The following is a 45,315-nucleotide window of genomic DNA, read 5'->3' on the forward strand; positions in this document are numbered from 1 at the left end:
TGCGACGATCGTTCTGCTGGCCATCGGCGCGTTCATCCTGCTCACGGCACTGGCGGCACCGCTGGCCCGCCGTAGGGCGCGGGCCGCCACACAGGCCGCGGCGCGGGAGGCCGGCGACCCGGCGGAGTGCGCGATTCCGGCCACGCACGCCCCCGTGGGAAAGGCCGGCGTCTGACCGCGCCCATATCGGGCTGGCACAATGGCCCGGCAAGCCGCAGACGTTTGGAGGCAACGGTGACGACCGCTGGACCGCCCGTTCGGGGCCGCTCCACCCGGCAGCGCGCCGCCGTGGCGGCGGCGCTCGACGAGGTCGACGAGTTCCGCAGCGCGCAGGAGCTGCACGACATGCTCAAGCACAAGGGTGACTCCGTCGGGCTGACCACGGTGTACCGCACGCTGCAGTCGCTCGCGGACGCGGGTGAGGTCGACGTCCTGCGGACGTCGGACGGTGAGTCCGTGTACCGGCGCTGCGCGAGTGGCGAGCACCATCACCATCTTGTGTGCCGTGTCTGTGGCAAGGCTGTCGAGGTGGAGGGGCCTGCGGTGGAGAAGTGGGCCGAGGCGATCGCGTCCGAGCACGGGTATGTGAACGTGGCGCATACGGTGGAGATCTTCGGCACCTGTGCGGAGTGCGCTGCGCGCGCCAAGGGGTAGGGGTAGGGGCTTGCGGTTCGTGTTCGTCTGCGGGTCGGTGGGGGCTTGTCGCGCCCCGCGGCGGAGCCGCAAATGTCACAGCCCCGCGCCCCTCAAAAGCTGCCTGCGCCCCTGAAAGACACAGGGCGCTCAGCCCCTCCCGCGCCAAACCTCCGGCGCGTAACCGGTGGTTGCGTGTCGGAGCGCCGGAGCCGCTCAGGCGCTCGGCGTCGCCGTGGCCGCGACCCCCTTGCGCTTACACGATCAGGTGGTCGGTGTTGATCTGTCTATCGGGTGGGTGTCGGTGCGGCTTATCCAAGACGTATGGATGATCTCCGTACGCCTTCGACGCACGACCATCATCGGCATCACTCCCCGTTGTCCCGGCGGCAGTTCACGGCCGTGGCGGGTACGACCACGGCGGCCGCGGCGCTCGGTCTGAGCGCGGCCGACGCCACCGCACTCGCGCCTGCCGGGCCGGTGAGCGCGCCCAGATCCACCGCCGACTGGAAGATGTGTCTCGCGGTCGCGCGTGCGCTGCTGGTCGTCGATGAGGATGGCCGGCCGCTTGTGCCCGGGTACAAGAAGATCCTCGGCTCCGGTCTGCCGGCCGTGCGCGGCAAGGCGGCCAAGAAGGTTCTGGTGGTCGGCGCGGGTCCGGCCGGTCTGGTCGCGGCCTGGTTGCTGAAGCGGGCCGGGCACAAGGTCACGCTGCTGGAGGCCAACGGCAACCGGGTCGGCGGCCGCATCAAGACGTTCCGTACGGGCGGTCATGAGGGGGCGGCGCAGCCGTTCGCCGACGCCCTCCAGTACGCGGAAGCCGGGGCCATGCGGATCCCCGGCAGCCATCCCCTGGTGATGAGCCTGATCGACGGTCTCGACGTCAAGAAGCGCCGCTTCCACCTGGTGGACGTGGACGGTGAGGGCAAGCCGGTCAACAACGCCTGGCTGCACGTGAACGGCGTCCGGGTACGCCGCTCCGACTACGCGAGGAATCCCCGCCGGATCAACCGCTCGTTCGGCGTGCCCCGCAAGCACTGGGACACGCCCTCCTCGACGATCCTGCGCCGGGCCCTGGATCCCGTACGCGACGAGTTCAGCACGGCCGGCTCTGACGGCAAGCGGACCGACAAGCCGATGCCCGAGCGGATCCGGGGCTGGGCACGGGTGATCCAGAAGTACGGCGACTGGTCGATGTACCGGTTCCTGACCGAGGAGGCCGGCTTCGACGAGCGCACCCTGGACCTCGTCGGCACCCTGGAGAACCTGACCTCACGGCTGCCGCTGTCCTTCGTGCACAGCTTCATCAGCCAGTCGCTGATCAGCCCGGACACCGAGTTCTGGGAGCTGGTGGGCGGCACCGCGGTCCTCCCGGACGCGCTGCTGGACAAGGTGCGCGACGTGCTGCGTCTCGACCGGCGGGCGACCCGTATCGAGTACTGGGACCCGGAGCGGCCCGGCTCCGACGACACCGCGCACGTCCGCGCGGGCGGCCCGCACGTGTGGATCGACACGGTGTCCGAGGGGCGCGACGGCAAGGTGGTGCGCGAGCAGTTCACCGGCGACCTCGCGATCGTCACGGTGCCGTTCTCGGGGCTGCGGCAGGTCCAGGTCAGCCCGCTGATGTCGTACGGCAAGCGCCGGGCCGTCGCCGAGCTGCACTACGACAGTGCTACCAAGGTGCTGCTCGAGTTCAGCCGCCGCTGGTGGGAGTTCACCGAGGCGGACTGGAAGCGGGAGCTGAACGCGGTACGCCCCGGCCTGTACGAGGAGTACCGGGCCGGCAAGGCGCCCGACGACGGGAGCCTGCTGGGCGTCCACCCGTCCGTGCCGGCCGGCCACATCACGCCGGGGCAGCGCGTCCACTACGCGGCCAACCGCTGGGCGACCCGTGACCAGCCGGAGGCGGCGCACATCATCGGCGGGGGTTCGGTCTCCGACAACTCCAACCGGTTCATGATCAACCCGTCCCACCCGGTCGACGGCAGCAAGGGCGGTGTCGTCCTCGCCTCCTACAGCTGGGCCGACGACGCCTCGCGCTGGGACTCCCTGGACGAGGACGCCCGTTACCCGCACGCGCTGCGAGGCCTCCAGCAGGTCTACGGGCAGCGTGTCGAGGTCTTCTACACCGGCGCGGGCCGCACGCAGAGCTGGCTGCGCGATCCGTACGCGTACGGGGAGGCGTCCGTGCTGCTGCCGGGCCAGCACACGGAACTCCTGGCGGCGATCCGTTCCTCGGAGGGCCCGTTGCGGTTCGCCGGTGACCACACGTCGGTGAAGCCGTCGTGGATCGAGGGGGCGCTGGAGTCGGGGGTGCGGGCGGCGCTGGAGGTGCACCAGGGATGAGGGGTGAGCGCGGGGTTCGGGGGGCGCGTGTGCGGCCCCCCGAACCCCCCGTCCGCTACGGCTGGTTGCCCTTCATGCCTTCCTCCATGGCCAGTAGGTCCTCGTTCGGGACGGCGCCGCCGAAGCGGCGGTCGCGGGAGGCGTACTCGACGCAGGCGCGCCACAGGTCGCGGCGGTCGAAGTCGGGCCACAGCACGTCCTGGAAGACCATCTCGGCGTAACTCGACTGCCAGATCAGGTAGTTGGAGGTGCGCTGCTCGCCGCTCGGGCGCAGGAACAGGTCCACGTCCGGCATGTCCGGGTAGTACAGGTACTTCTGGATGGTCTTCTCTGTGACCTTCTCCGGGTCGAGCTTCCCGGCGGCGACGTCGGCGGCGAGCGCCTTGGCGGCGTCGGCGAGCTCGGCCCGTCCTCCGTAGTTGACGCAGAAGTACAAGGTCATCGCGTCGTTCTTCTTCGTCTGCTCCTGGGCGACCTGGAGCTCCTGGACGACGGACTTCCACAGCTTGGGCATCCGACCGACCCAGCGGATCCGGATGCCCAGCTCGTCCATCTCGTCCCGGCGGCGCCGGATGACGTCCTTGTTGAAGTTCATGAGGAAGCGGACCTCTTCGGGCGACCGCTTCCAGTTCTCCGTCGAGAAGGCGTACAGCGAGAGGTTCTTGACTCCCAGCTCCAGGCAGCCGTTGAGGACGTCCAGGACGACGCCCTCGCCGACCCGGTGCCCCTCGGTGCGCGGCAGGCCGCGCTCCTTGGCCCACCGTCCGTTCCCGTCCATCACGCACGCGACGTGGTTCGGGATCAGCTCGCCGGGGAGCTTGGGCGCGCGGGCGCCGGACGGGTGCGGCTCCGGCGTCTTGTACTCGCGGCGCTGGCGCCCCAGGATCCCGCGTACCACCATGTGCTTCTCGTCTCCCTCTGATCTCTCGGATCGCTCGGATCGCTCGGATCGCTCGGATCGCTCGGATCCCTTTGCGGCTTACTGATCTTTGCTATTGATCTCTGCTACTGATCTCGTCTACTGATCTCGTCTACTGGTCTCTGCTACTGACCTCTGTGCGGCTTACTTCTCCACGTAACGCAACGAGCGCAGCCCGCGCTCCAGGTGCCAGTGCAGGTAGGCCGACACCAGGCCGCTGCCCTCCCTGACATACCGCGACTCGCACGCGTCCGCGGTCGCCCAGTCTCCCGTCAGCAGCGCGCCGAGCAGTTCGAGGGCCTGCGCCGAGGGTACGACGCTGCCGGGCACCCGGCAGTCGACGCAGACGGAACCTCCCGCGGCGACCGAGAAGAACCGATTCGGTCCGGGCATTCCGCACTTCGCGCAGTCGCTGAAGCTCGGCGCGTAGCCGTTCACGGCGAGGGAGCGCAGCAGGAAGGCGTCGAGGATGAGGTGCGGCTCGTGCTCGCCCTGGGCGAGTGTGCGCAGCCCGCCGACCAGCAGCAGATACTGCTGCACGGCGGGCTCACCCTCGTGATCGGTGAACCGCTCGGCGGTCTCGAGCATGGCCGTCCCGGCGGTGTACCGCGCGTAGTCGGCGACGATCCCGCCACCGTACGGAGCGATGGTCTCGCTCTGCGTGCACAGCGGCAGCCCGCGCCCGACCAGTTCGCTGCCCCGCGCGAAGAACTGCACGTCGACATGCGAGAAGGGTTCGAGCCGCGCCCCGAACTTCGACTTGGTCCGCCGCACGCCCCGCGCCACCGCGCGTACGCGCCCGTGACCGCGAGTGAGCAGGGTGATGATCCGGTCCGCTTCACCCAGCTTCTGGGTGCGCAGCACGATGCCGTCGTCGCGGAACAGACTCATGGGCCCATTCTCGCGTACGGAGTCAGCGTGTGTGGTCGGGGTGGCTGATCGCGTCCCACGGGACCATGTTCCAGGGGCTCGCCCTGTTCGCCGGGTCGAGGAGCGACTTCAGATGGGCGTCGGACACGGCCTGCGGGGCAGGGAAGCCCGCGTCCGGTGTTCCCTGGAGGTTGTCGCGCCAGACCATCCGGCCCAGCAGGTAGTGCTCGGCGTACTCGTTCCAGGAGGCGTACGAGCGCACCACCGCCGGCACGATGTTCTTCAGCGCGGTCCAGGCGTCGGCCTCGCTGAGCATCCCGCACGCGAAGCCCCTGCGGGAGATGTCCACGTACAGACCGGCGTCCCAGGCGAGCGGTTCGACGCCGAGCCGCAGCCGGGCGCGGGCGCGGTAACCGGTCCGCGCGAGACCGTCGAGGCGGCCGACCAGTTCCTCACGCGAGGTGATCTCCCACTGGTCGGCCAGCCACCGCCGGGCCTTGTCGTCGTCGATGCGGGTGAACGGGTACAGGGTCGCCCGCGAGGCGTCCCGGTCACGGTTCACCGGTGCGCTCAGCGACACCATCCACAGCTGGTGCGTGGAGAGCGGAACGGGGTACTTGCGCGCAGCCTTCTGCCTGCGACGTTTCCATATCGCCATGGCGCCGCACCCTATGTCAGGCCGTTCCTCAGGGGCTCAGGGGCACCTCTCCCCTGCGTCCCCTGCGTCCCTTGCGAAGGGCCCCTTCAAGGGACCTCCCCTCGGCTGCGTGCGTTGGCGTACGCCGTCGCCGCGCTGAGTCGTTCCGCCATGGTCGCCGGGCGGACCGCACCCGGCTCGCAGTCCCATTCCCGCCCGCCGCCGAACGGTCTGAGCTGTACGTACGGTCCCTCGTGCCCCATCACCACTCCCACCCGGCCGGTTCTCGTGTCGACGACGTACGTCCCGGTCTTGGGCTTCATCCGATCACCGCCGTGAGTCGGGCCGCCGTCTCGACGGAACACCGCCCCAATTCCACGAGCGGGCAAGGAGCCTCTCGCGCCAAAGTTGCCGGGTCGATCCCGAGTGTCGGCAACGTAATTCCTGCGGTTGCCAGTGCCGCGCGCAATTCCTTCACCGTTTCCTCCGCTTGTTCGACGCATGCCGCCGAGTGCCGTGCGCCGTGGCCGAGCCGGTCAGCCTTCACGGTGTTCCCCTTTCCTTTTGGGTTTCACGCTTTGTATCGTCACGGTGACGCCTGCCGCTTAGACTTTGGAAGACCTCTACGCTCAGCAACGTCGGTGCAGTACAAGGGGGGTTGACTGTGGCCAACGGTTCGCGTCAGGCTGCTTGGGAGTTCTTCGGGACGGAGCTGAAGAGGCGGCGCGAGGAGGCGGGATTCACTCAGGCGGAGTTGGGTTCTCGCGTTTTTGTGTCGGGCGGCTACATTGGGCAATTCGAACAGGCCATTCGGAAACCGCAGTTGGATGTTGCGGGGAGGATCGACGAGACGCTACAAACCGATGGCTTTTTCGAGCGGACGTGGCGAAAGCTCATCGATGACAGGCGGTACGCGGATTACTTCGCGGAAGTGGTCGAGCTGGAGCGGATGGCCACGAAGATCTGTGAGTTCGCACCGACGCTCGTACCGGGGTTGCTGCAGACCGCCACGTACACGCGAGCAGTGACGCTGGCCGGCAATCCGTTCGCCACTGATGCCCACATCGAGGAGAAGGTGGCTGCTCGCGTCGAGCGGGCGCAGATCCTGGCGGACGCTACACGGCCCGTGTATTGGGTGATCCTGCACGAGCACGTGCTACGCATTCCGGTCGGCAGTCGGGCCGAGATGGCTGAGCAGTTGGAGCACATCGCGGAGCTTGTGCATCAGCGGAAGGTGCTGGTGCAGGTCCTGCCTACCTTGGTTGGGGCGTACCCGCTGATGGGCCGGATGGCCAGGCTCTTCGAGTTTGAGGACGCACCGCCAACCGCCTATACAGAGGCCGTGTATTCGGGGAACCTGCTGGACGATCCGGCCCTAGTGAAGCGAGTACAGGGGGCATACGATCTGCTCAGGGCCGCCGCGCTGCCGCCGGAGGCGTCCCTGGCCCTGATCGAGTCGGCGGCTGAGGACTACAGACGATGCGCGAGTACGACCTGAGCACTGCTCAGTGGCGCAAGAGCACCTACAGCGACGACAACGGCGGCGACTGCCTCGAAGTTGCCGACGGAGTCCCCAGCGTCGTACCCGTCCGGGACAGCAAGGTCGTTGACGGGCCCATGCTGCTGATCGGCGCCACGGCCTGGACGAAGTTCATCGCCACTGTCACGAAGTAGCTGGCGCCGCAAGCCCCCAACTGAACGTGGGGACCGCCCGCTTCTTGGCCAGTGTCGTGCTTCCACGCCCCGAGTAAAGGGCGGCCTACGGCCGTCGCCTGCGGCGATTCCGCTGCGCTCCACCCTTGACTCGGACCGCTCCAGCACGGGTGAGAAGCGAGCGGTCCCCACGTTCACTTGAGAGTTGGCCCCGCCACCTACTTCGTGACAGCACGGACAACTTCGCCCCGCCGGGACCCGGCGTGACCCGACAGGACCCGGCGTCACCCGCGTCACCCGGCGGGGCGAGACAGCACCAGGAGTATGTCGGTGGCGTTGCACCGGCCCCCTCCCCCGCGCGGGGCCGGTGCGTGCCCGACTCGGGCTGCCCGGTGCTGGCCCTTTACAGGGTCCGGGGTGGGCGGGCGCGGGGCAACGCTTTCGAAGGTGGTCTAAAAGCGCAGGTCCATCGGGGGGCGGAGCGTGGTGACATGGTCGGTGGGACCACGTGGCCTGGGGAGGAAACTGTGGCGGAGTCGAGGGTGCGGCTGGGGCGAGTCGACCGGCTGAGCGTCGAGGTCGTGTACCGGCCGGGCACGACGCTCGTCTCCCTGCTGGTCGATGCCCTGGGCGGCCGTCCGCAAGGGGTGCTTCCGCACGTTCGGCGGACGATCCGCGCCGGGTTGCCGCGGGACGTCGCCCGGCTGCTGCCCCCGCTGTTCGTGCCCGGGGTGTCACCCATACCGGACTGGCTGTCGACGGACGCGGCCGGATCGGACCAGGAGATCCACGAAGCCCTGGAGCGGATGCGGGACCTGTCCGCCGACACCGTGCTGGAGGGAATCGACTTCACGTTCGGCGGGCGGGTGCCGGGCCGGTGGGAGCCGGCGCTGCGCGACCCCCGCCGTTACGCCGTGGCCTTCGCGGATGCGCTGGACGCCTTACGGACGACGTGCGCGCCGGTTCTGCGGCGGACGCGGGCCCTCTACGAGCGGGAGGCGGAGCGCGTCGGCATCGCCTCGGTGACGGGGCACATCGGGGTCGTCCTGTCCCAGCTCAACGCGCTGTGGAGGCTGGACGGCGACGATCTCGTCTACAGCGGCGGCCGGATCGGCGATCACGCCCTCGGCGACCGGCGGTTCCTCCTGGTCCCCATCCTGTCCGGCAGCAACGCCTCCATCTTCAGCCTCGACACCCGGGACTGCGTCTCGATCGGGTACCCGGCCCGGGGTCTGGCGCTCGCATGGCACGGGCAGAAACCGGCGGCCGAGTCCCGCGACGCGCTGGGCCACGTCGCCGGTCAGGTGCGGGCGAAGATCCTCCGCTACCTGGCCCACCGGCCGACCGTGGGAGAGACGGCGGCCCACCTCAACTGCGCCCCCGCAACGGTCACTTACCACTGCCGTCAACTGGAGGACGCCGGCCTTCTCGCCCGCGAACGCCGGGGCCAGTCCGTCAGGATGAGCCTCACTCCGCGCGGCCAGGCCCTCGTCGACCTCCTGGCCTAGGACGAAGAGGCGCGCCGACGCCCGCCTGTCCGTCCGCCCGCCCGCCCGCCCGCCCGTCCGCCCGTCCGCCCGTCCGCCCGTCCGCTCAGTCGTACGAGGCAGTTCGGCCGGAAGCGAAGGCATGGAAGCTCAGGCACGCGGCAACCTGCACCCCGGCGGCAGTCAGCAGCGCCGCCGGGAGTGACCGCGTGGCTATCGGGCCCGCGGCCGCCGCGCCGAGGGCGAAGCCGGTGATCTTGAGGCTGGCGCCTGTGGTGAAGACCTGGCCGCGCAGGCGTTCCGGTGCCTCCCGGTGCCGGACAGCGAACAGGGCGACGAGTTGAGGGCCTTCGCCGAGGCCCGCCGTAAGGGCGGCGGTGACGACCAGGGCCGGGTGGCCGGTCGCGGCCATCAGTAGCGCGGCGGCCAGGAGCAGCGTGCTGGACCAGATGACCGTGTCCGGGGCGATCGCGCGGGGGCGGCGGGCGAGTACGGCGTTGGCGGCGAGCGCCGAGACGGCGGTGCAGGACAGGAGCATCGTGCCGTCGGCGGCCGATGCGAAGGCCCGTTCGCCGAGGAGCGGGGTGCAGGTGATCAGCATGCCCAGGCCCGTGCAGGATATGACCGAGGTGAGGGTGGCCCGGGCCAGGGGCCGGGTGCGGGTGATGCAACGGAAGCCGGCCGCGAGGTCATCGGCCACGGACGTCGGCGGTCGCACCCGCTTCAGACCGCCCACGGACGTCGGCGGTCGCACCCGCTTCGGACCGTGGCGCGCGGGCAGCGTCCATGCCGCGGGCAGAGCGAAGGCGATCAGCGCGGCCGATGCCACCACGGCGGCCGGTGCTCCGAGGAGCTTCGCCAGGGCTGCGGCGAGCGCCGGGCCGACCAGGCTCGCCACGCTGAACGTCATCGCGTCGAGCGCGTTCGCGCGCGGCATCCCGTCGCGGGGCACGACCCTCGGCAGTTGGGCGGTCCAGCCGCCCGACAGGGCGGGTCCGAGCAGTCCCGTGAACACCGCGATCAGGACGGTGAGTTCGATCGGAAGGCGGCCGAGGCTCAGGAGGATCACCATGAGGCCCGCTGCGTAGAGGGCGAGCGCCCAGGCCAGCAGGCGGCCTGGCTTCGGGGACCTGTCGAGGAGCGCTCCGAGCACCGGGCCGCCCACCGCCGCCGACACCGTGATGCCGGCCAGCAGCGACGACGCCTCCGTGACCGATCCCCCGATCGCGAAGCCCGCCAGCAACAGCGCAGGCCCGGACATCTCGTCACCCGCCCGCGCCGCTGCCGCCCCGGCGAGAAAGGACCGCATCGCGTAACGCTTCTTCATCAGGATGACGTTACGTGCGTAACTCAAAACTATGCAATATGCGTTACATTCGGTCCATGGTCCTCTCCGACGACTGGTCGACGCGGCACTCCGTACTGGCCAACGCCCGGCGCACCGCGGCCCTGATCAACATCCTGACCGGTACCGGCGATCGGCAGCCGCAGCCCGAAGCGGTCGCCGAAGTACTGGGCGAATACGGCGAGTTGGAGCCCATCGAGATCAGCCCCGATGACGTCGCACGCATGCGCGCGGCCGCTCTCCTCCTCCGGGAGGTCTTCGCCGCCGGGCACGTCGACGCCGCCGCGGCCGCCCTCAACCGCCTGCTGCTGAAGCACACCGGCCCGCCGCGGCTCACCTCGCACGGCGGCGGTACTCCGTGGCACCCCCACCTCGACAGCCATGACGACGCGCCCTGGGACGAATGGTTCCTGGCCTCGTCCTGCCTGGCGCTGACCGTCCTGCTCTGGGACCGCCAGTCCCCGCCGGGCGGGGTCTGCGCCTCCTCCAGCTGCCAGAACGTCTATGTCACCCAGGGCCAGGGCCCGGCGCGCCGCTACTGCTCCCGCCGTTGCGCGACACGCGAACGCGTGGCGGCCCACCGTCGCGGACCGGGAAGTACTGCCGGGGCGTGACCCCCACGATCCGCCGGAACGCCGCCACGAACGAGCTGGCGGAGGCGTAGCCCACCCGCCGGGCCACCGCCTCCATCGTCAGACCCTCGGCGAGGAGTGGCATCGCGGCCTGGATGCGCAGGCGTTCGCGCCACTGGCCGAAGGTCAGTCCCGTCTCGGTGACGAAGAGGCGGGCCAAGGTACGGGCGCTCGCGCCGACTTCGGTACCCCAGGCCTCCAACGGGCGCCCGTCGGCGGGGTGTTCGCCGAGTGCTCGGGCCACCGCTCGTGTACGGGGGTCGCGGGGCTCGGTGAGGGACACGCTCGTCACCGGTACGGGATGCAGTACGTCGAGGAGTACGGCCTCCGCGCGCGACCTGGCGTCCGGGGCGAGGTCCCTGCGTACGAGGTGGTCGACGAGGGCCCGGAGCAGCGGGCCCACGGCCACCACCGTGGGCTCGGTCCACTCGATTCCCGGGCACGCGGCCGGGTCGACGTACGGGCTTCGCATGACGGCGTCGCCCTCGGCCTCGGTGGTGTGCTGCACCCCAGCGGGGATCCACAGCGCCAGCGACGGCGGCAGCAGCCAGGCGCCGCGCTCGCTGGTCACCCGCAGCAACCCCTTTGCCGCCCAGGCGAGTTGGTGGAACGTATGCCAGTGCCGGCCGAACCCGCTGCCCCTCGGCATCGCGAAGTGGCCGATGAAGATCGCGGTGGCGGCAGTCGGCTGTCCGTCTGGCGACATGGAACGGCAGCGTAGCCCGTATCAGACACCGCGTCCCCGCTCGTACCGTCGCCTCATGCCGATGAACCGAGCACATCGCAGACTGTGCAGCTCCGACAAGTGGGCCCGGACGACCAGGGATCACATCCTTCCCTGGACCCTGGACGGCGTCCGACTCGGCGACGACGTACTGGAGATCGGTCCGGGTTACGGCGCGAACCTGCGCGTACTGATCGAACAGGTCCCCCGTGTCACGGCCGTCGAGATCGACGGGGCCACCGCGGCGCTGCTGGAACGCAAGTGGGGCGACCGGGCCCGGATCCTCCACGCGGACGGGGCCGCGATGCCGCTGCCGGACGCGAGTTTCTCCTCCGTCGTCTGCTTCGTGATGCTCCATCATGTGCCGACGGCCGCCCAGCAGGACCGGATCTTCGCGGAGGCATACCGCGTACTGCGGCCCGGCGGGGTCTTCGCCGGGTGCGACAGCCAGCCGAGCTTCGGATTCCGGCTGCTCCACTTCCGCGACACGATGAACACGATCGATCCGGCCGGGCTTCCGGACCGGCTGGCGAAGGCCGGCTTCGAGAACGTGTCGCTGGACCTCCATCCGAAGTCCGGGGCGGTCCGCTTCCGCGCCGAGCGGGCCTGAAGCACGGCCCTCCGCCTCGTCAGCAGCGCGCGCGGCCGTAGTGGCGGGCGAGCGCGTGGAAGGCCTGCTTCGGCTCCCAGTGCCAGTCGGAGTTCGGATCGTCGGGGCGGTCCTTGATGGGCTTGACGATGGCGTAGGACGCCAGGTCGAGGTCGTATCGCGGACGGTCGGGCCGGTGCGGGGCGTCGGCGGTGATGAACTCGAAGGCCATCGCCGCATGCAGGTTCATCGACTCGAAGACGTCGAGGAGATCGGTGAGATACGCGGCCTGGGTGCGCTCGCTGCGGACCGGATTGCCTTTGATCTCCGGCGGTTCCTTGGTGTAGTCGACGATGTTCCAGCCCATGCCGCCCGCCTCCGGGGCACCCTTGAAGGTGCAGGTCCCGAACTCGGTGATGGCCAGGGGCTTGCCCCAGCGCAGGAAGGTACGCAACTCCCGTACGTAGTCGGCTCGTTGGCGGAAGTACGAGTAGTAGTCGATGCCGACGATGTCGAACAGCCCCCAGTCGACGTTCTCGAACCTCTCGTCCTGCGCGGCGGCGTAGCTGAGTTTGCCGCGGAAGACGGACCGGCCCACCGCCGCCGCCTTCGCGGTGAACCCGGCCAGCCGCTTCTGCATCTTCACGAGATCGAAGTTCCCCTTCTCCAGGTTCTCGATCCGCTCGAGGACGTCGTCCCCCGGCACGATGCCCGGCACGAACAGCCAGAACTCACACCCGACGGCGAGGGTGACCTGCGCGCCCTGCCGCCGCAGCCGCTCCCCGTGGCGCCCGCTCTCGGCGAGGTGATCGAGGATCTCCTTCTCCGGCACGTCGCCCAGTGTCGGCTGCAACCACACGTGCAGTCCGCGCTCGGCCACCTCACTCGCCGTGGCGTTCAGCCGCTCGACACCGTCCCCGGTGACCTCGACGGAGTCCGCGTGCAACTCGCTCCCGATCACCCGGATGTCCTCACGCATCCTGCGCTCACTCCAGGCCGTCCCCGGGGTCTCGCCGGCCCCGACGGTGTAGACGACGCCGCGGTGGGTGAGCCCGCGACGGGTGCCGGCGGTGGCTCCGGCCGCCCCAGACGCCGACACCGACTTGGACGCGGACGCGGACGCCGACACCGACTCGGACGCGGACGCCGACTCGGACGCGGACGCCGACGCCGACTCGGACGCGGACGCCTGCGCCGGGAAGGCCCCGGCCGCCCCGACCACGGCCGCCGCTCCCCCCATGAACTGCGCCCTGCTGATCCCCTTGGTCTTCCCGGTGTTCTTCCCCGTGCTCTTCCCCGTCTTCTTCTTCATGCCGCAAGTCTGTTGAGCCGCGGCACTCACGGCTGTCGGCCGATGGTCTACGGCCCTCCGACCAAGGTATGAACGTCAGCCGCCCGGAGTCGTAGAGGCGCCACTGGTCCTGAACGTCTCCAGGGCGCCGCTGAAGAGCGCGTCGCTGTCCGTGTTCTGTTGTGAAGTTCTTGTTGGCCGTGTACTGCCGGTAACTTGCTAGGAACCAGCGGCCAGGGGCCCCGATGGAACTCGCCGGGGGCGACGGGCGAAGGAGAGATGAAAGCCCAAGCCTTCGAAGCGTTCCCCAGGACGAGAGGAGCCCCGATGACCGTCGAACCAGGCGTCCGCACGGGGGCGGAGAGCGATGCCTCGGTTATTGCGCGGTCCCGGGATGAGCCCGAGGCATTCGCCGTGCTCTTCGACCGGCACGCGGATGCGGTACACCGTTATCTGGCCCGTAGGCTCGGCGGCGAGTCGGCCGACGACCTCATGGCGGAGACCTTCACCACTGCTTTCCAGCAGCGGCACCGGTACGACCCCGCGCGGGCCACGGGTGACGGCGCCCGGCCCTGGCTGTTCGGCATAGCGACCAACCTGGTCGGCCGGCACCGGCGGGCCGAGGCCCGCCGGTTCAAGGCCCTGGCCCGCATCCCGGCTCCCGCCGACCACGAGGAGCCGCTGGCCGACCGGGCCGCGGCCCGGGTGGGGGCGCAGGCCGTACGCCGCGAGCTGGCGGCGGCACTGGCCGCACTGCCCGCGCGGCACCGGGACGTGCTGCTGCTGGTGGCGTGGGGCGGTCTCGGCTACGAGGAGGTGGCCCAGGCCCTCGGTGTCCCCATCGGCACGGTCAGATCACGGCTGCACCGGGCTCGCAGCAAGCTACGCGAAGCGTTGGGCGGATCCGATCCGACGACACTGCGAGAGGCATCCGGCCATGACTGACGAACTCGAACTCCTGCGGGACTGGGACGCGGACGCGGCCCCGCTCACCGAACCGACCCGAGCGCAGGCCCGCCACCGACTGCTCAACACGATTGCGCGCACGGAGCGGCACCCAGACGCCGCACCCAGCCGCCGCCACGCGCTGCGCCTCGCGACAGCCGCGGTGGTCACCATGGCGGTTACGGGCACGGCGGTACTGATCACCGCGGACGGCGCCGACGAGGGCGGCCGCACCGACCGGGCGGGCACGAACGCCCCGCCGATGCGCAACGCAGGCGCCGTGACGGTGCTGAACGGGGCGGCAGCGCGGGCGAGTGAGCTCGAGAAGCCCGTGGCGCCGCGCGACGACCAGTTCATCTACTCGAAGCGGATCATTGAGGAGACGGAGCGGAAGACCGGCGCGGTCAAGTCCTATGTGGACGTGAACTGGGACTCGGTGGACGGCTCCAAGCGATCTTTGACCATGGAGCTCGGCCGGGTGATCTGGGAGAAGCCCATGGGGAAGAACGAGGGCGTGTGGCCGCCCCGGGAGTGGAGCAAGCTGAAGAAGCTGCCCACCGACCCGGAGAAGCTCATCCCGGGCATCATCGGCGTCGGCACGTCCGACAAGTCGATCGACGACTTCACCGCGTGGGACTGGTACGACGCCTACTTCATGCTCGGCGAGCTCCTGAAGTGGCCGGTACTGCCCGAGGGACTGCGTCCCGCCGCGTACGAGGCGCTGGCCCTGGTGCCCGGGGTCAGGGCGACCCCGGGGATGAAGGACTCCGCAGGGCGCACCGGGGTGGGGATCTCCTACCCCAAGCGCGCGTCCGAGAAGGGCAAGTACCTCATCTTCGACCCGGAGTCCTATGAATTCCTGGGCTTCCGCGCCGAGCGGACCTCGCGTTCCGGGAAGAAGACGTACATCCAGCTGTCGCACGTGGCGGACTGGGCGATCGTCGACCGCTTGAGGCAGCGCCCCTGAGCCCCCTGGTACTCCAGAGGCATCCTGTTGGGCAGTTGGCATGCCATCCGCGGCTTCCCCTGGTCGCCGGCTTGGACTCGGAACGTCCGGCGGTCCACGTGTGGGACTGCGAGGCAGGGCAGCTGCACGAACTCGGTTCTGTGGGCGCCGAGTCGAGTGTCTACGGCGATGCAGCCGGTTGGGAACGGAGGCAGCGGACACCCGCTGTGGCATGGCATCCAGACCAGCCGCTTCTCGTGGTGGCGGTCGAGGGCAAAGTGGTGCAGTGGACTCCTGCCGGGCTCTTTGAACTGGCTGGTCTTCCGTCCACTGCCTGCTACCGCAGTCTGGCATTCAGCCCGGACGGTCGGACGTTGTGGGCATCGCCGTCGTCAGGCGATGACGACAGCGCATGGGAACGCTCCGACGTCCTCGACCCCGCTACGGAAACCGTCAGCTCCGGCCCCCGGTGGGACACCTCGAAACCCAGCATGCGATCGAGCACGACGTGCTGGCCGGCTCACCGGTGTCCGGACTGGGCGCCACAGCGGCAGGCGAGCTTGTCATCGCCGGCGGCGGGGGCGATCTTGTGCTCCTGTCCGTGCGCGCCGACTCGGCAAAGGAGCACAGCACGGACGGCGCCACATCGAGGGCAGCAGTCACAGCGTTCTTGGACGCCACCTCCGAGGTTCCTGACGACGGCGACCTGGAGACACACCTCGTCGTCACCGACGGAGCCCGCACCTGGGAATCAGATGATCTGGCGACAGTGACCACCGCCACCGCAACAGATCCGACCTGGCTGCAACTTCAAGCAGCCATCAACAACGCGCGCGACCAAGACAAGTGACCGCTCGAACGTGAATGGTCACCTTCAGGACGTGTGACAGCCGTCGCCGTCCCGGAGTCGGTCAGCCATCGGATGGACCGCGCGCGCCGACGTCACGCCCACCGGGACGTTTCCGTAAGCGGGTACGTCCACCCGAACGCCGACAACGGGTGGTGGCAGCCTGTTCCGTACCCTGGCGGCATGCGCATGCGCCCCACTCTGAACTGGACCCCCACCGGGGACCTGCCGCCGGGCACCACGGACCTGGAGCCGGTCGCCGGTGCGCTTGGCACCGGCGGTGTACTGGTGCTCAGCGGGGCGGGCATCTCCACGGAGTCGGGCATCCCCGACTACCGGGGCGAGGGCGGAAGCCTGAGCCGGCACACCCCGATGACCTACCAGGACTTCACCGCCGACGCCCAGGCCCGGCGCCGGTACTGGGCGCGCAGCCACCTCGGCTGGCGTACCTTCGGCCGCGCCCGCCCCAACGCCGGACACCGGGCCGTGGCCGCGTTCGGGCGGCACGGCCTGCTCTCGGGTGTGATCACCCAGAACGTCGACGGCCTGCACCAGGCCGCCGGCAGCGAGGGCGTCGTGGAACTCCACGGCAGCCTGGAGCGGGTCGCCTGCCTTTCCTGCGGCGCCTTCAGCCCGCGCCGCGAACTCGCCCGGCGGCTTCAGGAGGCCAACGCGGGCTTCGAGCCGGTGGCCTCCGCACTCAACCCGGACGGCGACGCCGACCTCACCGACGAACAGGTCCAGGACTTCCGCGTGGTGCCCTGCGCGGTGTGCGGCGGCATCCTCAAACCGGACGTGGTGTTCTTCGGCGAAGCCGTTCCGCCGCCGCGCGTCGAGCACTGCCGCCGGCTGGTCCGCGAGGCGAGTTCGCTGCTGGTCCTGGGCTCCTCACTGACGGTGATGTCCGGGCTCCGGTTCGTCCGCCAGGCAGCCCAGACCGGGAAACCAGTGCTGATCGTCAACCGGGACCCGACCCGGGGCGACCAGCACGCCGTCACCCGGGTCGCGCTCCCGCTGGGAACAGCCCTCACCGCCGTGGCCGGCCTGCTGGGCATCCCCATCGACGACGAGGCGACGGCCCGGGCGAAGGAGTGACGGTGCCGGGACGTCGTCACCGGAGTGCAGCGCGGCAGCCCTTCTTGCCGCCCAGGCTGATCACGACCTCGCCGCGACGGAAGATGTCGGCAGGAAGGTGTCAGCGCGCGCTCACATCACGCGCCGGGTCCCTCAGGGTGTGCTCGCATCACGTCGCGAACCTGCGTACGTACGCCTTCTGCCACGGTGTCTCCACGGCGTGGCGGTCGTAGTGCCGGCGTACGAACTTCACGGCCTCGTCGGGCGGCACGCCGTCCAGGACGGCGAGGCAGGCCAGGGCCGTGCCCGTCCGTCCGCGGCCGCCTCCGCAGGCGATCTCGACGCGCTCGTCCGGGGCCGCGGCTCGGTCCCAGGCCTCCGTAAGGATCTTCCGCGCGTATGCCCGGTCCCGGGGCAGCCAGAAGTCCGGCCACCTCAACCACCGTGTCTCCCAAGGGACTTCGGGCGGCTGCTTGCCGAGCAGATAGATGCCGTACGTCGGACGGACCGCCGAAGGATCGAGCGCGCGCCGCAGTCCCCGACCCCGTACCAGCCGCCCGGAGGGCAGTCGCAGTACGCCGACCGACCCCTCGTCCCAAGCCTCGCTCATCCAACCCCCCGTGACTCCTGCGCCGCCCTCGACTCGATACCCCGGAAATGTACTGCCATCGCCTTCTGTGCTCCCTCGACATCCCGTGCTCTCAGGGCGACGACGATGTCACGGTGGCGGCGGACCGTGACGTCGGGCGTCGGATCGTCCGTCCAGCCCCGCACACCGGAGACCCGCCGGAAGACGGTCCAGAAGGCGCCCAACAGCTGGGGCACCAGGGCGTTTCCGAGGGACGCGTACAGCAACTCGTGGAATTCCCGGTCGAGTTCGGGGAACGGACGGCCCGCCCGGCCCGCCTCGTCCATCCGCTCCACCACGGCCTCGAGACGCTCCAGCTCGCCGTCCGAGAGCGCGGACGCCACGCGCCGTATCAGTCCCTCCTCCAGTACCTCCCTGACCTGGAGTATCTCGGCCAACGCGCCCGTGTCATCGCCCTGTTGGGCCAGTGTGCGGAAGGTCAGGCCATCGACGAACGGGGTCAGTGACGCCTGGCCGACGTACGTGCCGTAGCCGTGTCTGATCTCGACGATGTCGAGGGCCTGGAGGGCCTTGAGTGCCTCGCGGACGGAGTTGCGGCTGACGCCGAGGGACTCCATCAGTTCGGCCTCGGTGGGCAGCGGCGAGCCGGCCCGGAGCTTGCGGTCGAGGATCAGCTGCATGACCTCGCGCTGGATCTGGCTGCTGACCCGGCGCTCGCGGGCCGAGTGGCCCCGGGGGAGGGAGTTCCTGGGCTCCTGGAACATGGACTCCCGAGACACGGGCTCTCGAGACACGGGCTCCTGAGACGTGGGCTCCTGAGACATGCGCCGCATCGTACGCGCGCCGGACGTCCCACGTCCCACCTCCCGACAGGATCAGCCGTCAATCAAGGATTGACCGCCCGTCAACTCGTCGCATTTCACGGCGACATTGGTCGCACCTTTGGAAGAAATGGGATTCGTGCGCGTTCCCTTGACCGCCCCCACGACCCCTCTTATGGTCACGCTGCACCTATGACGTAGGACGTCGTATCTCCCACCCCTGCTGGAGGAACCGTGCGCGACGCGACCCACGCACCGGCGCTGCACCGCCGGTCGTTCCTGAAGTACTCCGGCGCGCTGGGCGCGGCCGCCGTGATCAGCTCGACGCTCTCCGCCTGTTCGTCGGGGCCGGAGTCCACGAACGAGACGGGCGGTGGCGGCGAGGGCGCCGACCGGACGCTCACCGCGGTGATCGGCTACGGCAACGACCAGAGCTGGGACCCGCTGATGACGGCCTCGGCGTTCTCGATGGCCGCCAACCACCACATCTACGAGGGGCTGCTGGACACCGACCCGATCAGCCGTGAGCCCTACGCGGCCCTGGCGACCGCGGCTCCGGCGGATCTCCAGGCGACGACCTGGAAGTTCACGCTGCGCGAGGGCGCGAAGTGGCACGACGGGCAGCCCGTCACCGCCGACGACGTCGTCTACACGTACGAGCGGGTGCTGGACACCAAGACGACGACGCTCGCCGCGAACTTCTTCGTGTCCTGGCTGAAGGAAGTGCGGAAGGTCGACGACAAGTCGGTGGAGCTGGTGCTCAAGTTCCCCTTCCCGGACGGGGTTCAGCGGCTCACGCTGGCCAAGATCATGCCCAAGCACGTGTTCTCGAAAGCGGGCGCGCTGGACGAGGCGACGACGGGAAAGGCGGTCGGTTCGGGGCCGTACCGGCAGACCGCGCACCACCCGAAGTCCAACACCACCTTCGAGGCGTTCGCCGACTACAACGGGCCGCGCAAGGCCGCGTTCAAGAAGATGAACTGGCTGACGATCGTGGACGCCGCGCCGCGCGTCGCGAAGATCTCCGGTTCCAGCGCGGGCGCGCAGATCTCCGACAACATTCCGTACGCCAATATCTCCCAGCTGGAGAAGGGCGGACTGAAAGTCGAGGGCGGGGCGGGCATGAACCACCTCTTCCTCCTCTTCAACACCGCTCACAAACCCTTCGACGACGTACGGGTGCGGCAGGCGCTGCATTACGCGATCGACAAGGAGAAGATGATCCAGGCCGCGCTGCGCGGTCACGGCAAGCCGGCGTCGTCGTTCCTCAACGAGGGGAATCCGACGTACCGGAAGGCGAAGACCGTCTACGACTACGACCCGGACAAGGCCAAGGCGCTCCTGAAGGAGGCCGGGGTCAGCGGGCTCACGATCAACCTGATGGCGGTCAACGTGAGCTGGATCGTGGACTGTCTGCCGACCATCAAGGCCTCCTGGGACGCCATCGGCGTCAAGACGACCCTCGAACCCCAGGAAACCGCCGCGCTCTTCACGAAGCTCGACCAGAAACAGGACTTCCAGGTCGTCGCGGCCGCCTCGAATCCGAATCAGTTCGGCCTCGACGCGGACCTGATCATGCATTACAACTACGGGCCCGGAAACACCTGGATGCGGTATGCCCGCTGGGAGACCAACTCCGTGGCGAAGGATCTCTTCAAGCGGATGGATCAGGCGACGCGGGAGCCCGACGCCGAGAAGAAGAAGCAGATGACGCAGGAGTACATCGACGTCGTCGCGGAGAACGCCGTCATCTATCCGGTCGTCCACAACGAGCTGATCACCGCGTGGGATGCGAAGGATCTAACGGGTATTCGGCCGCAGCCGTACCCGGGGATCAACTTGCTCCAGGCGAAGTGGGTTTAGGGGTTGTGTGGAGGGTGCGGGCCCGTCGTGGCTGGTCGCGCCCACGCGGCGGAGCCGCACAATGTCGCAGCCCCGCGCCCCTGAAGGGGCGCTTGCGGATCAGCCGGATTAATCTAGGAGAGAAGTATCCGTGGTCGCGATCGTCAGAATTCTGGGGCGTCGTATCGTCCTGCTCGTGCCGCTGATGCTCGGGATCGTCCTGTTCGTGTTCATCGTGATGCGGTTCTCGGACAGTGATCCGGCGTCCGCGTACTTCCAGGGCGCGAACCCCACCGAGCAGCAGCTGCACGACTTCCGTGAGCGCAACGGGCTGCTCGATCCGTTCCCGGTGCGGTACTTCGACTTCGTCGGGGATCTGATCCGGGGCGACATGGGCGTCAGCGCGCTGACCAGGGCGCCGGTCGTCGACCAGGTCACCACGGCCCTGCCGCTCACCATGCAGCTGACCTTCCTGGGCCTCGGCATCGCGGTCGTCCTCGCCCTGCTGGGCGGGGTCACCGCGGCGATCTACCGGGACCGGCTGCCCGACCAGCTGATCCGGGTCGTCTCGCTGACCGGTGTCGCGGCGCCCGGCTTCTGGCTGGCGCTGCTGATGATCCAGTACCTCGCCGTGGACCTGGGCTGGTTCCCGACCAGCGGATACGTCAACCCGGGTGACTCGTTCACCGGCTGGCTGAAGACCATGACGCTGCCCGCGTTCGCGCTGTCGCTGCCCGTCGCCGCGCAGCTCACCCGGATCGTGCGGACGGCCGTGGTGGAGGAGCTGGACAAGGACTACGTACGCACGGCGATCGGCAGCGGGCTGCCCCCGAGGGTGGTGGTCGGGCGGAACGTGCTGCGCAACGCCCTGATAAATCCGCTGACCGTCCTCGGTCTGCGCGTCGGCTATCTGCTCGGCGGCGCGGTCGTCATCGAGACGATCTTCAATCTGCCGGGGATGGGGAAGCTGATGATCGACGCCGTGAAGAACGGTGATCCGGCCGTCGTGCAGGGCGGCGTGCTCACGATCGCCTTCGGGTTCGTGGTCGTGAACCTCGTCATCGACATCCTCTATCTGCTGGTCAACCCGCGTCTGAGGAGTGCCGAAGCATGATGCTGATGTCTCGAAAGCGGCTGACCGACGTACTGTCCCGGCCGGGCATCCGCCTCCGGGGGTTCAGGCGCCTCCCCGTGATCTCGCGGATCGCCGTCGTCGTCATCGGGATCGTCGTCCTCGTGGCCCTGTTCGCCCCGCTGATCGCCCCGCACGACCCGCTCGACCAGGCACCCCTGATCGACCACGGCAACGGCGAGGGCGCGCCGTCGGGCGAGCACTGGATGGGGCAGGACAGCCTGGGCCGCGACATCCTCAGCCGGCTGATGTACGGGGCGCGCTGGTCCCTCGCGATCGGTCTCGGCGCGACCGGGCTCGCGCTCGTCGTGGGGGCGATCCTCGGCGCGATCGCGGCGACCTCGCGCAAGGCGGTCGACGAGACGCTGATGCGCTGCCTGGACATCATCATGGCGTTCCCCGGCATCGCGCTCGCGGCCGTCTTCGTCGCGGTGTTCGGCGGCAGCATCCCGATCCTCATCGGCGCGATCGCGTTCCTCTACATGCCGCCGATGGCTCGGGTCGTACGGGCCAATGTGATGGACCAGTACGGCGAGGACTATGTGACGGCCGAACGGGTGATCGGCGCCCGTACGCCGCACATCGTGCTGAAACACGTGGCCATCAACTGCGCGGCTCCGGTGCTGGTGTTCTGCACGGTGCAGGTCGCCGAGGCGATCGTCTTCGAGGCGTCGCTGTCCTTCATCGGCGCGGGTGTACGGCCGCCGGACCCGTCCTGGGGCAGCGTCATCGCGGACGGCAAGAACATGGTGCTGACCGGCGGCTGGTGGGCGACCGTCTTCCCCGGTCTGCTGATGCTGGTCACCGTACTGTCGCTGAACATCCTCTCCGAGGGCGTCTCCGACGCGTGGGCGGCGCCCGCCGCGCGGGACGTCGAAGCGCGCGAGGAGGACGACCGCCTGGAGGCTCCCGAGCCGGGCAGCGGGAAGGTCTTGGAGCTGCCGGGACTGACGGAGGCGGCCCAGCGGCTGCGTACCCGGGCGCGCCCTCTGCCCGAGGGACAACCGGTCCTGAGCGTCGAGAACCTGGCCATCGGCTTCGATGCCCGCCACGGGGGTGTGGACATCGTCGACGGCATCAGTTTCGACGTACAGCCCGGTGAAGTCCTGGGCCTCGTCGGCGAGTCGGGCTGCGGGAAGTCGCTGACCGCGCTCGCCGTGATGGGCCTGGAGCCGAAGGGCGCCCGGGTGCGCGGCCATGTCCGGTTCAACCAGCGGCAGTTGGTGGGCGAGCCGATGCGCGTACGGCGCAAACTCCTCGGCCACGAGATGGCGATGATCTATCAGGACGCCCTGTCGTCGCTGAACCCGGCGATGACGATCCGCGCCCAGCTCAAGCAGGTGGTCCGCAGGGGCGGCACGCGCACCGGCGCCGAACTCCTCGAACTGGTCGGCCTGGACCCGGAGCGCACCCTGCGCAGCTACCCGCACGAGCTGTCCGGCGGCCAGCGTCAGCGCGTCCTGATCGCCATGGCGCTGTCCCGCGATCCCAAGCTGATCGTCGCCGACGAGCCGACGACCGCCCTCGACGTCACCGTGCAGGCGCAGATCATAGAGCTGCTGCTGCGGCTGCGCGCCGAGCTGGACTTCGCGCTGGTCCTCGTCTCGCACGACCTGGCGCTCATCGCGGACGTCACCGACCGGGTCGTCGTGATGTACGGCGGCCAGATCGTGGAATCGGGCGTGACGGCGGACCTGGTGGAGTCCCCGTCCCACCACTACACGCGCGGACTGCTCGGCAGCGTCCTGTCGCTGGAGTCGGCGGCCGAACGGATGACGCAGATCAAGGGCGTCGTCCCCTCCCCCGCCGACTTCCCGGCGGGCTGCCGGTTCGCCGACCGGTGCCCGATGGCGACCGAGGTGTGCCGTACGACGGCTCCCCGGCTGGTCGGCCCGCCGCGCCGGCACGAGGTCGCCTGCCACCACCCGGCGATCGCCCTGACCACGACCCCGGCCGGGCCGGCCGAGCCGACGGAAGCGAGGCCGTGACGTGAGCCAACTCGTCGAGGGCCGTGACGTGAGCGGGCCCGTCGGCCCTCTCGTGGAGTTGTCCGACACCCATGTCGTCCACAGGGCGCGCACCGGCGGCCTGTTCGCCCGCGATCGCGTGTACGCCCTCACCGGCGCCGATCTCACCATCGCGCCCGGCGAGACGGTGGGCGTCGTCGGGGAGTCCGGCTGCGGCAAGTCGACGCTCGCCAAGGTGCTGGTGGGGGTGCAGAAGCCGACGTCCGGGACGGTGTCCTTCCGGGGCCGCGATCTGTGGACGATGACACCGGCCGAGCGGCGGCTCGCGGTCGGCGCGGGCACCGGCATGATCTTCCAGGACCCGTCGACGGCGCTGAATCGCAGATTGACGGTTCGTCAAATACTCCGTGATCCGCTCGACGTCCACAAGCGGGGGACGCCCCAGCAACGCGAGGACCGGGTAAGGGAGTTGATGTCCCTCGTCGGCCTGCCCAAGGCGCTGGCCGACGGGCTGCCCGGACAGCTGTCCGGCGGTCAACGTCAGCGGGTGGCCATCGCACGGGCACTCGCCCTCGATCCGGACCTGGTCGTGGCGGACGAACCGACGAGCGCGCTGGACGTCTCGGTCCGCGCCCAGATCCTCAACCTTCTCCTGGACCTGAAGGAGCGACTGGGTCTCGCCCTGGTCTTCGTCTCGCACGACATCCAGACCGTGCGGAGGATGAGCGACCGCGTCATCACCATGTACCTCGGCCGGATCGTCGAGGAGTCACCGGCCGACGAGGTCACCGACCGGTCCCGGCACCCGTACACCCGCGCCCTCTTCTCGGCGACACCCGGGCTGCTGGACCCCATCGACCCGATCCCGCTGGTCGGGCCCGTGCCGTCGGCCACGCGTCCGCCCAGCGGGTGTCCGTTCCGGACCCGCTGCTGGAAGGCGGACTCGGTCTGCGCCGAGATCATGCCGGACTTCGCGGCCGCGTCGAGTCCGGGACACCGGTTCCGGTGCCACCATCCTGTGCAGGACGGCCAGTCGACGCGCGACCTGGTCGCACAGGCCGTCAGCACCGTCCCGGAGGCCACCGCCATGGCCGATACACCGACGCAGAAGCCGACGCAGAGGCCGACGCAGAAACAGTCCTGAAGCAGGGCCTGCACGCAGGCCTCAAGCAGTCCTAGGGAGCCTTGATGCCCATTCCCGCCCCGCTGACCGGTGTCGTTCCGCCCGTCTGCACACCCCTGACACCGGACCGCGAGGTGGACGTCGCCTCGTTGACCAGACTGGTCGACCACCTGGTGGAGGGCGGCGTGGACGGCCTGTTCGTGCTCGGATCGTCCTCCGAGGCGGCGTACTTGACGGACCGTCACCGCCGACTGGTCGTCGAGACGGTCGTCGGCCACCTGGGGGGCCAACTGCCCGTGCTCGCCGGGGCCATCGACATGACGACCCCTCGCGTACTCGACCACGTCCGGTACGTCACGGATGCGGGCGCGGACGCGGTCGTCGTCACCGCCCCCTTCTACACCCGTACGCATCCGGCGGAGATCGCCCGCCACTACCGGCTGATCGCCTCGCGGTCTCCGGTGCCGGTGTTCGCGTACGACCTCCCTGTCGCCGTCCACTCCAAGCTGAGCGCGGAGTTGGTGCTCGAGCTGGCCGCGGAGGGGGTGCTGGCCGGGCTCAAGGACTCCAGCGGGGACGAGGGGGGCTTCCGGGCCGTCGTCACGGGCGCCCGCGCGCACCCCGCCGTCTCCGGGTTCTCCGTCCTCACCGGGTCCGAGCTCGTCGTGGACACCGCGTTGGCCATGGGCGCGGACGGGGCCGTGCCCGGGCTCGCGAACGTGGATCCTCACGGGTACGCGCGGCTGTACCGGCTCTGCCGCGAGGGGGACTGGGAGCGGGCCCGGGCCGAACAGGAGCGGTTGTGTGCGTTGTTCGGGATGGTGCGGGTGGGGGATCCGGGGCGGATGGGTGGGAGTTCGTCCGGGCTCGGGGCGTTCAAGGCGGCGCTGTACTTGCGGGGGGTCATCGAGTGTGCGGTGACCGCGGAGCCTCAGGTGGTGTTGTCGGCGGCGGAGGTTGAGCGGGTGGGGAAGTTTCTGGCGGGGGCGGGGTTGCTGTAAGGGCATTTCCTTTCCCCAACCCCGCCCCTTCCCGAAGCTGGGGGCTGCGCCCCCAGACCCCCGCTTTCGGCCTGAACGGCCTCGTCCTCAAACGCCGGACGGGCTGAAAATGTCAGCCCGGGCCGCGAAAATCCAGCCAGCCCCCGCCCACTACCCCCGCAGCTCCCCGACCGCCACCCGCCGGAACTCAATCGTCTCGTACGTCCCCGCCACGCCCGTCTCATAGAGAATCCCGACCTTGTCCCCGCCCAACTGCACGAGGTCGGAGTACGCGGCCCGCCGCGTGGACAGGGTCTTCGCCTTGGTGAAGGTCACCCCCGCGTCCGCGCTGCGCCAGACCGCCATGGCCTCCCGCGACGTGGGCACGGAGGGCCCCGAGAAGAGCAACGGAGCACCGGCCCCCTTCAGCTGGAGCACACTGCACTGGACGACGGGCACGTCGTTGAGGGTGGGCTGGACCAGATAGGGCCGGTCGAGCGTGACACCCCCGTCACTGGAGTAGCTGTCGAGCCGGTTCCCCACACTGCTCCCATGCTGGTCCCGGGCACTGAAGTACAACCGCCCGTCGGGCAACTCGGCGGCAATGCTCTCGTTGGAGTTGTCGACCCCGTCGTACGAGTCGTCCACGAACCCGATCCGCCACGTGCCCCCACCGTCATCGCTGTAGATGGCGTGAGCCCCGTAGTACTTGGCCTCCTGCCCGGTATCGGCGGAGCCGTCCGGCGGCGCGGCCGAGTGGTTGGCAGGCACGACGAGCCGCCCGGCGTGCGGCCCCCGGGTGAGCGCCACCGCGTGCCCGGGCCCGGTGGCATACCACCGCCACCCCGGCAGCTTCACCGCCCCGGTGATGTCCCGGGGAGCACTGAAACGCCGCCCGTCGTCCCGGCTCGTCTGCACGAAGACCCGCCGGCTCTGCTCGGCCGTGACCTCCCCCCGCATGATCTGCGCCTCGGTCACCGCACCGCTGTTGTAGGACGTGAGGAGAACGACCTTCCCGGTACGCGGATCGACGACGGGCGCGGGGTTGCCCCGTGTGTCCCCCTGGCCGGCGGCGACGACGGTCAGCGGCCCCCACGTACAGCCACCGTCACCGGACCGTCTGAGCACGACGTCGATGTTCCCGGTGTCCCCGGCACCGTTGCGTCTGCCCTCGGCGAAGGCGAGCAGCGCACCGGTGCGAGTCGTGACGGTGGCGGGGATGCGGTACGTGTCGTAGCCGCTCTGCCCGGCCGTGAACGGAACGGAGGAGACACATCCCCTCGCCGGCCGCTCCGCGGCGAACGCGGTACCGGTGGACGCGAGTCCGGCGGTGAGCCCCGCCACGGCGGCCAGGGCGACGAGACGACTCGTGGCGGTCACGGCTTCTCCTGAGGATGCGGGGGGGTGCACGAGGGCAGACATGGGACGTGGGATGACTCAGGTGAACCTAATGCGCACCAAGGGACAGAGCAATAGCCATGCGACGACAGTGAGTTGAGAGCCGTACGCCGTGCCCCCGAGCGAACTCAGACAGCCCCAGGTATCACAAGCCCCGACTCATACGCCACGATCACCAGCTGCGCCCGGTCCCGCGCCCCCAACTTCCCCATGATCCGGCTGACATGAGTCTTGGCCGTCAGCGGACTGAGCCCCAACGCTTCCGCGACCTCCGTGTTGTTGAGCCCGCGCGCGACCAGCGTGAGTACCTGCCGCTCCCGTTCGGACAGTCCCTCCGGCCCGCCCACCGAGGACGTCGCTGCATCGGGCGCGCGCAGAAAGCGGGCGATGAGCCGCGAGGTCGGACCGGGCGAGAGGAGGGACTCCCCCGCGGCCACCGTCCGGATGGCGTCCAGGAGTTCGGCGGGCCTGATGTCCTTCACGAGGAAGCCGGACGCTCCGGCCCGCAGCGCTTCGACGATGTGCTCGTCGGTGTCGTACGTCGTCAGGACGAGTACCTTCACGCCCGCGAGATCCTCGTCGGCGGCGATGAGCCGGGTCGCCTCGATCCCGTCCAGGTCGGGCATCCGGATGTCCATCACGACGAGATCGGCCCGCGCGGACCGGGCCAGCTCCACGGCCTCCCGCCCGGTACCGGCCTCGGCGACGACCTCCATGTCCCCGGCCGACTTGACGAGCATCGCGAAGGAGGCCCGTACGAGGGTCTGGTCGTCGGCGAGCAGTACGCGGATCGTCATCGGGCCTCCTCCCGGGGCAGCGGCAGCGCGGCGGTCACCTCGAAGCCCTCGGTGGGGTCCGGTCCGGCGTCCAGTGTGCCGCCCACGCTACGGGCCCGCTCGCGCATCCCGACGAGTCCGAACCCCGGCGTGCCACCGAACGCCTCCGTCGTGCAGCCCGTCCCGTCGTCCGAGACGCTCACCCGCAGAGCCCCGTCCGCGGTCCACAGGCCCACCCGGACCGTGAGATCGTCGCGGCCCCCGTGACGTACGGCGTTGGTGAGGGCCTCCTGCACGATCCGGTAGGCGGCGGCTCCCACCGAGGGCGGTACGCCGTCCGCGCGAACGGACAGCTCGACCTTCGCCCCGGAGGCCCGGGCCGTCTCCGCGAGATCGGCGAGACCGTCGAGCCCGGGCAAGGGACCACGGCTGTCCCCGGAACCGGAACCCCAGCCGGAGCCAGGACCGGATCCGGTCCCCGCCCCCAGCTCGCCCTCCACGCTCACATCGCTCGCCCGCAGCACCTCCAGCGTCGTACGCAACTCCCCCCGAGCCGTCCGGCACGTCCCCGCGATGTCGTCCAGCGCCTGGGCGACGGCCTTCCGGTCGAGGCGTTCCGGATCGGCGGCGAGGACATGGGCCGCGACGGACGTCTGTACGCCGATCAGCGTGATGCTGTGCGCGAGCAGGTCGTGCAGGTCCCGGGCCATCCGCAGCCGCTCCTCGGCGACGCGGCGCCGGGCCTCCTCCTCGCGGGTGCGTTCGGCGCGTTCGGCGCGTTCCAGGGCGGAGGCGAGGTACTGGCGGTGGACGCGGATGTAGCCGCCGAGGAGCAGTACGGAGATGAGCCAGCCGGTGATGCGGATGATCTCGGCGAGTCCGTCCGGATTGGTGACCGCGTTGACCGTGAGGGTCGTGCCGATGAGGACGGTCCCGACGAGCAGGGTGCGGCGGGCGCTGCCGGTGACGGCGACGGTGTAGAGCGCGAGCAGGGTCGCCGGGACGGGGGCGCTGTGGGTGTAGTCGAGCGCGTGGTACGGGGCGACGCAGGCCACCACGGCCAGCATGGCGGTCATGGGGTAGCGCCGGCGCCAGATCAGCGGGACGTGCGCGCCGAGCAGCAGCGTCCACCCGAGGAGGTCGGGGTCGCGCCCGTCCTTGATGAAGAGGGCCATGACGGTGGTGAGGGCGACCACTGCGGCGGCGAGGTGCGCGTCGTTGCGCAGGGAGGGGACCGCCGGAGGGCGGTTGACGGCGGTCAGGGCCCGCTCGATGAGGGATTGGGGACGCGGCACTGCTCCATCTTCCGTCAGGCGGGCGCCCCTCCGGCAGAGGAGGGACGCCCGAGTGTGTCTACGGAACTGCGACAGGCTCCGGCTGTCGCGGCGGCTCCTGCGCATCAGGATCCGGCTCCGGTTCGCGGGACAGGCGGCCCGGCCACCACACCTTCCGCCGCAGGGCGACGCCGGCGCTGGTCACCAGGTACGTCCGTACGAGGAAGGTGTCGAGCAGCACTCCCACGGAGATCACGAAGCCCAGCTCGACCAGCTGCACCAGGCCCATGTTCATCAGGACCGCGAAGGTCGCGGCGAGGACGAGACCGGCGGAGGCGATGACACCTCCCGTCGTCCGCAGCGCGGTGAGCGCGGCGGTCACCGGTTCGGCGCCCGCCAGGGATTCCTCCCTCATCCGGTGCATCAGGAAGATGCCGTAGTCCACGCCGAGGGCGACGAGGAACACGAACGACAGCAGTCCGAGCCCCGGATCGACCCCCTCGAAGCCGAAGACCGGGCCGAAGACCAGTCCGCCGATGCCGAGCGCCGCGCCCCACACCGCGATCACGGCGACCACCAGCAGCAGCGGCGCGACCAGGCTGCGCAGCAGCGCGACCAGGATCAGCAGCACGGAGGCGAGGACCAGAGGCACGACGATCTTCATGTCGCTGGAGTTGGTGTCCTTCAGGTCGATCTGCTCGGCGCTCGGACCGCCCAGATAGGAGCCCTTGAGCTCGGAGCGCAGGGACTCGATCGTGGCGGTCTCGCCCGCCGACTGGGGCGCGTCCTTCGCGACGACGGAGATCTCCGTCCAGCCGTCTCCGCTGCGTCCCCGCTCGGCGCTGGCGACGCCGTCATGGCCTCGGACCTTCGCCAGCGTGGCGTCGGCCTGCCCGCTGGGGGTGATCACGTTGATCGGCTGGGTGCTCCGCTCCGGGTAGGCGGCGGCGAGCGTCTGCATCGCGACGACCGCGTCGGGCTTGTCGACGAAGGAGTCCTCCTGCTTGACCGTCCCCGGCAGGTTCAGCATGCCCAGCGCGAGGGCGCCGAGCAGGACCACACCGCCCCCGAGCACGGCCAGCGGCCGCCGCCCGGCGGAACTGCCCATCGCGGCGAACAGCGACCGGCGCTCCTTCGGCCGGCTCCCGAACGCGGGCACCAGCGGCCAGAACACCCGGCGGCCGAACAGCACCAGAAGCGCGGGCAGCAGCGTCAGCATCGCGACGAGCGCGCACAACACGCCGACCGTGCCCATCGGACCCATGCCGCGGCTGCTGTTGAGGTCGGCGGCGAGCAGGCACAGCAGTCCGGCGGCGACCGTGCCGGACGAGGCCAGGACGGCCGGGCCGCAGCCGCGCAGGGCGGCCCGCATCGCGTCGTAGGGCCGCTCGATGCGTCGCAGTTCCTCCCGGTAGCGGGCGATCAGCAGCAGGGCGTAGTCGGTGCCCGCGCCGAACACGAGGATCGTCATGATGCCCGTGCTCTGGCCGGAGATGGTCGTGCCGAACGCGGAGTGGAGGCCGTACGCGACACTCATCGAGAGGTAGTTGGCGACGCCCGCGACGGCGAGCGGCACGAGCCACAGCAGCGGGCTGCGGTAGATGAGGATCAGCAGGATGGCGACCACGCCGACGGTGGTGTAGAGCAGCGGGCCGTCGAGTGAGTTGTAGACCTCACCGGCGTCGGTGGCCAGCGCTCCCGGGCCGCCCACGTCGACGCTCAGCCCGCCGTCCCCCTGGGCGACATCGCGTACGTCGTTGACGAACTCGTCCCGCAGTTCCTCGTCGATGCCGGGTTCGTTGGTGGCGACCGGGTACATCAGGGTGGTCCCGCCCTCGGACGGCACCCCCCGGGGTGTCCCGGTCAGCTGGTTCGCGCCGGCGATCTCGTCGACCTGCTGCTGCGCCGTCGTACGGTCGGCCGCGGTGAGCCCGCCGTCCCGGTGGTAGACGAGCACGATCTCGGTCGTCTCGCCGCCCGGCAACTGCTCCTGGATCTTGGCCACTTGGGTCGAGTCCGCACTCGCCGGCAGATAGTCCACGGCTCGGTCGTGCTGCACGTCGGACAGCTTCGACGCGAACGGGCTCACGAAGGCGAGCAGGCCCACCCAGAGCCCGAGCAGCACCCATGGCACGGCTCGTCGCCGCGTACGCGTGGTTGTCTTTCCGGGCCCCATGTCGGGGTCCCCCTCCCTTGAACGGGTGTCTGGACATGACCAGACTCCCGGCGCGGGGCGCGCGATTCGTCGGGCGGGAGGGCGAGGTCGCGGGTACTGCCGGGGGCGACTACGGGGCTGGATTACTCCCTGGGGAGTACGAGGGCCGTACGGCGCGGCAGGCTCACGACGGCGTGCGGGCCGCTGTCAGCAGCCGCGTCACGTCGTCCGCGCAGATGGTCAGGGCCGCGCCGACCGTCGCGAGGGTCTCGCGTTCGGCGGGGGTGTAGGGGCCGTCGGCCAGGGCGATACGGGCGCCCTGGAGGAGGATGGCCTCGCGGCCGGTGGGGGCGAGGTGCGGGGCCAGTGGGTCCAGGGCCTCGTGGAGCTCTATGGCCAGGCCGGGGCCGCAGGGCTCGCCGAGGATGCGGCCGGTGTCGGCGGCGAGGGCCTCGACGAGGGCGGCGAGCTGTTCCTCGGTGCAGTCGTCGAAGCCGGCCGAGCGGACGGCGCTCGCGGCGGTCTCCAGGGACGTACGGGCGCAGGTGCCGCCGGCGGCGAGGACGGCGAGGGCGACGGTGTGGACGGCGTCGCGGAGCATCGCCGAGAAGCGGGTCGTGGTCGGGTGGTCGAGGACGTCCGCGCTGAAGTGGTGGCGGCAGGCGGCGCACTCGACGACGGGCCCCGTCTCGCCGCGCGGGAGGACCGGGACGCCGAGGCAGGTGAAGCGGCGGCGGCCGGTGAGGCGCTGGTAGTTGCGGTCGCCTCCGCAGCCGGGGCAGAAGAACTCTCCGTCACCGACGGTGGTCCACGCCGTACGGGTTCCGAGGATGCGCGAAACACTCATGGCGCCGACGCGGACAAACCGGCCGTTTCGTCCCCATCCTGGCAGCACGTCGCACCTCCGTAACCCCACGGCAACATCGCCGCGTTGGCGTGATGTTAGCCACATTGTTGAGGCGGAGTCAGTACCCAGGTAGAGACCGCCGCGGGACATGGCCGGATAAGTGCCGCGGTCCCGCCCGCCTGTGTGGCGGACGGGACCGGAGAAACAGCAGGTGAACGGTCTTATCGGGTGGCGCGGTTGACGGCGGAGACGACGGCCTTCAGGGACGCGCGTGTCGTATTCGCGTCGATGCCGATGCCCCACAGAACCTTGTCGCCGATCGCGACCTCGATGTACGAGGCGGCCTGCGCGGAGGCGCCCTCGCTCATCGTGTGCTCCTGGTAGTCCAGCAGCCGGGCGTCGACGCCGATGCCCTGCAGTGCGTGGAAGAACGAGGAGATCGGGCCGTTGCCGGTGCCGACCAGGGTGGTCTCGACGCCGTCCACCTCGGCCTCGACGGTCAGCGTGTCCACGCCGTCCTTGTCCGTCGTGGACTGGCCGTTGCGGACCTGGATACGGCCCCAGGGGTTCTGGGGGTTGGGCAGGTACTCGTCCTGGAAGATCGCCCAGATGTCCTTCGGCGTGACCTCGCCGCCGTCGGCGTCCGTCTTCACCTGGATGATCTTCGAGAACTCGATCTGCATCCGGCGCGGCAGGTCCAGCTTGTGGTCGTTCTTCAGGACGTACGCGATACCGCCCTTGCCGGACTGCGAGTTGACGCGGATGACGGCCTCGTACGAGCGGCCGACGTCCTTCGGGTCGATCGGCAGGTAAGGGACGGCCCACTCGATGTCGTCGACCGTGACGCCCTTCGCGGCCGCGTCGGCCTCCATGGCGTCGAAGCCCTTCTTGATGGCGTCCTGGTGGGAGCCGGAGAAGGAGGTGTAGACGAGGTCGCCGACGTACGGGTGGCGGGCGTGGACCGCCATCTGGTTGCAGTACTCGGCGGTGCGCCGGACCTCGTCGATGTCCGAGAAGTCGATCTGCGGGTCGACACCCTGCGAGAACAGGTTCATGCCCAGCGTGACCAGGTCGACGTTGCCGGTGCGCTCGCCCTGCCCGAACAGACAGCCCTCGATGCGGTCGGCGCCGGCCATCAGTGCCAGCTCGGCCGCGGCGACGGCCGTACCGCGGTCGTTGTGCGGGTGGACGGACAGGCAGACGTACTGTCGGCGGGACAGGTTGCGCGACATCCACTCGAAGCGGTCCGCGTGCGTGGACGGCGTCGAACGCTCCACGGTGGCGGGCAGGTTGAGGATGATCTCGCGGCCCGGACCAGGCTGCCAGACGTCCATGACGGCCTCGCAGACCTCCAGGGCGAAGTCCAGCTCGGTGTCGGTGAAGATCTCGGGGCTGTACTGGTAACCGAAGGTCGTCCGCTCGTCGAGCAGCTTCTCGGCGTACTCCACGACCAGCCGCGTGCCGTCCACGGCGATCTGCTTGATGTCGTCCTTGGAGCCGCGGAAGACGACCCGGCGGAAGACCGGGGCCGTGGCGTTGTACAGGTGGACGTTCGCGCGCTTGGCGCCCTTCAGAGACTCCACGGTCCGCTCGATCAGGTCCTCGCGGGCCTGGGTCAGTACGGAGATCGTGACGTCGTCGGGGATCGCGCCCTCTTCCTCGATGATCGAGCGCACGAAGTCGAAGTCGGTCTGACCGGAGGCCGGGAAGCCGACCTCGATCTCCTTGTAGCCCATCTTCACCAGCAGGTCGAACATCTCGCGCTTGCGCGCGGGCGACATGGGGTCGATCAGGGCCTGGTTCCCGTCACGCAGGTCGGTGGAGAGCCAGCGGGGGGCGACGGTGATCCGGTTGTCCGGCCACGTCCGGTCGGCGATGTCGACCTGCTCGTACGGGCGGTACTTGTGGATCGGCATGGAGGTGGGCTGCTGGCGGTTCGCCATGATGCGAGGGCTCCTCGTGGTGTCCGGAAGGACGGCCGACGGCGCAACGCCAGACTCCGCGGGGAGGGGGTCGGCCTCGACTACAGGCCCTCACCGCGGCAGCTAAGGAGGAGCATCCCAAAACGCATGATGCCCCGCATGCTAGCCCAGTCACGCTCAGTGCGGGGTGCCGTATCAGTATGCGGGACTGCGGCGAAATCCGTAACAAAAGGTGCACAAGGTCACACGGGGCCGCATTGGCGCGCCCCTTCAGGGGCGCGGGACTGTGACATTTTGCGGCTCCGCCGCGTGGGCGCGAGCAACCACGGACGGCCTGCGGCGATTAGCACAGCGACCACCCCTACGGCGCCCACATCCCCGCATTTCACCAATCATGGTTGCCCCTAGTGACAGCCAAGTCACACAGTGCAATGGTGCCGGGCATGACGACCAACGGGGGCTTCGAGCCCGTCTTCTGCACCATCGTTCCGCCTCACGTCCTCGACACCCTGGCCCAGTCCGAGGACCCCGCCCTCGCCGGCAAGGCGCGCCGCACGCTGGAGCACGACGCCTTCGAGCGCACCCACCGCCGCCTGACCACAGTCCTGGGCGCCCCCACCCTCGCCCCGCCGAAGGCCGCCGCCGGGGACCAGCCGAACCGCACGATCCACGACGCCAAGCACAAGCAGGACCTGCCCGGCAAGAAGGTGCGCGGCGAGGGAGACAAGCCCGGCAAGGACGCCACGGTCAACCGCGCGTACGCCGGTCTCGGCGCGACCTTCGACCTGTTCCTGAAGGCGTACGAGCGGAACTCGATCAACGGCGAGGGGCTGCCGCTGAACGCGACCGTGCACTTCGGCGAGGACTACAACAACGCCTTCTGGAACGGCGAGCAGATGGTCTTCGGCGACGGTGACGGCGAGATCTTCCTCGACTTCACCATCCCGGTCGACGTCATCGGCCACGAGCTCGCGCACGGCGTCACGCAGTACACGGCGAACCTCACGTACTTCGGGCAGCCGGGCGCGCTGAACGAGCACTTCTCGGACGTCTTCGGCTCGCTCATCAAGCAGTACACGCTCGGCCAGACCGCCGCCGAGGCCGACTGGCTGATCGGCGCGGGCCTGCTCGCGCCGCGCGTCACCGGCAAGGCGCTGCGCTCGATGAAGGAGCCGGGCAGCGCGTACGACGACGACGTGCTCGGCAAGGACCCGCAGCCCGCCACGATGGACGACTATGTGCAGACGGGCCGGGACAACGGCGGCGTCCACATCAACTCCGGCATCCCCAACCACGCCTTCTACCTGGTCGCGACCGCGCTCGGCGGGCACGCGTGGGAGCGGGCCGGGCGGATCTGGTACGACGTGCTGACCGGCGGCGAGCTGGGCTCGAAGGCGAACTTCACGGACTTCGCGACGCTGACCGTGGCGAAGGCGCGCGCCTCGTACGGCGAGGGCGAGGAGCTGCAGGCCGTCACGAAGGGCTGGGAACAGGTCGGCGTACGGACCCTGTGAAGTGGCCCCGGCCTCCCTTTCGTACTAGACAGGAACCATGCGTATTCAGGTGAGGCGCACGGGCGGATTCGCGGGCATCGACCGGCACGCCGAGGTGGAGACCTCGGGCCGCGCCGACGCCCAGGAGTGGCACACCCTGGCCGAACGCGCGATCGCGTCCGGCCGGGGCACGCCCCCCATCGGGGTTCCGGACGGCTTCAGCTACCAGATCACCGTGAACGACAAAACGGTGTACTGCGCGGACCCCCGCTTGACGGAGGAGCAACGCAAACTGATCTCAAGGGTCCTGAAGGAGGGCGCGTAGCGCCCTCTAGGGGCGCGGGGAACTGCGCGACCAGCCACAGACGGCCGGCAGTCGCGCGATCACAGCACAACCCCTCCCCCTGGGCGCCCGGTCGGAAGCCGTAACTCCTAGTTCACACCAGCCCGTTGACTTCGGTTACCCCCGGTACGGATGATCGCGCGCATGGCGACGAACCCGATACCCCAGTTCCCGGACGGCTTCCTCTGGGGAGTCTCGACCTCGGCCCACCAGATCGAGGGCGCCGCGGACGAGCGCGACCCATCGGTCTGGGACGCCTTCACGGCCGAACCGGGCCGGGTGAAGGACGGCTCGACGGCCGCCGTGGCCTGCGACCACTACCACCGCTACCCCGAGGACGTCGCACTCCTGCGCGACCTCGGCGTGGACGCGTACCGCTTCTCGATCTCCTGGCCGCGGGTGAACTCCCCCGGCGGCCTCGACTTCTACGACCGCCTGGTCGACGAACTGTGCGCGGCGGGCATACGGCCCGTGCCGACCCTCTTCCACTGGGATCTCCCGGTGTCCCTCGACTGGCTGAACCGGGACACGGCCGAGCGGTTCGCCGAGTACGTCGCCCTCGTGGCCGCCCGCCTCGGTGACCGCGTCAGCAAGTGGATCACCCTCAACGAGCCTGCGGAACACACCCTGTTGGGCCACGCGCTGGGCGCGCACGCGCCCGGCAAGCAGCTCCTCTTCGACGCGCTGCCGGTGGCCCACCACCAGCTGTTGGCCCACGGCCTGGCCGTACGGGCCCTGCGCGCGGCCGGAGTCACGGACATCGGGATCGCCAACTCGCACGGCCCGACCTGGCCGGCGTCCCAGGAGCCCGCGGACCTGGAGGCGGCCGGCTTCTACGACGTACTCCTCAACCGGCTGTTCTCGGACCCGGTGCTGCTGGGCCAATACCCGGAAGGCATCGGCGAGTTGATGCCCGGGGACGCCGAGGACGTCGCCTCCGACCTGAAGGTCATCGCGGAGCCGGTCGACTGGTACGGGATCAACTACTACGCGCCGACGAAGGTGGGCGCGCCCCAGGGCTCGGAGATCGAGTTCGGCGGACTGACGATGCCCGCCGAACTCCCCTTCTCCGTAAGGGAGATCGAGGGCCACCCGGTCACGGACTTCGGCTGGCCGGTGGTCCCGGAGGGGCTGACGGAGCTGCTGGTGGACTTCCGCGCGCGGTACGGCGACCGGCTCCCGCCCGTGGTCATCACGGAGAACGGCTGCTCGTACGAGGGACTCGACGACCAGGAGCGGATCGCGTACCTGGACGGTCATCTGCGGGCGCTGCACCGGGCGTTGGAGCAGGGCGTGGATGTCCGCGGGTACTTCGTGTGGTCGCTGCTCGACAACTTCGAGTGGGCGGAAGGGTACGCGCGCCGCTTCGGCCTCGTGCACGTGAACTTCGAGGACGGCGCGGGGCTGGAGCGGACCCCGAAGGCGTCGTACGGCTGGCTGAGGGACGTGTTGCGGGCGCAGAGGTGACGGCACCGCCGCAGGACGGGCCTTCGTCGGCCGATGCGCTCGCCGAGCCCGTCGAGCGGGTGGGCCGGAGCTGGACGACGTCTCTCTCGCTCGCCAACTGGGCGATCTGGGTGGGCTGGTACGGCCCGTTGCAGATCCTGCTCGCCTCCCAGGCGGAGAACTTCGCGCCCGGCACGGGCATGTCGAAGGAGACGCTGCTGGCGTGGGTGACGGGCGTGGGCGCGGTGGTGTCGCTGCTGGCGAACCCGTTCTTCGGCGCGCTGTCCGACCGTACGACGGCCCGCTGGGGCCGCCGTACGCCGTGGATCGTGGCGGGTGCGGCGGGCGGCGCGCTGTCGCTGCTGCTCCTCGGGGCCGCGGGTGGTCCATGGACCATGGCGCTGGGCTGGTGTCTGGCGCAACTGACCCTCAACGCGGCCTGGGCGGCGGTCACCGCGGCGGTGCCGGACCGGGTGCCGCGGCTCCAACGGGGTTCCGTGGGCGGCTGGTTGGGAGCCGCGCAGATCCTCGGCGTGGTCGGCGGAACGGGCCTGGCGACGCTGGCCGGAGGCGTCACGGCGGGGTATGCGGCATGCGCGGCGTTCACGCTGCTGGGCGTGCTGCCGTACGTACTCCGCCACCGGGACATACGACTGCCCCCGGAGGCCCGCCCGCCCTGGTCCTGGCGCGCCTTCCTGGGCTGCTTCTGGCTGAGCCCGCGCCGCCATCCGGACTTCGGCTGGGCCTGGCTGACGCGCTTCCTGGTCAACCTGAGCAACAGCCTCGGAGTCCTCTACCTCCTCTACTACCTGAGGGACCGACTGCACCACCCCGACCCCGAGCGGGGCGTCCTGATCCTGACGGCGGTGAACGCGGTGATGCTCCTCGCGACGGTCGTGGTCGCGGGGGTGTGGTCGGACCGGGTGGGACGCCGCAAACCGTTCGTGACCTGGTCCGGCATCGTCATGGCGATCGCGGCGGGAGTGATCGCGGTCTGGCCGACCTGGCCCGGCACCATCGTCGCGGCGGCGCTCCTCGGTCTCGGCTTCGGCGTCTTCGCCTCGGTCGACTTCGCCCTGATGACCGACGTCCTCCCGAAGGCCCTCGACCGCGGCAAGGACCTGGGCGTCATCAACGCGGCCAACGCCATCCCCCAGGTCGCCGCCCCCGCCCTGGCCGCCCCGATCGTCACGTACCTGGGCGGCTACCGGGTGCTGTACGGGGTGGCGGCGGTGATCGGCCTGGCGGGGGCGGTGCTGGTGGGCCGGATCAAGGGAGTGGACTGACTCCGTACCCCGTCAGTCCGTCCGCCCGTCCGCCCCGCCACTTCGTACTCCGTCCTCGGTCAGAGGACGCCCGCGTCCCGGGCCGTCCACACGCTCGGATACAGCGGCCGGAACCCCAGCTCCCGCCGGATCCGCTCCGTGGAGACGATGCCGAGCCAGGGATCCGCGTCCTCGCGCCCCTGCAGCTCCTCGGGAACGTCGAGCCCGTTCAGCCAGTGCAGCTCGACCGTCATCACGGGTGCGTCGTCGGCGATGTTGTAGATCCGCCCGTCGGCCCCCGAGGCGTACAGCAGCCGGAGCAGCCCCTGCGCCACATCCGCGTGGTGCACCATCTGCAACCGCTGCGTCGCGGCCCAGTTCCCCGCCCACCGCATCGCCTGGGCGAGGTGCGCGTCACCGTCGCCGTAGACGAAGGCGAGGCGCCCGACGCGTACGTCCAGATCCTCCAGGGCCAGCAGCCCCCGCTCGGCCTCGGCCTTCGACTCGGGGTACGCGCCCCACAAGAGCCCGCCGGGCACGGTCGGGTCGGTCTCCGTGTGCGGACGCCCCCGTCCGGTGCCGTACACGAGGTTCGTGCTGACCTGCACGAACCGCCGTACGCCGGAGACGACGGCCGCGTGCCCCAGCTCGAGCGCCGCGTCCCGGTTGACGGCCCAGGCCTCCTCGTCCGGTACGCCTCGGAACGCCGCCGCGACGTTCACCACCGAGTCGGCCCCGGCGAGCGCCTTGCCCAGCGTCTCGGCGTCCCGCAGATCGCCGACCACCACCTGCGCGCCCAGGTCGGCGAGGCGGTCGGCCCGCGCCTCGTCCCGGACCAGGACCCGCACCTGATCCCCGGGCCGGGCGGACTCCCCCGCCGCCCGCGCCAGCAGCCGGGGCACGAACCGCCGCCCGACCTCGCCCGTCGCACCCGTCACCAGTGTCAGCATCGTCCGCTCCTCGCTCGTCACCCTCGTAACCGCTCTCGTACGGCCAGCGTGGGACGGGGCGGCGCCCGGCGGGAGAGACCTCCCGATCAGGGGATCAGCAGTCCCTGGATAACTGTGGAGCGAGGCCGCACGCTGGAGGCATGGACCGACCTGGAGGCATGGACCGACCCGGCCTCGCCGATTTCCTGCGCCGCAGCCGCGCCCGCCTGGAGCCCTCCGACGTGGGCCTGACGGCCGGCCCCCGACGCCGTACGCCGGGCCTGCGCCGCGAGGAGGTGGCGGCGCTCGCGGGCATGTCGGTCGACTACTACACGCGCCTCGAGCAGTCGCGCGGCCCGCGCCCGTCCCGTCAGATGCTGGCCGCGCTGGCCCGGGCGCTGCGGCTCACCGACGACGAGCGCGACCACCTCTTCCATCTGACCGGCGAGGAGCCGCCCCGCTCCGGCGGTACCTCCGGCCACGTACGCCCGGGTCTGCTGCTCGTCCTCGACCGGCTGCACGACGTGCCCGCGCAGGTGATGAGCGACCACGGCGACGTGCTCGCCCAGAACACGATGGCCGTGGCGCTGGTGGGCGAGGCGCACGGCGACAACGTCGTACGCCGCTTCTTCACGGACCCCGGCGCCCGCGAGCTGTTCCCTGCCGAGGACCACGCGGGCCTCGCCCGCTCCCACGTGGCCCATCTGCGCTCGGTGACGGCGGCGCGCCCCGACGACTCCGCCGTGACGAAACTGGTGGCCGAACTCCGGGCGTCCAGTGAGGAGTTCGAGCGGTTGTGGGAGACGCACGAGGTCGCGGTGCGGCGGGCGTCGACGAAACGCTTCCTGCATCCGCTCGTCGGGCTGCTGGAGCTCGACTGCGAGATCATGCTGGTCTCGGGCGAGAAACAGATGCTGCTCGTGCACAGCGCGCGCCCCGGCACGGAGGCGTACGAACGGCTTCAGCTCCTACGCGTGGTGGGGCTCCAGGATCTGTCGCCCCGCTGAGGGAGGGGGTTCTCGCCCCCGCCGCCCTTACCCATTCCCGTCCCCTGGGGCTCCGCCCCAGACCCCGTCGGGGGCCGGCCCCCGAACCCCCGCTCCTCAAACGCCGGAGGGGCTGATCTTCAGCGGGGGCGCAGCCCTCGCCGTCAGAATCCCAGCTTGCGCAGCTGTCGGGGATCGCGCTGCCAGTCCTTCGCGACCTTCACATGAAGGTCCAGGAACACCGGCGTGCCCAACAGCGCCTCGATCTGCTTGCGCGACTTGATGCCGACCTCTTTCAGCCGCTTGCCCTTGGGCCCGATGATGATGCCCTTCTGGCTGGGCCGCTCGATGTAGACGAAGGCATGGATGTCGAGGAGAGGCTTGTCGGCCGGCCGGTCCTCGCGAGGAAGCATCTCCTCGACGACGACGGCGATGGAGTGGGGCAACTCGTCCCGCACCCCCTCCAGCGCGGCCTCCCGGATCAGCTCGGCCACCATGACCTGCTCGGGCTCGTCCGTGAGGTCGCCCTCGGGGTAGAGCGCGGGCCCCTCCGGCAGCAGCGGGACGATCAGGTCGGCCAGCAGATCCACCTGCTTGTCGCCGACCGCGGACACCGGCACGATCTCGGCCCACTCGAACCCGAGCTCCTTGCCGAGCTGATCGATGGCGATGAGCTGCTCGGCAAGCGTCTTGCTGTCCACGAGGTCGGTCTTCGTGACGATCGCGATCTTCGGCGTCTTCTTGATGGACGCCAGTTCCTTCGCGATGAAGCGGTCACCGGGCCCGAGCTTCTCGTTCGCGGGCAGGCAGAACCCGATCACGTCGACCTCGGCCCACGTCGTCCGAACGATGTCGTTCAGCCGCTCGCCCAGCAGGGTGCGCGGCTTGTGCAGCCCCGGGGTGTCCACCAGGATCAGCTGGGCGTCCGGCCGATGCACGATGCCCCGTACCGTGTGCCTGGTCGTCTGCGGCTGGTTGGCGGTGATCGCCACCTTCTGGCCGACCAGAGCGTTCGTAAGGGTGGACTTGCCCGCGTTGGGGCGGCCCACGAAGCAGGCGAAGCCCGCGCGATGGGGTGCCCCCGAGGATTCCGGCGGCTCGGATGACTGGGTACGAACGCTCATGACGCCCATTGTCCCTGATCATCGGAGCCCCGCCGCACGCGAATCCCACGGGACCTTACGGTGCACGCCGGGACGGCTTACGATCACGAGGACCCGGGCCACGGCGCCCCGGTCTCCTCGTCCCTCGTCCGCACCGCTCAGAAGGTCAAGACCAGGCATGAAACTCATCACCGCGATCGTCAAGCCGCACCGACTCGACGAGGTCAAGACCGCCCTCCAGGAAATCGGCGTGCACGGGCTGACCGTCACGGAGGCCAGCGGGTACGGGCGCCAGCGCGGCCACACGGAGGTGTACCGCGGCGCCGAGTACCGGGTCGACCTGGTCCCGAAGGTCCGTATCGAGGTCGTCGTCGAGGACGCGGCCGCCGACACCGTCATCGAGGCGATCGTGAAGGCCGCGCAGACGGGGAAGATCGGCGACGGGAAGGTGTGGGTCGTGCCGGTGGAGACGGTGGTGCGGGTACGGACGGGTGAGCGCGGACCCGACGCACTCTGATCACCACCACCGCTCCCGCGATCCCCGCCCCCAGCACCACCGCGACCAGCCACGGCAGCGCGAAGAACGACGTGCTCGCCGACTCGCGGGTGTCCTGCGCGCTGGCCGTCAACGTCACGTCTCCCCAGTCGAGTCGGGGCGCCCCGCGCCACGGTTCGCTGAGCCGTACGCGCTGGCCGGGCAGCAGCTCCGAGGGGATCTTCGCCAGGTCGCGGGAGAGCAGCGTACGGCCGAAGAGGCCCTCCGCCTTCAGCTCCACCTTGGGGTTGAGGGTGACATTGCCGGTGTTGTGGAGGGTGTACGAGACGGTGGCCGTGCTGTCGCCCGTGCCGGGGACCAGGGGCTGGTGGTGGGTGACGCGGACCTGCTCGACGGCGATGGCGGGCACGGTCGGCCCGCCGACCCGCAGGTAGATCCGGGCGCCGACGGCCCGCTGCACGCCGAGTTCGACGGCCCCCTCCCCCTCGTCGATCCGCTCGTCGAGCGCGACCAGCGCGCCCGGATGGTCGCCGGGTTCGGCCTGCTCGGGCACTCGGATCGTGAACGGCACGGTGACCGAGCCGTGCGCGGGAACGGTCACCCGGGACTTCGCGGGCTTCGCCCACGCCCCCACGCCCCGCTGCTTCTCCTGCCGCGTGCGCACCGCGAACCCGCCGTCCCGCTCGGTGTTGTACGCGTCGGCCGCGTACAGCCGGAAGGCGAGCGGCCGTCCGGTCTTGTTCGTGACGGTGACCTTGTCCTCGAGGGTCGTGCCCGGGTCGGCGGAGAGATGGAAGTACGGCCGTGAGGCGAGGTCGCTCGAGACCGGATAGACGGACCAGCTGCCGTTGTCGGCGCCGTACGCGGGCGTGGCGACGCAGGTGAGCAGGGCGAGCGGGAGACACGAGAGGAACACGAGGAACAGGTGGCGGGCGGACGGCTTGCGCATGGGTGCGGACCCCCGGAGGCGAGTCGGACGTGGTGGGCGGGCGGGTGCGCGCCCGACCCACCGATGAGACGGCCCTGCTGACGGATGCTCAGGTGTCGGTCAGGTGATGCTCAGGTGAGCGTGAGCGTCAGCACGCCGGAGTACGCACCGGGCGGGGTGAACGCCGGGACGTTCAGCGAGAGCCGGGCGTCGACGGTGAACTCACCACCGGTGAGCGTGCCGTTGGGGGCGGACGCCAGGGTCGCTCCCGCACTGCCGACCGAGCCGGGCGAACCGGCCTGGCAGGTGCTCGGGCTGCCGGCCTTGGTGGTGCAGACCGGGGTCCAGCCCAGCTTGGCGGCGTCGATCTTCGCCCCGCCGGGACCGGTGAAGTCGGTGACCTTGCCGGTCAGGGACCAGCCCGCGGGTCCGCCGCGGAAGTCCTTGACGGTCACCGTCTGCAGGGAGCCGCGCGAGAAGCCGCCCTTGCCGTAGTCGACCGCCGCGAGTTCGACGGTGTCGCCGGCCTGGGTCATGGACAACGTCCCGGCCTTGACCGAGGAGTTGAGCTTCTGGCTGTCGGCGGGAAGCGGTGTGTCGTCGATGACGACGTAGGCGGCGGGACCGGCGCCCTTCTCCGCGCTCCATGCGCTCCCCTCGTACGCGACGACACCGGTCGTCGCTTTGTCGCTGACGGCCAGGCTGCCGCTGAAGGAGCCTTGCGCGTCCGCGGTGGCGGTGGCCTTGTCGGCGGTCTCGGTGGCTCCGGCCCGTCCGGCGAGGGTGACGGAGGCACCGGGGCTGAAGTCGGTACCGGTGACGGTGACGCTGTCACCGGGCTTCCCGGAGGCCGAACCGAGCGTGATGGCACGGTTGTTGGTCTGTCCGCCGCCATCCGTGGCGGTGATCGTCTCGGAGACGGGGGCGGGCGGGTTGGTGACCGTGCACGGGGTGTCCAGCTCCATGATGTAGCTGGTGTGGATGTTGTAGTCGCCGGGCGAGAGGGTGATCGCGCCAGGTGCGGTGACCGTGAAGGTGCCGGTCATCGAGAACGGCGGGAAGGCGCCCTTCCCCGGCACCGGGTCGTTCTTCTTCGGTCCCGCGACCGTGATGTCACCGGTCTGCGCGCCGCCGAGGGCGACCTTGCCGGTGGGCGTCATGATGTCGGCGGGCAGGGCGAGGTCGACCGGGTTGCTCGCGGCGGGCTTGACCACCGTGTACGTGACGGTGACCGTGTCGCCGACCTTGGGCGCGGGGTTGTCCACCGTGATCCGGGCGGTGGTCGTGCCGTCGATCGGGGGGATGCCCGCGATGGGCGGCGGGACGCAGTGCGTGGCGAAGTCGACCTGCTGCGGCTCCGCGCTCGCGGGGCAGGCGAGTGCGCCTCCCGCGGTGACCGCGAGTGCGGTCGCTCCGAGAAGTGCCGCCCAGCGGCGACGTCTTCGGGTTTCTGAGCCCATGGTTGCCCTCCTGATGATGCGGGCGCAGCGGCTCTTCCGCGTTCTTCTGCGCCGACAGGGGGCCATTGATGTGCGGGTTGTGTGAAAAGTCAATGGAGTCGTCGAAACTGAACTGATGGGTCATCAGTTTCTGTCGACTTCCTTGCTCCACAGGGCTTTTGAGCTCCGGACACCACAAGGACCGGTGCCGCTGCGCGCGGGCGGCACCGGTCCTCACACACGGGTGCTTACTCGTACCGGACTTACTCGAACACGAACGGACCCGGGGACTGCGGGCCGTTCGCCGTACAGGTGATCGTGATCCCGAAGACCTGCATCTGCAGGGAGCCGCCGTTCGCCTCCAGGCTGTCACCGGCAGCCACGGTGCCGGTCAGGGGGCCTACGCTGACGCCGTCACCGGCTGCCATCGCGGGATTCTCAGTGCCGGTGAAGGCCGTGGTGCCGCCGCTCGCCTTCACCATCGTGAGCGTGGAGTTGATCGAGTCCTCGGCGATGGCTATCGGGGCGGTGATCTCGGAGGCGCTGAGCGTGATGGTCGCGGTGGTGCCGCTCTGGGTGGCCGTGAGGGTGGCCTCGCCGGAGCCGCCGATGCTGCAGGTCGCCTGGATGGTCGCCGTCTGGGGGACGACTGCCGCGGCGGTGGGCGCGAAGGCCAGGCCCGTCACCGCGAGGGTGCCGGCGGCTAACGCCGCACCGAGTCCGAGTCGCTTACATCTCATTGGTTTCCCTTCCCTTGTACGGGAATTGCCATGTGGGGATGGCCGACGGGCGCGCCGTCGTGCGGGTACGTGTGCTTGCCGCCGGTCTCTGCTCGTCGACCGGCGACGGTGTGGGGATTCACGTGCGCACGGACCAGACACCGCGAGCGGTGTGCGGCACGCTGCGCGGCGACGAATCTGACGGTCCGTCGGAAGAGCTGCGGTCCATTGATGCGCGGGCAGCTCGGGATTGCAAGAGAAGTGGTGGGGATTCTTCCGGGGGGTGGGGATGTGGCCGAAGTTGGCCGGTGGGCTGTTTTCGCCCCCGCCGCCCCTACCCGTCCCATCCCCTGGGGCTCCGCCCCAGACCCCGTCGGGGGCCAGCCCCCGAACCCCCGCTCCTC

Annotated in this window: 42 protein-coding genes and 1 pseudogene (1 of these 43 only partly in view); 23 read left to right on the forward strand and 20 right to left on the reverse strand. The window is 70.1% G+C overall.

Annotation, left to right across the window (positions count from 1 at the left end):
• The 3 genes from GAS53_RS32800 to GAS53_RS32810 form a co-directional block, all read left to right on the forward strand.
• On the forward strand, positions 1 to 175 hold the 3' end of the coding sequence (locus GAS53_RS32800; protein ID WP_151481426.1) for a metal ABC transporter permease. It extends 734 nt beyond the left edge of the window; the window shows 175 of its 909 coding nt (coding positions 735-909); the start codon falls outside the window, past its left edge; the stop codon is at positions 173 to 175.
• A gap of 59 nt (positions 176 to 234) precedes the next feature.
• Positions 235 to 654, forward strand: a complete 420-nt coding sequence (locus GAS53_RS32805; RefSeq protein ID WP_151481357.1) for a Fur family transcriptional regulator — start codon at positions 235 to 237, stop codon at positions 652 to 654.
• Positions 655 to 957: 303 nt separating this feature from the next.
• Complete coding sequence (locus tag GAS53_RS32810) at positions 958 to 2,979, forward strand: flavin monoamine oxidase family protein (RefSeq protein WP_151481359.1); 2,022 nt, start codon at positions 958 to 960, stop codon at positions 2,977 to 2,979.
• Positions 2,980 to 3,034: 55 nt separating this feature from the next.
• Here the strand turns inward: GAS53_RS32810 and GAS53_RS32815 are convergent, their stop codons facing one another.
• The 4 genes from GAS53_RS32815 to GAS53_RS32830 form a co-directional block, all read right to left on the reverse strand.
• Positions 3,035 to 3,880: an isoprenyl transferase gene (locus GAS53_RS32815; RefSeq protein ID WP_151481360.1), complete on the reverse strand. Its 846-nt coding sequence runs from the start codon at positions 3,878 to 3,880 to the stop codon at positions 3,035 to 3,037.
• Positions 3,881 to 4,042: 162 nt separating this feature from the next.
• Positions 4,043 to 4,789: a DNA repair protein RecO gene (recO, locus tag GAS53_RS32820; RefSeq protein ID WP_151481362.1), complete on the reverse strand. Its 747-nt coding sequence runs from the start codon at positions 4,787 to 4,789 to the stop codon at positions 4,043 to 4,045.
• A gap of 22 nt (positions 4,790 to 4,811) precedes the next feature.
• A complete protein-coding gene (locus GAS53_RS32825) occupies positions 4,812 to 5,426 on the reverse strand; it encodes a DUF1266 domain-containing protein (RefSeq protein ID WP_225859234.1) in 615 nt (204 codons plus the stop codon).
• Between the two features lie 86 nt (positions 5,427 to 5,512).
• A complete protein-coding gene (locus GAS53_RS32830; RefSeq protein ID WP_151481363.1) occupies positions 5,513 to 5,728 on the reverse strand; it encodes a hypothetical protein in 216 nt (71 codons plus the stop codon).
• Between the two features lie 341 nt (positions 5,729 to 6,069).
• On the opposite strand from GAS53_RS32830, the gene GAS53_RS32840 reads away from it, so the two are divergent.
• From GAS53_RS32840 to GAS53_RS32850, 3 genes are all read left to right on the forward strand, one after another.
• Positions 6,070 to 6,903 (forward strand): helix-turn-helix domain-containing protein, encoded by an 834-nt coding sequence (locus tag GAS53_RS32840; RefSeq protein ID WP_151481366.1) that lies wholly within the window; start codon positions 6,070 to 6,072, stop codon positions 6,901 to 6,903.
• A complete protein-coding gene (locus GAS53_RS32845; RefSeq protein ID WP_151481367.1) occupies positions 6,885 to 7,079 on the forward strand; it encodes a DUF397 domain-containing protein in 195 nt (64 codons plus the stop codon). The genes GAS53_RS32840 and GAS53_RS32845 overlap by 19 nt, the downstream gene beginning before the upstream one ends.
• Positions 7,080 to 7,585: 506 nt before the next feature.
• The gene (locus GAS53_RS32850; protein ID WP_151481368.1) at positions 7,586 to 8,566 is read left to right on the forward strand and encodes an ArsR/SmtB family transcription factor; all 981 of its coding nucleotides are present in this window, start codon (positions 7,586 to 7,588) and stop codon (positions 8,564 to 8,566) included.
• Positions 8,567 to 8,651: 85 nt separating this feature from the next.
• Here the strand turns inward: GAS53_RS32850 and GAS53_RS32855 are convergent, their stop codons facing one another.
• The gene (locus GAS53_RS32855; protein ID WP_151481369.1) at positions 8,652 to 9,872 is read right to left on the reverse strand and encodes an MFS transporter; all 1,221 of its coding nucleotides are present in this window, start codon (positions 9,870 to 9,872) and stop codon (positions 8,652 to 8,654) included.
• 56 nt (positions 9,873 to 9,928) lie between these two features.
• Here GAS53_RS32855 and GAS53_RS32860 point away from each other — a divergent pair, with 56 nt between their 5' ends.
• The gene (locus GAS53_RS32860; RefSeq protein ID WP_225859235.1) at positions 9,929 to 10,504 is read left to right on the forward strand and encodes a CGNR zinc finger domain-containing protein; all 576 of its coding nucleotides are present in this window, start codon (positions 9,929 to 9,931) and stop codon (positions 10,502 to 10,504) included.
• On the opposite strand, the gene GAS53_RS32865 is transcribed toward GAS53_RS32860, so the two are convergent.
• Positions 10,398 to 11,228 (reverse strand): AraC family transcriptional regulator, encoded by an 831-nt coding sequence (locus GAS53_RS32865; protein ID WP_151481373.1) that lies wholly within the window; start codon positions 11,226 to 11,228, stop codon positions 10,398 to 10,400. The genes GAS53_RS32860 and GAS53_RS32865 overlap by 107 nt on opposite strands.
• Before the next feature lie 55 nt (positions 11,229 to 11,283).
• On the opposite strand from GAS53_RS32865, the gene GAS53_RS32870 reads away from it, so the two are divergent.
• The gene (locus tag GAS53_RS32870; protein ID WP_151481374.1) at positions 11,284 to 11,856 is read left to right on the forward strand and encodes a class I SAM-dependent methyltransferase; all 573 of its coding nucleotides are present in this window, start codon (positions 11,284 to 11,286) and stop codon (positions 11,854 to 11,856) included.
• 19 nt (positions 11,857 to 11,875) lie between these two features.
• Here GAS53_RS32870 and GAS53_RS32875 read toward each other — a convergent pair whose 3' ends face one another.
• On the reverse strand, positions 11,876 to 13,147 hold the full coding sequence (locus GAS53_RS32875; RefSeq protein WP_225859236.1) for an abortive phage infection protein: 1,272 nt from the start codon (positions 13,145 to 13,147) through the stop codon (positions 11,876 to 11,878).
• 306 nt (positions 13,148 to 13,453) lie between these two features.
• Between GAS53_RS32875 and GAS53_RS32885 the strand changes: the two genes are divergently transcribed.
• The 4 genes from GAS53_RS32885 (at position 13,454) to GAS53_RS32900 (ending at position 16,959) form a co-directional block, all read left to right on the forward strand.
• Positions 13,454 to 14,071: an RNA polymerase sigma factor gene (locus GAS53_RS32885; protein WP_151481375.1), complete on the forward strand. Its 618-nt coding sequence runs from the start codon at positions 13,454 to 13,456 to the stop codon at positions 14,069 to 14,071.
• The gene (locus GAS53_RS32890; RefSeq protein ID WP_151481376.1) at positions 14,064 to 15,038 is read left to right on the forward strand and encodes a CU044_5270 family protein; all 975 of its coding nucleotides are present in this window, start codon (positions 14,064 to 14,066) and stop codon (positions 15,036 to 15,038) included. Before GAS53_RS32885 ends, GAS53_RS32890 begins: the two co-directional genes overlap by 8 nt.
• A gap of 448 nt (positions 15,039 to 15,486) precedes the next feature.
• Positions 15,487 to 15,867 carry a hypothetical protein gene (locus tag GAS53_RS56775; RefSeq protein WP_225859237.1) on the forward strand — a complete coding sequence of 127 codons (381 nt, stop codon included), beginning with the start codon at positions 15,487 to 15,489 and terminating at the stop codon, positions 15,865 to 15,867.
• Positions 15,868 to 16,047: 180 nt separating this feature from the next.
• Complete coding sequence (locus tag GAS53_RS32900) at positions 16,048 to 16,959, forward strand: NAD-dependent protein deacetylase (protein WP_151481377.1); 912 nt, start codon at positions 16,048 to 16,050, stop codon at positions 16,957 to 16,959.
• 148 nt (positions 16,960 to 17,107) lie between these two features.
• Here the strand turns inward: GAS53_RS32900 and GAS53_RS32905 are convergent, their stop codons facing one another.
• Both GAS53_RS32905 and GAS53_RS32910 read right to left on the reverse strand, forming a co-directional pair.
• Positions 17,108 to 17,548: a protein-tyrosine phosphatase family protein gene (locus tag GAS53_RS32905; RefSeq protein WP_151481379.1), complete on the reverse strand. Its 441-nt coding sequence runs from the start codon at positions 17,546 to 17,548 to the stop codon at positions 17,108 to 17,110.
• Entirely contained in the window at positions 17,545 to 18,291 is a 747-nt protein-coding gene (locus tag GAS53_RS32910) for a FadR/GntR family transcriptional regulator (RefSeq protein WP_151481381.1), read from the reverse strand. Before GAS53_RS32910 ends, GAS53_RS32905 begins: the two co-directional genes overlap by 4 nt.
• A gap of 291 nt (positions 18,292 to 18,582) precedes the next feature.
• On the opposite strand from GAS53_RS32910, the gene GAS53_RS32915 reads away from it, so the two are divergent.
• The 5 genes from GAS53_RS32915 to GAS53_RS32935 all read left to right on the forward strand — a co-directional run bounded on the left by GAS53_RS32915 (position 18,583) and on the right by GAS53_RS32935 (position 25,413).
• Complete coding sequence (locus tag GAS53_RS32915; RefSeq protein WP_151481382.1) at positions 18,583 to 20,211, forward strand: ABC transporter substrate-binding protein; 1,629 nt, start codon at positions 18,583 to 18,585, stop codon at positions 20,209 to 20,211.
• 130 nt (positions 20,212 to 20,341) lie between these two features.
• The gene (locus GAS53_RS32920; RefSeq protein WP_151481384.1) at positions 20,342 to 21,304 is read left to right on the forward strand and encodes an ABC transporter permease; all 963 of its coding nucleotides are present in this window, start codon (positions 20,342 to 20,344) and stop codon (positions 21,302 to 21,304) included.
• A complete protein-coding gene (locus tag GAS53_RS32925; protein ID WP_151481429.1) occupies positions 21,304 to 23,310 on the forward strand; it encodes a dipeptide/oligopeptide/nickel ABC transporter permease/ATP-binding protein in 2,007 nt (668 codons plus the stop codon). Before GAS53_RS32920 ends, GAS53_RS32925 begins: the two co-directional genes overlap by 1 nt.
• A gap of 1 nt (position 23,311) precedes the next feature.
• Positions 23,312 to 24,433 carry an oligopeptide/dipeptide ABC transporter ATP-binding protein gene (locus GAS53_RS32930; protein ID WP_225859238.1) on the forward strand — a complete coding sequence of 374 codons (1,122 nt, stop codon included), beginning with the start codon at positions 23,312 to 23,314 and terminating at the stop codon, positions 24,431 to 24,433.
• A gap of 44 nt (positions 24,434 to 24,477) precedes the next feature.
• Positions 24,478 to 25,413: a dihydrodipicolinate synthase family protein gene (locus GAS53_RS32935; protein WP_151481385.1), complete on the forward strand. Its 936-nt coding sequence runs from the start codon at positions 24,478 to 24,480 to the stop codon at positions 25,411 to 25,413.
• A gap of 150 nt (positions 25,414 to 25,563) precedes the next feature.
• On the opposite strand, the gene GAS53_RS32945 is transcribed toward GAS53_RS32935, so the two are convergent.
• The 6 genes from GAS53_RS32945 to leuA form a co-directional block, all read right to left on the reverse strand.
• On the reverse strand, positions 25,564 to 26,772 hold the full coding sequence (locus GAS53_RS32945) for a sialidase family protein (RefSeq protein WP_151481389.1): 1,209 nt from the start codon (positions 26,770 to 26,772) through the stop codon (positions 25,564 to 25,566).
• Positions 26,773 to 26,918: 146 nt separating this feature from the next.
• Positions 26,919 to 27,587, reverse strand: coding sequence for a response regulator (locus GAS53_RS32950; protein ID WP_151481390.1), 669 nt, complete (start codon positions 27,585 to 27,587; stop codon positions 26,919 to 26,921).
• Entirely contained in the window at positions 27,584 to 28,861 is a 1,278-nt protein-coding gene (locus tag GAS53_RS32955; RefSeq protein WP_151481392.1) for a sensor histidine kinase, read from the reverse strand. The genes GAS53_RS32950 and GAS53_RS32955 overlap by 4 nt, the downstream gene beginning before the upstream one ends.
• Before the next feature lie 58 nt (positions 28,862 to 28,919).
• Positions 28,920 to 31,016, reverse strand: a complete 2,097-nt coding sequence (locus GAS53_RS32960) for an MMPL family transporter (protein WP_192583385.1) — start codon at positions 31,014 to 31,016, stop codon at positions 28,920 to 28,922.
• A gap of 163 nt (positions 31,017 to 31,179) precedes the next feature.
• The gene (locus GAS53_RS32965) at positions 31,180 to 31,890 is read right to left on the reverse strand and encodes a TerB family tellurite resistance protein (protein ID WP_151481394.1); all 711 of its coding nucleotides are present in this window, start codon (positions 31,888 to 31,890) and stop codon (positions 31,180 to 31,182) included.
• A gap of 173 nt (positions 31,891 to 32,063) precedes the next feature.
• Positions 32,064 to 33,785: a 2-isopropylmalate synthase gene (leuA, locus tag GAS53_RS32970; protein WP_151481396.1), complete on the reverse strand. Its 1,722-nt coding sequence runs from the start codon at positions 33,783 to 33,785 to the stop codon at positions 32,064 to 32,066.
• A 422-nt stretch (positions 33,786 to 34,207) separates the two neighbouring features.
• Between leuA and GAS53_RS32980 the strand changes: the two genes are divergently transcribed.
• The 4 genes from GAS53_RS32980 to GAS53_RS32995 all read left to right on the forward strand — a co-directional run bounded on the left by GAS53_RS32980 (position 34,208) and on the right by GAS53_RS32995 (position 38,332).
• On the forward strand, positions 34,208 to 35,278 hold the full coding sequence (locus tag GAS53_RS32980) for a M4 family metallopeptidase (protein WP_151481397.1): 1,071 nt from the start codon (positions 34,208 to 34,210) through the stop codon (positions 35,276 to 35,278).
• Between the two features lie 37 nt (positions 35,279 to 35,315).
• Positions 35,316 to 35,582 carry a protealysin inhibitor emfourin gene (locus GAS53_RS32985; RefSeq protein WP_151481399.1) on the forward strand — a complete coding sequence of 89 codons (267 nt, stop codon included), beginning with the start codon at positions 35,316 to 35,318 and terminating at the stop codon, positions 35,580 to 35,582.
• A gap of 150 nt (positions 35,583 to 35,732) precedes the next feature.
• Positions 35,733 to 37,067, forward strand: a complete 1,335-nt coding sequence (locus GAS53_RS32990) for a GH1 family beta-glucosidase (RefSeq protein WP_404829360.1) — start codon at positions 35,733 to 35,735, stop codon at positions 37,065 to 37,067.
• Positions 37,064 to 38,332, forward strand: a complete 1,269-nt coding sequence (locus GAS53_RS32995; protein WP_151481402.1) for an MFS transporter — start codon at positions 37,064 to 37,066, stop codon at positions 38,330 to 38,332. Before GAS53_RS32990 ends, GAS53_RS32995 begins: the two co-directional genes overlap by 4 nt.
• Before the next feature lie 59 nt (positions 38,333 to 38,391).
• Here the strand turns inward: GAS53_RS32995 and GAS53_RS33000 are convergent, their stop codons facing one another.
• Positions 38,392 to 39,261: an NAD-dependent epimerase/dehydratase family protein gene (locus GAS53_RS33000; RefSeq protein WP_151481404.1), complete on the reverse strand. Its 870-nt coding sequence runs from the start codon at positions 39,259 to 39,261 to the stop codon at positions 38,392 to 38,394.
• Positions 39,262 to 39,419: 158 nt separating this feature from the next.
• Between GAS53_RS33000 and GAS53_RS33005 the strand changes: the two genes are divergently transcribed.
• Positions 39,420 to 40,247: a helix-turn-helix transcriptional regulator gene (locus GAS53_RS33005; RefSeq protein WP_151481432.1), complete on the forward strand. Its 828-nt coding sequence runs from the start codon at positions 39,420 to 39,422 to the stop codon at positions 40,245 to 40,247.
• 143 nt (positions 40,248 to 40,390) lie between these two features.
• Here the strand turns inward: GAS53_RS33005 and era are convergent, their stop codons facing one another.
• Entirely contained in the window at positions 40,391 to 41,350 is a 960-nt protein-coding gene (gene era / locus GAS53_RS33010; RefSeq protein ID WP_151481406.1) for a GTPase Era, read from the reverse strand.
• Positions 41,351 to 41,507: 157 nt separating this feature from the next.
• Between era and GAS53_RS33015 the strand changes: the two genes are divergently transcribed.
• Positions 41,508 to 41,846, forward strand: coding sequence for a P-II family nitrogen regulator (locus GAS53_RS33015; RefSeq protein WP_151481407.1), 339 nt, complete (start codon positions 41,508 to 41,510; stop codon positions 41,844 to 41,846).
• Here the strand turns inward: GAS53_RS33015 and GAS53_RS33020 are convergent.
• The 3 genes and pseudogenes from GAS53_RS33020 to GAS53_RS33030 form a co-directional block, all read right to left on the reverse strand.
• Positions 41,743 to 42,774 (reverse strand): annotated as a pseudogene (locus GAS53_RS33020) (WxL protein peptidoglycan domain-containing protein); the annotation flags it as partial. The gene GAS53_RS33015 and the pseudogene GAS53_RS33020 sit on opposite strands and share 104 nt — an antisense overlap.
• Before the next feature lie 110 nt (positions 42,775 to 42,884).
• Entirely contained in the window at positions 42,885 to 44,213 is a 1,329-nt protein-coding gene (locus GAS53_RS33025; RefSeq protein WP_151481409.1) for a WxL domain-containing protein, read from the reverse strand.
• Between the two features lie 242 nt (positions 44,214 to 44,455).
• Positions 44,456 to 44,932 carry a hypothetical protein gene (locus tag GAS53_RS33030; RefSeq protein ID WP_151481410.1) on the reverse strand — a complete coding sequence of 159 codons (477 nt, stop codon included), beginning with the start codon at positions 44,930 to 44,932 and terminating at the stop codon, positions 44,456 to 44,458.
• Positions 44,933 to 45,315 lie beyond the last annotated feature (383 nt).

It is taken from the genome of Streptomyces albicerus (genome assembly GCF_008905045.1).
Taxonomy (GTDB): domain Bacteria; phylum Actinomycetota; class Actinomycetes; order Streptomycetales; family Streptomycetaceae; genus Streptomyces; species Streptomyces albicerus.

What these genes read in the sequence shown, in the direction of transcription:
- leuA (WP_151481396.1), bottom strand. Translation starts at nt 33,785, where the DNA reads ATGGCGAACCGCCAGCAGCCCACCTCCATGCCGATCCACAAGTACCGC.
- GAS53_RS32990 (WP_404829360.1), top strand. Translation starts at nt 35,733, where the DNA reads ATGATCGCGCGCATGGCGACGAACCCGATACCCCAGTTCCCGGACGGC.
- GAS53_RS32855 (WP_151481369.1), bottom strand. Translation starts at nt 9,872, where the DNA reads ATGAAGAAGCGTTACGCGATGCGGTCCTTTCTCGCCGGGGCGGCAGCG.
- GAS53_RS32925 (WP_151481429.1), top strand. Translation starts at nt 21,304, where the DNA reads ATGCTGATGTCTCGAAAGCGGCTGACCGACGTACTGTCCCGGCCGGGC.
- GAS53_RS32935 (WP_151481385.1), top strand. Translation starts at nt 24,478, where the DNA reads ATGCCCATTCCCGCCCCGCTGACCGGTGTCGTTCCGCCCGTCTGCACA.
- GAS53_RS32910 (WP_151481381.1), bottom strand. Translation starts at nt 18,291, where the DNA reads ATGTTCCAGGAGCCCAGGAACTCCCTCCCCCGGGGCCACTCGGCCCGC.
- GAS53_RS32960 (WP_192583385.1), bottom strand. Translation starts at nt 31,016, where the DNA reads ATGGGGCCCGGAAAGACAACCACGCGTACGCGGCGACGAGCCGTGCCA.
- GAS53_RS32865 (WP_151481373.1), bottom strand. Translation starts at nt 11,228, where the DNA reads ATGTCGCCAGACGGACAGCCGACTGCCGCCACCGCGATCTTCATCGGC.
- GAS53_RS32870 (WP_151481374.1), top strand. Translation starts at nt 11,284, where the DNA reads ATGCCGATGAACCGAGCACATCGCAGACTGTGCAGCTCCGACAAGTGG.
- GAS53_RS32845 (WP_151481367.1), top strand. Translation starts at nt 6,885, where the DNA reads ATGCGCGAGTACGACCTGAGCACTGCTCAGTGGCGCAAGAGCACCTAC.
- era (WP_151481406.1), bottom strand. Translation starts at nt 41,350, where the DNA reads ATGAGCGTTCGTACCCAGTCATCCGAGCCGCCGGAATCCTCGGGGGCA.
- GAS53_RS33025 (WP_151481409.1), bottom strand. Translation starts at nt 44,213, where the DNA reads ATGGGCTCAGAAACCCGAAGACGTCGCCGCTGGGCGGCACTTCTCGGA.
- GAS53_RS32980 (WP_151481397.1), top strand. Translation starts at nt 34,208, where the DNA reads ATGACGACCAACGGGGGCTTCGAGCCCGTCTTCTGCACCATCGTTCCG.
- GAS53_RS33005 (WP_151481432.1), top strand. Translation starts at nt 39,420, where the DNA reads ATGGACCGACCCGGCCTCGCCGATTTCCTGCGCCGCAGCCGCGCCCGC.
- GAS53_RS32905 (WP_151481379.1), bottom strand. Translation starts at nt 17,548, where the DNA reads ATGAGCGAGGCTTGGGACGAGGGGTCGGTCGGCGTACTGCGACTGCCC.
- GAS53_RS32985 (WP_151481399.1), top strand. Translation starts at nt 35,316, where the DNA reads ATGCGTATTCAGGTGAGGCGCACGGGCGGATTCGCGGGCATCGACCGG.
- GAS53_RS32890 (WP_151481376.1), top strand. Translation starts at nt 14,064, where the DNA reads ATGACTGACGAACTCGAACTCCTGCGGGACTGGGACGCGGACGCGGCC.
- recO (WP_151481362.1), bottom strand. Translation starts at nt 4,789, where the DNA reads ATGAGTCTGTTCCGCGACGACGGCATCGTGCTGCGCACCCAGAAGCTG.
- GAS53_RS33030 (WP_151481410.1), bottom strand. Translation starts at nt 44,932, where the DNA reads ATGAGATGTAAGCGACTCGGACTCGGTGCGGCGTTAGCCGCCGGCACC.
- GAS53_RS32900 (WP_151481377.1), top strand. Translation starts at nt 16,048, where the DNA reads ATGCGCATGCGCCCCACTCTGAACTGGACCCCCACCGGGGACCTGCCG.
- GAS53_RS32810 (WP_151481359.1), top strand. Translation starts at nt 958, where the DNA reads ATGGATGATCTCCGTACGCCTTCGACGCACGACCATCATCGGCATCAC.
- GAS53_RS32815 (WP_151481360.1), bottom strand. Translation starts at nt 3,880, where the DNA reads ATGGTGGTACGCGGGATCCTGGGGCGCCAGCGCCGCGAGTACAAGACG.
- GAS53_RS32830 (WP_151481363.1), bottom strand. Translation starts at nt 5,728, where the DNA reads ATGAAGCCCAAGACCGGGACGTACGTCGTCGACACGAGAACCGGCCGG.
- GAS53_RS32950 (WP_151481390.1), bottom strand. Translation starts at nt 27,587, where the DNA reads ATGACGATCCGCGTACTGCTCGCCGACGACCAGACCCTCGTACGGGCC.
- GAS53_RS32875 (WP_225859236.1), bottom strand. Translation starts at nt 13,147, where the DNA reads ATGAAGAAGAAGACGGGGAAGAGCACGGGGAAGAACACCGGGAAGACC.
- GAS53_RS32825 (WP_225859234.1), bottom strand. Translation starts at nt 5,426, where the DNA reads ATGGCGATATGGAAACGTCGCAGGCAGAAGGCTGCGCGCAAGTACCCC.
- GAS53_RS33015 (WP_151481407.1), top strand. Translation starts at nt 41,508, where the DNA reads ATGAAACTCATCACCGCGATCGTCAAGCCGCACCGACTCGACGAGGTC.
- GAS53_RS32860 (WP_225859235.1), top strand. Translation starts at nt 9,929, where the DNA reads ATGGTCCTCTCCGACGACTGGTCGACGCGGCACTCCGTACTGGCCAAC.
- GAS53_RS33000 (WP_151481404.1), bottom strand. Translation starts at nt 39,261, where the DNA reads ATGCTGACACTGGTGACGGGTGCGACGGGCGAGGTCGGGCGGCGGTTC.
- GAS53_RS32885 (WP_151481375.1), top strand. Translation starts at nt 13,454, where the DNA reads ATGACCGTCGAACCAGGCGTCCGCACGGGGGCGGAGAGCGATGCCTCG.